A 57,671-nucleotide genomic window follows, 5' to 3' on the forward strand; every position below is an offset into this window, starting at 1 on the left:
AAGTTCCTGGTCCGGTCCGGACTGGCGATGTCCCGCTGGGACGGTGGTCGTGTGACCTCGGTCAATCGGCTGGTGGCAGTTCGCCCGCACTCGGCTGCAAACCGTTGAGGCGCCCGATCCGGACATCATCATGAGGCGCTCGCGACCTCGGAAAGGACCATGACCCCAGCTACGACATCAACCCAACCCGACGAAGCCGCCAACGACGTCGATTGCCAAGCCCGCTAGGCAATCGTCTCGCCATCCGCGATCGCTCCGTCTCCGCAACCTGACCAGCTCCGACGGAGCAATCGCTACCGGCGTGTCACTGGGGAGAGGAAGAATGGTAGCTTGACAACAAACCGCAATGAAAGGGCCGATTGACACTGCGAACCAACTGCCGAGAGCGTGGTGCGGGAAATCCGCACGCCACGTTCTGTGGGAACCGGGGCGGGCGACCCCGGTGACCCGGTAGGCAGAGCCGTGAGGCTCCCCCTATCCCGATCGATCACTTTCGGGGATCCCGTCAGCGCAAGGGGGGAGGGAGCCCGTCGGTCGATGCGCCCCTTACTGATCCCAATGATTTCGGAGTCATCTGCAACACGCTGTGAGGTGAGCACCCCCCTTCACCCTCCCCCCTTACGGCCCCTTGCGGGGGAGGGGGTAGGGCGAGGGATAAGCCGCAACGGAGGTGCGCGTAGAAAATGTCAGTCCGACTTCGGCGTCGCCGCTGCCGGCTGGGCGGCCGCCTGCGGGGCGCGGCCGACGATCACGGTGAGCAGACCATCGCCCCAGAGCTTCTTCGCGACCCGCCTGGTGTCATCAAGCGTCACCGCGTCGACGAGGGCGTTGCGCTTCTCGATATAGTCGATCGGCAGCTTGTCGAGCTGATATTGCAGCATCTCCTCCGCCAGCTTGGAGGAGCTGTCGAGCGCCAGCATCTGCGAGCCCTTGAGGTAAGACTTGGCCTCGTCGAGCTCCTTTTGCGTCGGGCCTTTCTCAGCGATGCGGCGGATTTCCTTATCGATCGCATCGACGGTCTCGCCGGCGCGATCGGCGCGGGTGCCCGTATTGCCGATGAACAGCGCGGAGTGATCCATCCAGAGCAGCGCTTCAGGAATCGAATAGACCAGCCCACGCTTCTCGCGCACTTCGTTGAAGAGACGCGACGACATGCCGCCGCCGAGAATGTGGTTCACCACATCGGCCGCCATGAAATCCGCGTCGTGCCTGTTGATGCCGGGTCCGCCGAAGATGACGACGGTTTGCGGCACGTCGAGCGGGATGAAGGCGCGCTGCGGCGGCTTGGCCGCCACACGATCGGGGATCGGCGTCAGTTCAGCCTTCGCCGGCAGACTGCCGAAGGTCTTGTCGAGCAGCTTGCCGAGCGTATCGGCGTCGACGTCGCCGACCACGGCAATGCGCAGTGTATCCTTGGCGAGGATCCGGCGCGCATAGTCCTTTAGGTCGGCGATCTCGATTTTCGGTACGCTGTCCAGCGTGCCGGTGTCCGGCCTGCTATAGGGATGATCGCCAAACGCGACTTCGAGGAACTTGCGGTAGGCCAGCGAGGACGGATTGGTCGATTCATGGCGCAGGGTGGAGATCACCTCGGCGCGGATGCGCTCGACATCGGCGGTTTCGAAATGCGGCGAGGTCAGCGCCATCCGCAACAGATCGTAGGCCTCGTCCTTGTTGTCCTTGAGCATGCGAAGCGAGCCGCGGAAGTGATCGCGCTTCGCAGCGAAGCGCAACTTGATGGCGCGGCGGTCGAGCCACTCGTGGTAGGTCTTGGAATCGAGATCGCCTGAACCTTGGTCAAGCAGGTCGGCGACCAGATTGCCGACGCCGGACTTGCCGGCCGGATCCTGGCTCGCGCCGCCAGTGAAGGCATACTCCATCGCGATCAGCGGCACGGTTGCGTCCTGCACGAACCAGGCTTCGATGCCGCCGGGCGACACCAGCTTCTGGATCTTGGCCGCAGCCTGCGAGGGCGCGGATGTCAGCGTCAGCATCGCAGCGCAAGCGCTGCCGATCAGCGCCGCACGGCGGGTGAGGGAATAAGTCATGAGCGCTTCTCCTTATCTTTCGGCGCAGTATCCTTGATCAGATAGCCGGTCACCGACCGGTTCTTGCCGAGCCATTTGGCTGCGGCCGCGCGCACCTGTTCGGCGGTGACGGCGCGGATGCGATCCGGCCAGCTCCTGATGTCGTCGATGCTGAGCCCGGTGGTCAGGGCGCCGCCATACCAGTGCGCCAGCTGCGCCTGATCGTCCTGGGCGTAGGTCGCGTTTGCAATGAGCTGGGTCTTGACCCGCTCGAGGTCCTCGGCGCGTGCGGTGTTCTGCGCGAGGTCGGCGATCACCTTGTTGATCGCCTCCTCGATCGGCGCAAATTCGACGCCGGGCTTCGGCGTCACCAAGATCGAGAATTGCGACGGGTCGAGCGCCGTGCCATCGTAGCCAGCGCCGGCGCTGATCGCGAGGCCGCTGTCGATCACCAGCGCGCGGTAGAGATAGGAATTGGCGCCGCGGCCCATCAATTGCGCGAGCACATCGAGCGCGGGGCTTTCGCCTGCTGCCGCGGTCGCGGCCGACGGTACCAGATAATAGCGGATCAGGCCGGGCTGCTCGACGCGCGGATCCGACAGGGTCACGGTGCGCGGCGCTGCCGGCGTCGGCTCCTGCGGCCGGATGCGCTTCTTGGGGATCGCATGCTGCGCCGGGATCGGGCCGAAATTCTTCTCCACCAGCGGGCGGATTTCGGCGGCCTCGACGTCGCCGGCGATCACCAGGATCGCGTTGTTCGGCGCATAGAAGCGGCGGTAGAAGGCGAGCGCATCCTCGCGATCGAGCTTCTCGATCTCCTGGTGCCAGCCGATCACCGGCCGGCCGTAGGGATGGTTGAGATAGAGCGCGGCCATGATCTGCTCGTTCAGCCGCGCGTCCGGATTGTTGGCGACGCGCATGTTGTATTCTTCGAGCACGACGTCACGCTCGGGCAACACGTTCTCGTCCTTGAGGATCAGGCCGGTCATGCGGTCGGCCTCGAATTCCATCATGGTCGGCAACTGCTCGCGCGGCACGCGCTGGTAGTAGCCGGTGGTGTCGACCGAGGTGAAGGCGTTGTGCTCGCCGCCGACCCGCTGCACGGTCTGCAAGAACTCGCCGGCCGGGTGCTTGGCGGTGCCCTTGAACATCAGATGCTCGAGGAAATGCGCGAGCCCGGATTTGCCCGGCGTCTCGTCGGCGGAGCCGAGCTTGTACCAGATCATCTGCGTCACGACAGGCGTGCGGTGATCGGGAATCACCACAACCTGCAGGCCGTTGTCGAGTGTGAAGCTGGCGGGGGGGGCGGAAGTAACCGTGGTCTGGGCGCGGAGGCCGCTACTCGATAGCGAGGTCGTGCAAACAAGTGCGGCAACGAAAAGGGCGGTCGCTCGGTGTGAGGTCATCATGATCCTTATGGAAGCTCGAAGATGCGGTCGGGGCCCGAAAGCGCGGGCACCCTACACGGCACTGTCCGTGCCGGTCATCACGAAGCGGAGAGAGACGCGCCACCCCGCATTAAGCTTTGCTCATGTGAGGCGCAGCCGCGAAGATGAGATTGTAAAACCATACGTATCGCTGATTGACGTTCGGTTTGATCGTCTCCGCGCGGTGCGCCGGCGCCTCTCGTGGCAAACCTTTTACCTGCCGAATTTTCCTCACGGTAAACGCGGTACCTTTCGGATAGTCACGCCCGAGAGGGCGTCTCCTTCAAGAACTCTACACACGTCGCATCTGGTTTCTCCATGAATGGCTGTTGGGGCGCCGACTTAAATCTCCGTTGACACCGAGCTCGGCGCGGTGAGATCGTTTCCTTCTTCTCCACGCTGTCGCCCTGTCTGGTTGGGATAGAGGCTTGCGCCACAGCCCATTACCGGGCGCGCGCGAGATACAGCGGTTTGGACATGACGTGAGATTAATACCGCCAGCATGTATGAAGCCTATGTGCGGCGGGGAGCAAAGAACGACGCCGCTGATGCGGCGTATTCCTCCGTTGAGGGCCGCCTTGTTTGACGGACGCGAGCGCTGCAGGTCCTAGGGGTAATCCAAGGAGAAGCGCTACGACGATTTCGCGGGCAGAGGTGATCACATCGGTCGAGCGGCGGCGGCGGTGGTCGCAGGATGAGAAGGAACGGCTAGTTGCAGCATCGCTCGTGCCCGGAGCCATTGTTTCCGAGGTGGCTCGCATGGCGGGCCTTCATGTGAGCCAGCTGTTCAGGTGGCGCAAAGAGCTTTGCAAGCACGGTGAAACGAGTATAGCGCCGTTCGTGCCGGTCGAGATTGGGCCGTCTGTGCCGCCGCGGGATGTGGCCGAAGCGCCATTGACGACGGCGCCGGCGCGTCGACGGAAGAGCCAGGGCATCATCGAGATCGATCTTGGTACGGACACCGCATCCGGGTCGATGGCGACGTTGATGGATTCTCGATGCTCTGGTGCGCCGATGATCCCGGTTCCGACAGGTGCGCGGGTGTGGCTCGCGACAGGCTACACGGATATGCGCAGAGGCTTTCCGTCGTTGGCACTCTAAGTGCAGGAGGTGCTGCGCAAAGACCCGCTCAGCGGTCATCTGTTCGTCTTCCGCGGGTCGCCGCAGCGATCTTGTGAAGATGATCTGGCACGATGGCCAGGGAGCATGCCTGTTTACCAAAAACTCGAGAGAGGAAGGTTCATCTGGCCATCGGTTGCCGGTGAATCGGTAACGATCTCCCGGCGCAGTTGAGCTACCCGGAATTGATTGGCGCAACCCTCAAGAAACCCAGCGTCCGACGCGGGTCGGATAGTCGTTGTACGGTTTGAATCTGCTGCTTGATCTGATTCAATGGCTTCATGATATCGGAGCCGGACGATCTTCCATCGGACCTTGTGAGTGCCTTGGCGGCGCGGCAGCCGAGCGTGAGGCGCGGCTGCGAGCCGAGGCGATGGCTGCCAGCGCGCAGGCGGAGCTGTCGGATAACGCGGCGCTGATCGCGCATCTCGAGCTGCGGATCGAGAAGCTCAAACGCGAACTGTACGAGCAGCGCTCCGAGCGCACGGCGCGGCTGATCGAGCAGTTGGAATTGGAGCTCGAAGAGCTCGTTACCACGGCGAGCGAGGATGAGCTTGCCGCGCAGGCCGCGGCGGCGAAGGCGCAGAAAGTCCGCGCCTTCACGCGCAAGCGACCGGTGCGCAAGCCATGGCCGGACGACATCGAACACGAGCGCGTCGTCATCGAGGCTCCGACGACCTGCGCCTGCTGCGGCGGATCGCGGCTGGCGAAGATCGACGAGGATGTGACCAAAACGCTGGAGGAGATTTCGCGTCGCTTCAAGCGTCGTCGAGACGGTGCGGGAAAAGTTCACCTGTCGCGATTGTGAGAAGATCAGCCAGCCGCCCGCGCCGTTCCGTGCCACACCGCGCGGCTTCATCGGCCCCCAATTGCTGGCGACCATCCTGTTCGACAAGTTCGGCATGCATATCCCGCTCAACCGCCAGAGCGCGCGCTTCAAGTGCGAGAGGATCGACCTGCCGTTGTCGACGCTGGCCGACCAGGTCGGCCACGGGACCTTCGCCGTCATGCCGCTCTTCCACCTGATCGAGCGTCATGTGCTCGCGGCCGAGCGCCTTCATGGCGACGACACCACCATCCGCATCCTGGCAAAGGGCAAGTGTAAGACGGGTCGGATCTGGACATATGTGCGGGATGACCAGCCCTTCGCCGGACCTGCGCCGCCGGCGGCGGTCTATTACGCCTCGAGCGACCGTCGAGGCGAGCATCCACAGAAGCATCTGTGCCGCCTTCGCGGGTATCCTGCAAGCCGATTCCTACAACGGCTTCGAGCCGCTGTTCGATCCGCAGAAGAAGGTGCTGCCGATTACGCCGGCGTTTTGCTTCGCCCATGCGCGGCGGGGCTTCTTCGAGCTGGCGACATCGAGAAGAACGCCCGGGAAGGCGACAGGGGCAAACCGGTCTCTCCGATCGCGTTGGAGGCGGTCATGCGTTGTCGGAAAAGCGACGTATCGCCAAGTGTTCGGATGCCCTCAACCACTGGCCAGCGTGTCAGCAGGGCCCCATCAGTCTTCAAGATGCTGATCCCGCCTTGGGTGCCTACGTTGAATGACGCGAAGAAGGAACAGCGAACCATCAGCAACACCGATTTGAAGCCATTCATCGAGAGGGTCCTTGTGAGGCTCGCCAAGCAGCCGGACGCTAAGCTGTGGACGATTGCGATCAGCGGTGGGACATCTTCACCCGCGACATGCGGTCAGAACCGCTGCCAACAATCCGTCGATATGTCAGAGCTGGTTACAAGGAGCTGGTTCGGCGTATCGTCAAGCCTTGCGCGGTCGCGGCCTCTGCTCGACTGACGATCCCTGCCCCATTGAAGTCAGAGACAGTAGCCATGGCCTTGAGAGTACCGGGTCAATAAAAATCGGCTGTGTGGCTGCTAGGGCGCGTTGATCGCCATCCGTCAGGAACGCTCTTGCCAAGTCAAACAGGGTTGCATGTTGCGCGATCTGAATGCCGAGACGCTGCTTGGCTTCGCACTCAACGGTCGTTCTCAACGAAAGCCAGACTGCCGTCTTGAAGTGACCCGCCCCTATTGGGCTTTCAAGTTGCTTGACGCTCTGCGGGATTGAAGGTGGGAGAGGCTTCCCTGCGAGATCGTCGGGCAGATCAATCTTGACCAAAACATTCCGCTTACAGTCGGCAGACTTTTTGCGGACGCAAGCGCTTCATCGCAAAGAGATGTGCCGGAAAGGTTTACAGAGATTGTCCCACCATGAGGTCTTACTTTCCCAGGCTCTGCAGCATGGTTGCGATCGAACTCATGCTGCCACTTTTTGGCGTGGCCCCCCCTTTGAATGGTCGTCTGGCTTTGTAGGCAAGCTAAACTGGAACACCGCTCCCCGTGGTTCATTCGCTGTCACCCATAACCGTCCCCCGTGCGCCTCGATGATCGAACGACAGATGACCAACCCCATTCCCATCCCGTCCGGCTTGGTGGTGTAAAACGCCTCGAAGAGGCGATTCTCGATGTTTGGGTCCACCCCTGGCCCGGTATCCCGCACAGATACCAGCGCGCGATCAGAGCCATCGCTTGAAGTGCTAATCGTGAGCTCCTTGACGCCGTTGGCAAGAGAGCTCATCGCGTCCACGGCGTTCATAATAAGATTAAGAATCACTTGTTGCAGTTGGATGCGATCGCCTTCCACGAGTGGTAGATCCTTCGCGAAATCCTTCTGCAGAAGAAGTCCGTGCTCTAGGACTTCGCTCCGAGTGAGGGTGATCACGTCAAGGACAGTGCGATTGAGGTCGATGCTATCCTTGCGTGGCGGTGCGTTCTTCAGAAGTCCGCGAATTCGGCTAACGACCTCCCCGGCTCGTGCTCCATCGTCAGCGATCAGATCCAGGGATTGACGGACCCGCTGAAGATTGGGGCGATCGGCATCGAGCCAGCGTAAAGCTGCTTGGGCGTTCATGACGACCGCAGCGATTGGCTGGTTGACCTCGTGGGCAATTGAGGCCGTGAGTTGCCCCATGGTCGCGACGCGGTTGGCGTGCGCAAGCTTCGCCTGCACCGATCGCAAGGCTTCGGACGCCAACGCATAGTCTGTAAGATCGTGAAAGATCGAAAGGATGGCTTCCACCCGATCCGACTTGGAGTACAGAGGTGAATGGCTTATCGCGATATATCGTGGAGTATCTGGGTACGTGAACCAGTCGGCATATCTGACCTCTTCTCCTGCAAAACACCGGTCCTGTTTCGGCTTGACCGTCTGCTCAAAAACCGTGTTTCCCAAGACATCGGCCACGTGCATCCCGATCACATCCTTGGCCGATTTTCCTGTCATATGTTCGAAGACCGGATTAACGCGTCGGTACCGGTAGTCCCGCCCAATGATGCAGATTGCATCAGGGGAACGTTCGAAAACCAGCTGCGTCAGATGCTCGGCTCGTTTGAGATCGGTAACGTCCTGGACGACTCCGAAGAGGCTAAGAGGTCTGCCGGATGCGTCCCTAATCAGATCGGCCTGGCTGCTGACAAACCGCACCTCGCCATCGAGCCTGACTAACCGACAATTGAGAATAAAGCGAGGACCGCCGCGTAGCGTCTGGGCTATCGCTGAGCGCCAGATCGCACGGTCCTCCGGATGTAGCCGCTCGGTCACCTCCTCAATCGTAATGGTTCCCTCACGCGGCGCCAGATCGAAGATACGAGATGCTTCGTCCGAAAAGGTGATCCGGTCTGTTGCGAGATCGCCTTCCCAGTAGCCGACATGGGCAATGCGTTGCGCTTCTTCGAGGAGCTCCCCTCTGCGACGTATTTCCTTGGGCACCTCTTTAACGACGGGCGGAGGAGCGTGACGGACCAGTCGATGCCACAACATGATTGTCCCCTCCACACCATCGCGCAGCAGAAGATGGGTAACCGATCTTACGGCCCTTCACGTCGTAGAGGAGTTGCAATCCCGTCGTGGATCCTCAACCTTCAGGTATATCCCGGCTTGGGCGAATAAGCTGTGCCATCGACCTTGCAGCTAACGCCAAACAGCACAGAGTGGAATTATAGCTAGGTAATTCAAAATGTTCAATCTCGCGCTCAGCGTTTACAGAGAATGCTCCTCCGTTGACAACTCTGGATCGCGAGCGCGTCGATTGCAGCGCACAAGGCGATACCTGACATCACGGCTTCGCTCGGCAGTTCCTGACGCCGCTCACAGTTCGCAGGCAAGAGCCGGACTGCGGAGTTTGATCGACCGAGGGCTGCCGGCAAGCACCATCGCGCGAACTCCACGACGACCGTTGGCTTGCAGCGAAATCGTCGGTAGGCTGCATCGCAGCCAAAAATCTATTTTGCAGGAACGCGAGGTCCAGCAGCCTCTTCCTAATGAACGGGGGCGCATCGTCTGCCAGATTCCGAATGATCTGGACCCGGTCCTTCAAAAATCGTTCATCCACGAAAATACCCATCGCCCTAAACTTCGATATTTCTGAGAGCGCAAGTCGTTAGACTGTTGGCTCCCCCTGCGGAAAAGACAACGCAAGTATCACATTATCGATAGCCGGGGTCGAGCCGATATACGCCGCGGCGCACAGCAGGGGTGTCTCCGGCGCCATTTGGTCTCGCTGATCATCAGTTGCACTGACTGTTCCTGCGCAAGGGACATTTCGCTTGTCGACCGCTGCGCGATAGGCATCTCATGCCAGTCTCAAGGTTGCAAGAAAGCGGCTCAGTTCTGCCTGCAGCGCAGAACTGCTCGTGGATAACGCCCGCGCCGATTGCAGGACATCACTTGCAGCCGTATCCGTGCTCGCGGCGCCATAAGCGACCTGGCTCATTCCGCTGGCAACCTCCGAGGTTCGGGCGACGGTCTGCTGGATGTTCTGCGCGATCTCGCGCGTTGCCAGGAGCTGCTGTTCGACAGACTCCGACACAGCTCCTGAAATCCGCGAGATGCGGTCGATCGTTGCACTAATCGAGACGATTTCGTTCACCGACTTGCGGGCGACCGACTGCATCGAGCCGATTTGCGCGGCAATCTCCGAGGTGGCATCAGAAGTCTGATCCGCCAGAGCCTTGACTTCCTGCGCGACCACCGCAAAGCCGGTGCCGTATTCGCCCGCACGTGCGGCTTCAATCGTTGCGTTGAGGGCAAGGAGGTTGGTTTGGCGTGCCACTTTCGCGATGAGCCGAACGACGTCGCCGATCCGTTCGGCCGCTTCAGTGAGCTCGGACATCTGCTTGTCAGTCTGCGCCGCCTGGCGGACCGCCTCCAGCGCAATTTTCGAGGATTCCTGCACCTGCCGCCCAATTTCGGAGGCGGAGGTCATCATCTGCTCCGTCGCGGCAGCAATGAGCTGGATGTTGGAAGAGGCGCTGTCGGATGCTGTCGAGATGTGGCTCGAAACGCCGGTCGTGTGCTTGGCCGATTGGGCAAGGCCAAGAGCCGCGCATTCAAGCTGGCAAGAGGCGTCAGCCACCGTCTGTATCACGTTACCGACGGCCGCCTCGAAGGCATCAGCAAGCCGCACGAGCTCCGCGCGGCTTCGCTCGCCCTGCAGGCGGTCGCGCTCCAACTGTTCGGCAACGTCGCGCTCAGCCTTCTGGCGCATGCCGTGCTTAAAGTCTTCGACCGCTCGTGCCATGTCCCCGATCTCGTCTTTGCGGTCAAGCCCCGGCAGAACAATCGCGAACTGACCGGCACCGAGCTGACGCATGGCCGCCGTCATTCGAGAAATGGCATCACCAATGTGATGGCCGAACAGCAGGGCAAAGGTCGCGACCAGGCCCATCGCGCCAATAACCAGCCAAAATAAGAGATCGCGGGCGTTTGCCGCCCGCGACCCAGCCGCTGCGCTTCGTCGATCGGCTTCTGCGATCGCCCGTGCCAATGCCGGACGATGGCTGCCATAAACCTTTGCAATATCCTCCATCTCGTCGTTCAACGATTGCTGCACGAACATGAAGGCAGAAAAGCCGGCTTGATAGGACTTAAGAAGACCCTCAAGTTCCGTCCGAATGCCCGAGGAAACATCTGAGGTGGCCAGCAGCCTGACGAACTCGGCGCCAGACGTGTCGAAATCCTGGCCGTATTTCTCGTCGCTGTGCAGCATGAAATCTTTCTCGTGCCGACGCATGGTCTCCATGAGCGCGGTCATCCTTGGCTGGTCCAGCTCAGCAAGCCGCTGTTGCAGCTGAAGCTCAGCCGCGCTGAGCCCGCCCTGAAGCCCCTGGTCCCCGTTGAAACCAAGCGCGCGCTCGGCCGAGACGATGTTTTGAAAGCGCGCGGCGTAGAGGTCGATCCCGCTGCGCAATCCGGAGGAGCTCTTGAGAGGGTCGCCCTCGGGCAATTGGGCCGCAGAGGCTTCGATATCGCCGAGCAGCGTCACTTCTTGCTTGAGCAGCTCGGCATGACGCTCGATCATTGCCTCGTCACGCCGGCGCAGGAATTCGGTCGTCACATGTTGCGATTCCAGAAAGCTCTGCGAGAGCGCCGCAAATCGGTCGCGAAAGCGAGCGGCCTCGTCCGCATCACGCTGGACCTGCACTGCGTAGTTCAGCCCGACCAGGCAGACCGCACCGGTCGCAATGACCGCGATGATGCCAAGCAGGCCGATCTTAACCCGCAATGAGGCACCGAATCCCCGGCTGGCAGGCAGCTTGCGTAAGCGCCACGATGAAGTGCGCTTGAAGGATAGCGCGCGAAGTGTCAGAGGTGAGAACAATGCTTTCTTTCCTACTAAATGGCGCATGGCTTGCCAATCCTGCGGCCGATTGGAAAACTCGTGAGACGCGCGACAGTCACCCAATGTAAAAAACGGCCGCTGCGGTTGTCGGCAGCGGCCCAGCCAAGTCTAGGGCGAATTGGAAGACATAACGGTCTGCCAGCGGATCGGCTGTATCGAGCTCGCAAGGAAAGGCATCAGCGCGCTGGCTCGGTTAGCGACAGCGATATCGGCCCGCAGCGGTTGCACGCGAAAAAAGGTCGAAGCTGTTACGGGAAAAGTCCGCGTGTTTCCTTGGCACCGCGAACACGCTCGACGCCTATCGCCATGGCTGCGGTGCGATTGAACAACTTTTCACGTTTGCTTCGCGCCAGGACTCGATCGAATGCACGATCCAGGAGCTGATACTCGCGGCGCATGACTTCCTCCTCCTCCCAGAACAATCGCTGAAGGTCCTGCACCCATTCAAAGTAACTGACGACAACACCTCCCGAATTGCAGAGAATATCGGGAATGACGAACACCTCGTCCTGGCGTCCCTCCAGGATTCTATCGGCTTCCGGAGTGGTGGGTCCGTTGGCGCCTTCGGCGAGGATGCGGCAGCGCAGCCTACCGGCCATTTCGGCATCGATGACCCGTTCGACGGCAGCCGGAACAAGCACGTCGCACGGCAGGGTCAAGATCTCTGCGGGGTCAAGAGCAAGCTCGTTGGAGTAACCGTCAAGGCTTCCTTGCGACGCTGCGTGCCGGACCAGTTGGGGTATGTCGAGACCCCCAGGCCGGTAGAGCGCCCCGGTATGATCGCTGACCGCAATCACCTTCACTCCCATGTTGTGCAGCTCGAGCGCGGCAATCGAACCGACGTTTCCAAATCCTTGAACGACTGCCGTCGAACCATTGAGGCGGATTTTGAGCTCGTCCGCTGCGCGCCTCACCAAATGAGCCACCCCTCGGCCTGTCGCTTCACGGCGACCGAGCGTTCCACCGGCGCTGACGGGCTTGCCCGTCACGATCTCGGTGACGGTCTGGCCCTGATACATCGAATATGTGTCCATGAACCAGGCCATGATCTGCTCGTTTGTCCCGAGGTCTGGAGCCATAACATCGGTGTGCGGCCCAACGAACGGGATCATTTCCTGCATATAGCGCCGCGAAAGCGCCTCAAGCTCGCGCTTCGACAAGGTCGACGGATCGACGTTGATCCCGCCCTTGGCCCCGCCATACGGCAATCCGACCAGAGCACACTTCCAGCTCATCCAAATGGCAAGCGCTGCAACTTCGCCAAGGTCAACTGTTGGCGCGAACCTTGTGCCGCCCTTTGTCGGGCCAAGCGTCAAATGATGCTGAACGCGGTAGCCCTCGAAAACCGCAGTGGTGCCATCGTCACGGTGGATCGGGCACGACACGGTGACTGACCGCTTCGGCAGCAACAGCCGCGGTCTCGCATCATCCGGTATCATCAGATAGTTCGCGATCACTTCGAATTGCTTTACGGCCATCTCAAACACTGGCCCACGGTATGCAGTCACGCTAGCTCCTCAAGCTGAATATGAAACATTGGATGCTCATGCATCGTGGTGCTTTGTGCTCCGAAGCGTGACGCGAATTCCAGAGGCGGACATAGTCGCCTTCACCGCAAGAGCGCACCTTGTGCTCACGGCCAGAACAAGACCAATCCAACGAAAGCGAGATTGACGAGGGCGGCCACGATCGCCAGCAACCAAGTAGTCGCAGGCGAAAGGTCAGGAGCATCTTGCAAGTCTGGCATCCAAAGGGGCGGGGGCGGCATCTCAGTTCTCCTGGGTTGCAGCGGATCGAGCAAGCGAGATGAAAGCGCTCACGGCTATCGGGAGGAGCGGATTGTTCAAGCCCATCGCGCGGGGGCGCCCTGGTTGATCAACACTCGATAATCCCCGAGCCATGTTGAGCTCCTGTTGCGGCTACATCGCCTTGACGATGTTCTCGGTGACCTTCTTGGCGTCGCCGAGCAGCATCATGGTGTTGTCGCGATAGAACAGCGGATTGTCGATGCCGGCATAGCCCGAAGCGAGCGAGCGCTTGATGAACATCACGGTGCCGGCCTTCCAGACCTGGAGCACCGGCATGCCGTAGATCGGCGAGGTCTTGTCCTCTTCGGCCGCCGGATTGGTGACGTCGTTGGCGCCGATCACGAAGGCAATGTCGGCCTGCGCGAATTCGGAGTTGATGTCCTCGAGCTCGAACACCTCGTCATAGGGCACGTTGGCTTCAGCCAGCAGCACGTTCATGTGGCCGGGCATGCGGCCGGCGACCGGGTGAATGGCGTATTTCACCTCGACGCCTTCCTTCTTCAGGATGTCGCCCATTTCGCGCAGCGCATGCTGAGCCTGCGCCACCGCCATGCCGTAACCGGGCACGATGATGACCTTCTGCGCGTTCTTCATGATGAAGGCCGCATCGTCGGCTGAGCCGAGCTTGGCCGGCTTCTGCTCGCCGCCGCCACCGCCCGCCGCCGCGGTCTCGCCACCGAAGCCGCCGAGGATGACGGAGATGAAGGAGCGGTTCATCGCGTGGCACATGATGTAGGACAGGATCGCGCCGCTCGATCCCACCAGCGCGCCGGTGATGATCAGGGCGGAATTGCCGAGAGTGAAACCGATGCCGGCCGCGGCCCAGCCCGAGTACGAGTTCAGCATCGAAATCACGACCGGCATGTCGGCGCCGCCGATCGGGATGATCATGAGGACGCCGAGCGCCAGCGCGATGATGACGATCAGCCAGAAGTCGAGCGCGCTGCCCGTCATGACCAGCCCGACGATGAAGACGACGAGCGCGATCGCGAGCGCGATGTTGATGATGTGACGGAACGGCAGGATGATCGGCGCACCGCTCATGCGCGCGGACAGCTTCAGGAACGCGATCACCGAACCGGTAAAGGTCAGCGCGCCGATGGCGACGCCGAGCGACATCTCGACCAGGCTCTGCGGATGGATGTTGCCGGGGCTGCCGATGTCGAAGGCTTCCGGCGCGTAGAACGCACCGGCGGCGACCAGCACCGCGGCCATACCGACCAGCGAATGGAAGGCGGCGACCAGTTCCGGCATCGAGGTCATCGGCACGCGACGGGCGATCACCGCGCCGACGCTGCCGCCGATCGCGATGCCAAGGATCACGAGGATCCAGGCGAGGCCGTCCGCCGGCGGATGGCTGGCGAGCGTGGTGGCGACCGCGATCGCCATACCGATCATGCCAAAGAAATTGCCCTGCCGCGATGAGGCGGGGCTGGACAGCCCGCGCAGTGACAGGATGAACAGCACACCTGCCACGAGATACAGAACTGCAGCCAGATTGGCGTTCATCTCAGGTCCCCTTTGTCTTCGTCACCCCGAGGTGCACGCCGCTCACTTCACTTTCTTCTTGTACATCGCCAGCATGCGCTGGGTGACAAGAAAGCCGCCAAAGATATTCACGCAGGCGAAAATGAGCGCGATGAAACCGAAGCCGCGCGCCCAGCCCGAGCCGCTCGAGATCATGCCGACGCCGACCGCCAGCAGCGCGCCGACCACGATCACCGAGGAGATCGCGTTGGTGACGCTCATCAGCGGCGTATGCAGCGCAGGGGTCACCGACCACACCACGAAATAGCCGACGAAGACGGCGAGAACGAAGATCGACAGCCGAAAGACGAAGGGATCGACGACTTGTGCAATATGCTCCATGACGGCTCCCCTTACGCTTTCGGCTGGAAATTCGGGTGGATGACGGCGCCGTCCCGGGTCAGCGCAGTCGCCTTGACGAGTTCGTCGTCCCAGTTCACGGCCAGCGCCTTGCTGGTCTTGTCGACCATCGTTTCGATGAAGTTGAACAAATTGCGCGCGTAGAGGCTGGAGGCCGATGCCGCGACGCGGCCGGCGACGTTGGTGTAGCCGACGATCTTGATGCCATCGACCTCGGCGACTTCGCCCGCCTTGACGCCTTCGACATTGCCGCCGCGTTCGACGGCAAGATCGACTAGCACCGACCCCGGCTTCATCGACTTGACCATGTCGGCCGTGACGAGCTTCGGCGCCGGCCGGCCCGGAATCAGCGCGGTGGTGATCACGATGTCCTGCTTCTTGATGTGCTCGGCGGTGAGCGCGGCCTGCTTGGCCTGGTACTCCTTGGACATTTCCTTGGCGTAGCCGCCGGCGGTCTGCGCGTTCTTGAATTCCTCGTCCTCGACGGCGAGGAATTTCGCACCGAGCGATTCGACCTGCTCCTTGGTGGCGGGCCGGACGTCGGTCGCGGTGACGACGGCGCCGAGACGGCGCGCGGTCGCGATCGCCTGGAGGCCGGCGACGCCGACGCCCATCACGAACACTTTTGCGGCGGGCACCGTGCCGGCTGCGGTCATCATCATCGGGAAGGCGCGTCCGAAGGCCTCGGCGCCCTCGATCACGGCGCGGTAGCCGGCAAGGTTGGCCTGCGAGGACAGCACGTCCATCACCTGCGCGCGGGTGATGCGCGGCATCAATTCCATCGCGAAGGCGGAGACGCCGGCATCGGCTATCGTCTTCAGCGCGGCCTCGTTGCCGTAGGGGTCCATGATGGCGATGACGAGCGCGCCGCGCTTGTACTGCGCCAACTCGGAGGCTTCAGGGCGCTTCACCTTGATGATGATGTCGGCGTCCTTCAGCGCGTCGGCGCTGACGGTGGCGCCCACGGCGGTGAATTCGGAGTCCGGCAGGCCCGACTTGAGGCCGGCGCCCGGCTCGATGGCGATCTCGGCGCCCAGCGCCTTGAACTTCTTCACCGTATCCGGCGAAGCGGCAACCCGCGGCTCCGACGGATCGATTTCCTTGGCAACGGCAACATTCATGAAACCTCCCGGCGAGCGCCGCCTGTCTTCGTACAATAGTTTTCCGAGTGCAGGCCCGCGGAACGGCCGAATTCGTTTTTTTAGTGATGACCTGTTCGCAGTGGGGACATGCTCGTTTGCTAGATTCTATTGCGTGCTCTGCGCCTTCCTAAAGACGCCGACCCTTTTAACTCTTGCGGCGCTGCGCCGCTCTTCCAATCCGCGCGATCTGCCAAATCGCAATGGAGCTCTCAGTCATCCGATGGTCCGAATGAAGAGACAATGTTACCAGCGCGGCATTCCGTGACGCGGACCACCCCGCCGTGCGCCGAACCGTGGTACCGACCTTCGCGTCACGCCTGCAACGAAAGCTCGCTCACTCGATGTTTAGAACGAAATGACGATTGCGGCGGATGAGCCTCAAGGTCAGGCGCCGTGCCGCATCCAGCTGCCGATTGCGCCTCACATTGGATCCCCACCCCATTGCATTTTGCCTCGCGTCTGCGCGCAAGGTAGCACCGCGAAGGTCTCATTTCTCGGCGATCTGATCGCCATAACTGGACACTTGCGGTGGAATCCGTCGCAAGATTGGAGGTGAGCTAAAAATTTCTGCAAGATGTGACGGTTCTGGACAGACGATCGAATCAACATCAGACAGCACCTGCACCAGAGTCGAGCGCTCGTGGCGCAGCCGAGAAGCGGAAAGTCGTCTGGCGCAGCACACGTTCCATGCTGCCGCGACGGGACTCCAGAGGACATTACCCTTCTCCCCGGATACAAGGCAGCGCCATCGCTGTCAGGGACAGAGCCGAATAGCGTTCGGCCGCGACAGCTCTCACCGCCGGCCGCCGGCCCCCCTTTAAGGTCCCCCCGATCACCGATTCCGACAGAGCTATGTGGGTTTGGCTGTTTCGCCGTATGACCCAGCATGAATGCGCCTGACCTGAAGGCCGCCGCGTTGCACCATTTTGTTGCTGACGAAGTGTCGATAGACAATCGAGCTTCGTCGCAGGGGCAGTACAAGCCTGGGGGGCCACGAGCGGCCGGACACCGGAAGTCAGCGAAGAGCCGGGAAGGCTTGCGGTCCCTCAAGCAAAGGAATGTACTTGTACGCGGCGGACACTTAATCAGTCGTCGTGACGTGGAGTTTCGGCGTGCGCGGCAGCGATCTTCCGCCATCCATGACGATTGATTGTCCCGTCACCATGGAAAACTCCGAGGCACACAGAAGCGCCGCCATACGGGCGACCTCCTGTTCGGTAACCAGTCGCGCCAGCGGCGTTTCCATGACGACGGTCGCCTTGTAGTGGGTCATCGCGTCGGTACGCTCGCTGGCGATCTGGCCGGGTACAATCGCATTAACCGTGACACCGGGCGCAAATTCGAGCGCGAGGCACTGCGTCAAATGGATCAAAGCCTCCTTGGCAAGGCCATAGACCGAATGCGACCTCGCATAGGCCGAGGTTGCGCTCACATTGATGATCCGACCCCAGCCCATTCGCTCCATGCCAGTGATGGTGCTTTGAGCGAGCTGATACGGTGTCCTTAGATTCACCGTCATGACCGTCTCCCACTCCGACAGGGGGAGCGACCGAAACGGCGTATCCGAATAGGGACCCGCATTGTTGACCAGGATGCCTACGGCTCCCAATCGCTCCGTCACGCGGCATACAAGCGCTGCCGCCGCTTCTGGATCTCTGAGGTCAGCCGGAAAGACCGCCGCTTTTCCACCGATCGCGGCGATGCGGGCGACAATGCCTTCTCCCTCGCTCAAAGCACGCCGGCAATGCACCGCGACACGCGCCCCACGCCGGGCGAGCTCGAGTGCGATTGCAGCGCCGGCGCCTGACGAGGAGCCGGTGACAAGGGCGACCTTGCCGTTGAGATCACATTCGCCCGCATTCATGGATCGATTCTCCTGGACCAGATGAACTTCAGCTTCGATTCGTCCAGATACTTCTTGTGTGTCAGGTCGATGAGATCCTTGGCGGATGTCGCTAGCTCCGCCTCATAGGCTGCGCGATCGGCCACCTCGATACGCTCGATGTAATCCCAGGGGCCGCCGTCGAACGGCACTGGCTCCGTGAGGCGATGAATCCGATAGCTGGTGATCGTCTTGAGCTTTGCTGTAAACGGATAGTCGATTTCGCGCTCGAATCGTTCGTATTCGTCCGGATCGACGCCCGGTTTTAAGGCGGTCAGGATATAGACGACGACCGTCATGACGTGCTCCTCATCATTATTGCTCAGGGAAAGAGCGAGCTTTCACATCCTCAAGGCCGAGCTTCAGCTAGGAGGTGCTTAATGGCTGGGTCAGCGGGTGACGATAAGGTCCTGGAGGCCGCCACGAACGAGCTCCTCATCTTGGTCATTCCGCTCGGGTTCGACGCCAAGCTGCACGCGCCCCTCTGAGATATCAGCTACGCCGTGCTTCGATCGATGCGGCGCAAACGCGGATCGCGAAGAGACTGCCAGTCTCTTTGCAAACCACTCGCTCGAGGCTTATGCCCTCCAATCGCTCGACTCCTTCGCGAAAGTCGCCTCGACCGCCGGCCAGACCTGCGTTCCGAAGCGCACAATGACATCTTCGTAACTGATACCAGGAGCCGGAACGGGAAAGATGTTGAAGCCCGTGAGGCCGGCGCGGCGAAGGTCAATGACGTGCTGCGTCACCTCTTCGACAGTCCCGCAGAGGGTGAGAGCGTCCACATGGCGGTCGGTGACGAGGGGAAAGAGTGCCGCGAACGGGGTGACGCCGGCAGCATAAGGGACCGGACCAATGGCTTCGACGAGCTCTTTTGGCAATGTAAGTCCCTGTGTCTGAAGCGTGTAGAACCGCGAAGTGGCTTGCGCAATGATCCGCGTCACTGAAGGCCGCAATATATCCCGCGCCTGCTTACCGTCATTGGCGATACAGCAATCGAGGCGCGCGACAAGCTTGACCTCCCGCGGAGAACGGCCGGCCTTCATCGCTCCCTCGGCGACGGCCGACGCGAAGGCCTTTGCTTCTTCGACAGACCCGCACCCTTCCATCATCACACCATCGGCGACCGCGCCGCCCATTTTTTGGCCGAGCGGCCCATTGCTTGCGACGCGAACAGGGACGCGCGCGCGCGGCGGGGTGAAATTCAGTCGGCCGCGCTGAAAACGGATGATCTCGCCCTGATAGTCGACCTCCTGCCCGGCCATCAGCTGACGGATCAGATCAACGGCTTCGCGAATGGCTAGCGGAGGCTTGCGCGATTGGATCCCGAGCTCGGCGAAACCGGAGACGCCCGCGCCGATGCCGAGAATGGCGCGGCCTTCCGAAATTTCATCGAGGGTGCCCAAGGCCATGGCGGTCAACGCTGGGTGGCGCGCGAACGGATCGGTAACGCAGGGACCAAGATTGACGCGCGAGGTTTGCCCAGCCAGATAGGACAGAGACGAGTAAATTTCCCGGTAGAAGCGCTCATCCGCAAGCCAGACGGTTTCAAATCCGCTCTCTTCGGCAAGCCTGGTACGAGCGGCAAGGCGGGACACCGATTGGTCGCCGAGCATCAACAGTTCTATCGACATGAACGTCTCCGACAATTGCCTCCGGCCGCGCTCGAGCAGCTGATCCGGCCGAGAGGTGATGAAGAAAGGGGCTTGAGTTTTCGCCTCGCCGATCCCGTGGCCAGGTCCCTGACCAGCCGACGCATCCGACCTTGAGGACGAATGCGTGATGACGACGACGAGGGGCGAACGGGCTGGCCGATCGGCAGAGCGGCAGGAGCTGGACCTTGCGAGTGCCGGCATTGGCCGAGTGAGATGTGCTTCTTTCCAGTCTTGTTTGCGTCTGTCAGGCCAAATCGCAGAGGACTTGTAATGAGCTGGAGCGAATTCCCGTCTCGGGGCTGGCTCGGCGCCGGCTTGGCCAGCTGACGGCGAGCGCGAAAGAGACAGCCGACGTGAACGGCGGTCGGACTTGGGATTTCGCCTTTTAAAACGAAGCGTTCGCGCCGAATGGCCGGATCAGGAACAGGTACCAATGGCAAAAGCGCGCATGTGTAGGGATGCCTTGGGTCGACGAACAAGCTGGCTGCATCGGCTTCCTCGACGATGACGCCGAGATACATGACGGCGACAACGAGTGGGACACCAAACAGAACAGCAAGAAGCAAGCTCGCCAGCGTGAGCTCGAAGGTGGCCGGCAGACGCTGCATGAAGTCCGCGAAAACGGCTCGGCCAGTTGATGAGCCTTCGCCGAGATCGCCATGGGGAAGAGCACTCATGTACTGCTCGTATTGCGCATAGAGAGGCTGATCCAGCCTCATCCTGTGCTGCATCTCGGCGACATATTCGGCCGTCGCTATCGCGCCGGCCTTCACAAGGGCGGGATTAGCGGGCAACAGATAGACGAGGAGAAAGCCGATGACGCTGACGCCGAGCAGGGCCGGCGCCAGCAGTGCTAAACGACGAAGCACGAAAGCGAGGAACGACATGTCCTTCTCAGCGCGTCCAGGCTGCTTTTCAAGCCAGCTTCATCTTGTTGAAGCGCTCGAACGAGTCCCAGTACTTCGTAACGCCCGCGAGCTCGGAACGCGTCACCCTCGCCCAATTGTCGTACCAAAGCAGACCCCACGCCGCGTCATCCAAAAGAATTTTCTGCGCGTCCTTGACTGCGGCCATGCGCCTCGCTGGATCAGCCTCTCGGATATTCTCGTCGATAATTTTGTCGAGGGCAGGATTGGCGTAGCCCCCCTTGTTTGTCGCGCTGGCTTTGCTGTGGAAGTTCCAATAGAGGTGATAGAATGGGTCGTTGATCCAGGACTGCCACGATTCGATCGACAGCTCGTGCCCGCCGCTCGATGACAGCTGGCGGAAGGTGGCGTCGGGCTCCTTCTCGATGCTGACCTGGAATCCGATCTTCTCCAGTTCGCGCTGTATCCAAACCGCTGCTTGCTCATGCGGCGCATAGCCCACACGCACCGCGAGCTTGACCGGGATGGGCCCGGAGCCGAGCCCAGCTTCCGCCATCAGTGATTTTGCCTTGGCGACATCGTATTTGTACGGCGAGAGCGAACCATCATAGCCGGGCGTTTGAGCTGCGACCGGGCTTTTCATTTGTTCGCCATACCCGTAGAGCACGTTCGGGATGATCGCGTGGATCGGCATCGTGTAATTGATCGCCTGGCGAACCTTCACATTATCGAACGGTTTTTTATTCAGATTCATGCAGAGGAAATTGCAATTGGTATCGGGCAGAGACACGACATTGAGGCCCGGCTCGCCCTCAAGGCTCTTGAGGTTCTTCGGCGACATCGAATTGGGTCCGATCACCATGTCGATGGCCCTGCGCTTAAGCAGGAGAATCCGGTCCGCTTCATTCGCCGTGGATTTGATAACGATGCGTCTAAAATAGGGAGGCGGCCCCCAATAGCCCGGGGTCGCTTCCAGGACCACCTCGACGCCCGGGTCGTTTCTGACAGCTTTGTAGGGTCCAAGCCCGGCCGTATTGCGCTTGAGCCATTGAGCGGCCCAAGGGTCGTCGGGGGTCGCGTGCAGCTTGATCTCTTCGGGATCGAGAAGTGCGTTGTTGGACAAGGCCAGCACGTCGAGCAACATGGCATTTGGCGCCGGCAAGTTGATGGCAAAGGTGCTCTCGTCGCGAACCTCGAATTGATCTGCCTCTGTCACTCCGACCATGGTCGGAAAGATGAGCCGCATGTAGCCGGAGGATTGCAGCCCACGGTCAAAGAGATATTTCACCGCGTTCGCATTCACCGGGCGGCCGCTGGGAAACTTCAGGCCGCGACGGATCTTGACGACAAGGGTTTTGTTGTCGTTCTCATATGTCCAGCTTTCGCCGATGCCGCTTGTGAAAACACCGGGCTTGGAAATCGCAAGGTTAGGCGATCCGGCAACTGGGTCCGCACCCCAGTTCAGTATCGTGTCGTAGATGTTTGCCTGAACGATATAAGCACCGTCGGACTTGAACTGTGCCGGATCGAAAGAATCGATATCCGTGCCCCAGGCCACCGTGAGCGTCGGAACGCCCTGTGCATTCGCAGACCCGGTGAAAAGGCCCGGCGTGAACATCGCACTTCCGCTCGCCGCCAGCTTGAGAAAGTTGCGGCGTGATTTATTTTCAAACATTCAAGTCCCCCTGCGTAGATTGTGGATTGGCGCCAACAAGCTCGAATGACGTGGATAGTTGTCTCGTGTGCACGACTCTTTAGAAAGAGGCTCGAGCAAAGGAGCGGCCAGGAAGGTCGGCTCGCGTCCGTACAATCGACGATCGCGGGGATAAAAAGGTGCGATCCAGACGCGCAGCTCGGGACAAGGCATGAGCCGCTGCAGGATCTTCACGCCGAGGCGTTTCTGCTCTTGCCTTTGGGAGTGGCGACCGAGCGCTTCTTTTCAGGTTTGTCGATAACGCGCGAGAGGCAGTTGGCCGCCTGCATGATGTCATCGGTCACAGCCGCGCGGGCGGCGGGGCCGTCGCGATGCATCAGCGCATCAAGAATGCGGCGATGCGCATCCATGGAGCGGCGCAGGTGCGCGGCGTCGGGCGCAACCAGCACGAAGCACGGGCCAATCAGAACCCAGAATTTCTCGACCGCACCAAGGATGATCGGAGCTTGAGCGATCTCATAGATCCGCCTATGAAAGGCGAAGTTCGCCGACAGATAACCCGGCACATCGACCGCATCGGCGGCTGCCTGGAGGCGATCATAGAGTTGGGCGATCTCGGTATCATCAACGCCTGTGATGCGGATTGCTGCGCGTTCGGCGAGGAGCCCTTCAAGCGCCACCCGCGCATCGCGCACATCGCGCAATTGTGCCCCTGATAACTGAACCACACTCAGCCGCGCGGTGTCGCTGAACTCGAATGCGCCTTCGGCCTGCAGGCGGCGCAGCGCTTCGCGCACGGGCATCGGGCTCGAACCCAGTGCGTCGGCAAGACCGCGAATTGTCAGCCGCTGGCCCGGCGCGAAACGGCCGGCCATTACGCCATCACGCAAATGCCGGTAAACTTGATCCGCCAGAGAGTCCCGGGCAACGGACGGCAGTGGCGGCAGCGGTTTCTTGTTCTTCACCTTGGCGGATCCTCCCGATTTTGATTCCAGATATGTGATCACAAATTTACGTCGACGTCAAATTTTGCTGATGACCTCCTATTCCCACCGTGACGAGGCGAGACTTGGCGGGCCGTTCCGTCGACGCGAGAGGGGTTCGATAAAGCCGTGAGCGGCGATGCACCTGATCAGCGTGGAAGATGGATGGGCAGCGTATGCGAAAGCTGGCTCTGCTTAGAAAGACCTCCGGCGGGCATGCCGGAGGTCTCTTGGAGGTCAAAGTCGGTTCTAAAAGCCTTCGTTTTCTCCTTCCTGCTCGTTGTTGAAGCGGATCACCAATTGCGCTGAGCTCGCAGGAGCAAGCTTAGCGTGCTCTGATCCTTCAGCTCGTAGGTAGCACCGGGCTTCGCGATACCCGTCTGCGCCGGTAAAACCACCGTGCTGCCGGCTGCGTATTTCTGGTCGAGCATGCTATAGGCCAGATCGGCAGAGAAGGTCAGGTTCTTGACCGGGGTCCAGCGCGTGATCACGCCGGCGACGGCATAGTTGAAGTCCGGGTTGCAGCCGGTCGCGCCACTCGAGAGCGCAACGCCCGCGACGAACGCAGCGCAGATATAATTTTTCGCCGTGCCGTTATATCTTGCAGCGGCCCAGGCACCGTAGATGCCAGTGTTCCAGGATGGATCCCAATTATGGGTATAGCCGCCACGGAAGCCGTAGGTTGTGGTCAGCTCCTGACCGGAGCCGGTCACGAAGACCGAGTCAGCGAGACCCGCAAGGCCAACGCTCTGGTAGGCCCCCGCGAGGCCCGAGCCTCCGTACATCGCGTAGCTCGTGGGCACAAGATCCTGGAAATTGTAGCGGCTTGCGCCATAGGTATACACGGCCTGTACGTTGATCGTGTCACCCGGCCCGGTCGGGAGGTTCTTGATCGAGAGGGCCAATTGACCGGCCCAGCCCCACTTGTCGCCTGCATGACCGGTCGTTTCATCAGCGCCGTAATAGGCGGCATGATTGTCATGCGCAGCGACTGAGGCCTGGAACAGGCCCCAAGCCTGATCGACGCGAAGCATGGCGACAAGGTCGGGAGAGCTTGCACCGGCAATGTCCTTGGCGCCGTACGCACCTGTTGCAAGACCTGCCACTGTCGCGCCGCTGACGTTCCAGATGTTAGTCGTGTAGTACTGGACCTGATCCTGCGCGGAGAACGAAGCCGTGATACCCTGGCCGAAGTCAGCCGTGTACGTGAATTGATTCACACCGGTAACCGCACCACCGCCGCCCGGCAGACCGTCGAAGTTGTTCGAGGGGTAGTTGATCCAGGGCGTCGAGAACTGGGAGATGGTCTTGCCCATCGTGAACCCGGCGAACTGGATGAAGGCCAGATAGACACCAACCGAACCACTGGCGACGCCGGTTCCGCCGTAAATTGTCGAGCCGTTAGTGGCGCTTGTGCCGGCACCGGTATAACCACCTGAGCCCCAATCGAACACGCCATCGAAGAAGGTGCGAAGCATGCCGTATTGGGTCGCGGTACGGGTATCGATCGTCAGATCTTCACGAGCATTGGTGGAGTAGTAGTTGCGCAGACGATTGCCCGCTCCGGGCGCACCATTCACCGCGCCTTGCGTGTAGATCGAGTTGGTGTTCAACGCCGCATCAACGCGCAGGTAACCTCCGAGCTTGATGCAGGTGTCGGTGCCAGGGATGTAGTAGAACCCGGCGCCATAGAGAGAGCAGACCTTCACGTATTCGACCGGCCTTGCCTTGGCCGGCAGGTCGGCGCCCTGCGCATGACCCATCATGGTGAGTACAGCGGCCGAACCGCAGAGCATTCGGTTAAACGTCTTCATAAGAGCCCTCCAACATTTTCTGCGGCGGCCCTTTTGGGGGCGGTCACCGGAGAATGATCCTAAGTTCACGACTGCTGCTTCTCGTCTCGCGCGCTTCGACGTCTTCGCCACGCGCGAATGTGATCGATCTGCTTGACGTGCGACCGAGGGTCGGCCTCCGTCACAGCCTGAATATTATATAAGTTACTTATATATTCAACTGATATAAGCTACGGAAGCTTTAGATCGGGAGAGAGTCGTGACATTCGAGCAACACCCGCCGCATCCCTATGATGATTGCCGTGTCTTTCGAACCGGGTTAGGTAAGTTAGCGAACTAATGAAGAGGAGGTCTCGGATGACGCCCCGAGATACGACCCGGCAGCAGCCCTCGCCCAGTGCGAAAGGTCAAAGGACAAGCAAACAGACCGCTTCGTCGGACCGAATCATAGGAGAAGTCGGTTGGGACATCGCGGCCATCAATGTGCATTTGGAGGACATCCGGCGTACCTGGGCAAAGGCGCTTGGCGTCAGCGGCCCTCAATGGCTGATCCTGATGGCGATTGCCGATCTGGATCAGGGAGCGGGCGTGTCCGTCGGGGATGTGTCTGCGAAGATCAACGTCCGCTCACCGTTCGTGACAGCAGAGACCAAGATGCTGGAAAAAGGGGGCTTCGTATCTCGCACCGCCTCTCCGGCGGATGGCCGGGTCGTTTTAATGTCGCTGACCGAAAAGGCACGTAAGGCGATTACAAGCCTTGCAGCCAAGCGCAGAAAGCTTGATGAGGCGATCTTTGCAGATCTCGGCCACGAAAGACTGGAAGATTTCAGAGAAGTGCTTTCGACCATCAAGCGCAGGATGGAGAAAGCGGCCCTTCAGCTCGAGCTGGATGCAAGCAAGCCTGACGTGTGAGCAACGGAGCACTGGAGCTCGCCCTTTGGTTGGAGCGCGAGAGCCATTGATTCCAATCGTATTCGCGCTCTAGGCCCTCGATGCAGTGCGAGTGTCGTCGATTGCGATCTGCAGAGGGTTCTTCACGCAGCTTTTTCGCGATGGAATGGTAAGCGTCTCTTTTTTGCGATCCAGGCGCAGCTGGTCAGTTAGCCAATCGAATATAAACTGCCGACCGATGCTAGGATTGTCGAGTTGCCGGTGCGATGACCCGGTCTCCTCTTCCTTGAAAATCTTCAGGTCCATCGGCACGCCGGCTGCGCGGCAGTGCTCGTGCAGGGCAGTGATATCCTCCTCCTTGGCGTAGTCATGCTCACCCATGACGACCAAGCACGGACACTTGATTTGGCGCGCAAGCTTGTAGGGCGGCGATAATCTTGTGCCTGAACCGAACAAGCTGGCAGCGACATACCTCTGCTCGACATCATCCCAAAATCCTCCGTCGCAAACGGCGGCCGCCAACGTCGTTTCGGTTGCTGCCACGCGCGTGGCAAGAGCTCCTCCAAGACCATCACCGATCAAGGCGATTCGCCTCGCATCGACGTCATCGCGGCTCAGCAAATAGTCCAGCCAGCAGCGTAGGACCATACTTTGATGATGGACATGTCGATCCTGAAAGCACTCCATCTCTTGCGGCAAGTCGAGGACGAGCAACGACACGCCGCTCGCAATCGCGTGAGACTGAAATCTCACCAACAGGTCTTCCTTGGTATCTCTCTCATGTCCGATGGCCACGATCACCGGAGACCTGCGAGGCGCGGCGGATGAACGAATGAGATAGCCTTGGAGCAGATTGCTCCCGACGCAGATCTCCAGCACTTCTCCACGCGGAGACAACAGCTCCAGGAAGGCAGTGGCACATGATTGGGCAATGTGAGACAGTTCGATAATTCTCGGATCGCCCGAAACAAGAAAGGCGGCCGCCGCGCGATAATAGTTCAAGGCGCGCAGCCATTCGTTCGCTGCCGTCGCAGAGTGGCCATTTGCGCTCGATAGGCGCGCGCGCCTTGCGATACGATCCGCTAAGGCCCGCCACTCACTAATCCAGCTCTCGTCATCGCCGACTACGATCTTGCCTGCAACCATGAGGCACTCGGACACGAAGCTTGCGCCCTCTTGGGCATCTCCCAGCAGGCGTCTCAACTGGGTGCTCTCCACCTCATAATCCGGCCAGTGGGTCCAGCCGCCCGCGCCATATCTGGGTGAGCAGTGGACGCTTTTCGGCTGCCTCGGCATCAACCTGCCCCTCCCTATTAAGCCGCACAGAACGCCTCTGTTCTTGGCGGTTGATCACCTTTTTCGTCCGGGCGCTGAAGCGACACTTCACGATGTGTCATATGCTGCAGCGCGCTTACAATGTCATTCGCGGTTATTATCAGACCGGAAAACACGACCATGAGACCACTTGGCCGGATCGAACCGCCGTTGGCTTTCGTGTTCGGATGCTCGGCTAATGTCAGTTACGGCATCCTACGTGCACACGGGTAGTCGACTGGACGCGATCAAGCAGCGATACTGCTTCACGGGACTCGTTCACGGGTCACTCGCTTTTCTCCTGAGCTGGAGCGTCCTTTATCGCGTTCGACTTGCCGAGCAGATCGTTCGATTAGAAGCCAACATCGCTGGTTCCTTTCAGCTTCAGCATTGCGCGAGCCTCCTCGGGCGTGGCCGCCTCCAAGCCTATTCCTTTCAGGATCGCGCGGGCCAGTCTCACTTGCTCCGCGCTGGAGGCGGCGAGCTTGCCGGGCCCTGCCCAAAGACTGTCCTCGAGTCCCACGCGGATATTGCCGCCCATCGCGGCGGCCATGGCGCCTACGCGCATCTGCGCGGCGCCGGCGCCGAGCACCGACCAGACATAATCGTTGCCGAACAGCCGCTCGGCCGTGCGGCGCATGGTGGCGATGTCCTCGTAATGCGCGCCGATCCCGCCGAGCAGGCCGAAGACGGACTGGATGAAGAACGGTGGCCGGACGAGGCCGCGGTCGACAAAATGCTTCAGATTATAGAGATGGCCGACATCGTAGCACTCGAATTCAAATCGCGTGCCACCCGGCACGCAGACCGCGAGGACCTGCTCGATCTCTGCGAAGGTGTTGCGGAAAACGAGGTTGCGTGAAGACTCCAGGTGCTCGCGTTCCCACTGGTGGGTGAACTCGTGATAGCGCTCGAGCATCGGGAACAGACCGAAATTGAAGGAGCCCATATTGAGTGAGGCGAGCTCGGGCCGGAAATGCCGGGCGGGCTCTACGCGTTCGGCAACCGTCATGAATGGGCTGCCACCGGTCGTAATATTGATCACGGCCTGCGACCTGCGGCTCAACTCCGGCAGAATCTTCGCAAATCCCTCGACCGATTGGTCCGGCTGACCAGTCTTGGGGTTGCGTGCATGCACATGCAAAATCGCAGCTCCCGCTTCGGCAGCTCGCACTCCCTCTTCGATGATCTCCTCCGCCGTCACCGGAAGATGCTCGGACATTGAAGGCGTGTGGATCGCGCCGGTCAGCGCGCACGTGAGAATGACTTTGCCGGTCTTGGCCATCTAAAATCTCCTGAGCAATCGGTAATGGTAGGGGCGGCCGCGGTCTTTTCGCCTTTGAAGGTCTATCGCCCGCAAGCGGCAGGACAGTTGCCAGGATCAGGAGTGCCACCGCGCTTTTTCGTACCGTGGAGCTCTCTCGCCTGCGCTTTGTGAAGCAGCTTTTGGCGGTTCAGCTCCCGAACCGCGGCTCCGGGATTCCATTGACGCCAAGCCCCTTGATGGCAAATAGGGCCCCGCGCTGCTGCCCATCATCGGGAAACCGCGGCAGGGGCGGCTTCGCCATGGAAGTTACGTACAGAATGTCGAGGTTAGGGCCACCGAACATCACGCTGGTCACCTTGCGTACTGGCATCTCGATAATGCGCTCAACGCTGCCGTCGGGCGCGTAGCGCACGAGCTTTCCGTCGTAGACGAGCGCCTGCCAAAGGAACCCTTCTGCATCAACGGTGGCGCCGTCCGCAGCACCGCCGTTTGAGCGATCCACTGGCGCGAAACGGCGCCGCTTCGTGGCCGCACCAGTCTCGATGTCATAGTCGTAGGCCCAGATCTCTCCCGTCCAGGTGTCGGCGAAATAGAAGGTCCGGTCGTCCGGGCTCCAGCACGGGCCATTGGAGACGATGATCTTCTCGTCCAGGATGTGCAGCGAGAGATCGGGATCGAGCCGGTAGAGGCGGCCGGAGGCTTCGTCCTCCAGCATATCCATGGAGCCGAACAGGAAACGCCCGCGGCGATCGACCTTGCCGTCGTTCAGCCGATTGCGCGGAAGATGTGTCTCGGGTGCCGCGATCAGCTTCAGCTCGCCGCTCTCCAGATCGAGATCATGCACGCCCGATTGCAGCGCGACCAGCGCATGCGTACCCTCGCGACGCAGCGCCATCGAGCCGATCTTCGCCCCGACATCCCAGGCGCGAAGCTCGCGTCCATCTTCTGTCGCGCGAAAAACGCGGCCATCGATGCTGTCTATCCAGTACAGACGCTGCTGCTCCGCGTCCCAAAGCGGGCCTTCGCCAAGCGTCGTCTTCAGATCCGCCACGATCTCGATCTTCAAGTCATCCCCCGTTCTTACGGTTCACAGGTATTCCACGTTCCCGTCAATGCTGATCGCCTGGCCGGTCACATTGCGTCCACCTGGCGAGCAGAGAAATAGGGCCATCGCCGCAACGTCCTCGGCCGTCACCATGCGACGCAGCGAGATCTTCTCGAGGTATTCCTGGCGCATTGCCTCGTAGCTGGTATGGAGCTGCTCGGCGCGCGCGCGGATCACGCCTTCCATGCGGGGGCCCTCGACGATTCCGGGCAAAAGCGCGTTGACGCGGATGTCGTCGGGACCGAGTTCGGCGGCAAGCGATTTGACGAGCCCGACAATGGCCCATTTCGTTGCGGCGTACGGGGTGCGCCAGGCGTAGCCGAGCCGGCCGGCAACGGAGGCCATGCAGAGAATTTGCCCATAGCGCGATTGGCGAAGCATCGGGACCGCATGATGGGCGAAGCGGTACTGCGCGTTGAGATTGATATCGATCGTTTGCTGCCAGTCGAACTCTGCAACGGTATCGATTCCGCCGGTTGGTCCGGCAATGCCTGCATTGTTGATGAGCACGTCGAGCCCTCGCCAACGCGCAGCCTGCGCGAGAAAGACGGCGGCGACGGCCTCGTGATCCGACACGTCGGCCTTTGTGGCAAGCACCTTTGGATTCCGATCGCGGAAGGCTGCAAGCGCATTGTCGTTGATGTCGCAGATATGCACATGCGCACCTGCCTCAATGAAAGCATCGGCAAGCGCGGCGCCAATGCCGGACGCGCCTGCCGAGATCAGGACGCGCAGCTCGGGATGAGGCACAAGACGCTGCAGCACGCTCATGCCGGTATACCTCCCCGCCTGCGTCTCGGAACAGCCACGGAGCGCTCCCTGCTCGCTTTGTCGAGAATGCGAGACAGACAATTGGCGGCCTGCATGATGTCGTCGGTCACGGCGGCGCGGGCGGCGGGGGCATCGCGGTCCAAGAGAGCATCGAGGATCTGGCGGTGTGCGTCCATGGAACGCTGCAGGTGGACAGCATCGAGCGCAACGAGCACGAAGCAGGGACCAATGAGCAGCCAAAAATTCTCGACGGCACCGAGAATCATCGGCGCGTGCGCGATCTGGTAGATCCGCCGGTGAAAGGCGAAGTTGGTCCATAGATAAGCGGGCCCGTCGACTGCATCAGCGGCTGCCTGAAGCCGACGGTAGAGGTGCGTTACCTCGGCATCATTTACGCGCGTCATACGCGAGGCTGCGCGCTCGGCCAGCAGCCCTTCGAGCGCCACGCGTGCATCGCGCACATCCCGCAGCTGCACCTCGGACAGCTGCCCAACGCTCAGCCGCGCCGAACCGCTGAATTCGAACGCGCCGTCGGCTTGCAAGCGGCGAAGCGCCTCGCGTACCGGCATCGGGCTTGAGCCCAGCGCCTCGGCGAGGCCGCGGGTCATCAGCCTCTGACCCGGCGCAAAGCGACCGGCCATCAGGCCGTCTCTCAAATGGCGGTAAACCTGATCCGCCATCGAGCCCCGGGCAACGGGCGGCAATGGCAGCAAGGCAACGGGATTGCTCGTCTCCAAATTTCCCTCCATATATGAGATATGTGATCACAATGTGAAAAAGCCGTCAAGGGGCGTTGAAGGGCGTGTCTGTCTGGACTATCGAGATTCTGAATCGCGCGGTGTGGCAGTGGCGTTGTGTTGTCGACCGGCTCGGATTGAGCGTGATGCGTGCAGGCCGCCGGGCCCCTTCGGCAGTAAAGTGCCGCAAACAGAAGGCAAGATCGTTGGGCTTTTCACGCACCGAGGAATTCATGCGATGACAGCTGGAGGATGCCGACTGCGTGCAGGCCGTCCATGAGGGTCCGGTACTGCGGTCGCGCCGCGACGATGGCGGCAACGAGTCTCTTCCCTTGGGCAATCTCGCCGGCACGTATCAGCAGCACGCCCTTCCAGAAGGTTGGCTCGGGGTCAGCGCCGATCAATCCTTGAGCGTCCGTGAGCATGCGTAGTGCCTCTGCAAGCCGCGGACCTGTCGCTGCCGCTTCGCGCGAGAGCAGCCCGGGTGTGAAGACAGACGCACCGAAAATCGTGTGTGCCTGAGAGAGCTTGGCGAGCCTGCGCAATTCGGCGAGCGGATCAGGATGGTCGTCAACTCGCACGTCGATGAGGCGGTTAGCCCAAGGCGCTGGACCGGCGTCTGCGGATACCACGAGAAGTGCAGCCGACATCCGGCCACGGGCGTCCCCCCCCGTGGCCTCACCTGCGTCCATCGCCGCGAGCATACGATCGACGAGTGGGCCGGCAGCATTCTCGTACGCTGCCAGCATGGCAGGAACGACGCCGTCGCTGGCGAGCATATTTCCCAACACCACAACGTTATTGGCCTCGAGCTGACCGCGGTGGGGAACACAGCGATCGCCAGTGAACATGGCTTTGCCGCCGGCGGCATCGAGGAAGGCGACCTGGCGCAGTTCTCGCTCCGCGTCTTTTGCGAGCAGACTCGTGAGCGCCGTCGCTGCCGATGCGCCGCAGGCCATGAGATCCAGCCCATTCGGCCCGTAAGCTGGATCAACGAAGGACTGGGTCGCAACGGCACCAACGCCGGCTCGTGCAAACGTCACAACGCGCCCGAGGGCAAAATAATGCGACTGGCTGGCCACACCCAATTCGCCGGTGATCGGGTCTCTGGCGACAATTGAGTATGTCATCTTCAGAACTCCACGCGCTTGAGGTGCGCCTTGATCGCAGCGATCAAAGCGGGCGGATCCTCCAGCATCGGCAAATGACCGATGCCTGGCAGGACAACGTGCGGAGCATGCAGCGAGGCTGCCATTTCTGCGCCGGCCGCGGGAGTGCAGGTAAGATCGAACTCGCCGGTCAGAACCGTCACGGGACAGCTGACGCTAGCCACCTGTGCGCGGATATCGGCCGCGCATGCCGCTCGCCACACGCGACGGACGTCGTCCTTTCCGTTCGGATTGCGCAGCGCCATGGTCTTGGCCACCACTTCGGCAGACGCGTTTGGGCCCAGCGCATATTTCGGCAGGATGAGCTCGAACATCTCGGTGACGGTGTGATGTTCGAGGGTGGATAGCACCGCTGCATTGTCAGGATCTCGCGAGTAGAGCTGACTGCCTACCGCAACAACCGAGATGACCCGTTTGGGTTCGGCGGCGGCGAGATAGAGCGAAATCGCTCCACCGAGCGAACCGCCGATGGCGTGGAAGCGGTCGACGCCCGCCCGGTCGACGGCGTCGATGCAGTCCTGCGCCCAGCGCGCAAGGTCGTACTGTTCGGCCGGCGGCGAGTCACCAAATCCACGCATGTCAGGGACGATCGTGAACCGGTCGGCGAACGCCGGTACGATCTCGGCCCACGCCGCGCCCTGAAGATTGATGGGATGCACGAACAGGATTGGCGGCCTGCTCGCATTGGTCTCGCCATGGTAAGAGACGGCAATCGTACCAACCGGTCGCTTGATCGTGAGCCGCCTCATGAATCCTCCTCGGGCACGGTGTCCTGAACGGCCGAAAGGACGCTCAATTTTTGGATCGCTCTTCGATTCCAGCCAAGCTCAAGCATCGAAAGTCCGTCCGCTTCCGGGCGGGCACGTCGGACAGCAACTTCAGCTGGAAGATCGGCTCTGTATGTTTTGCAGCACCGGCGGGATCAGTCCGTCCCGCCGGAAGTAGGATGCGCTGCCAGCCCCGACAGGGCGCTCGCTTTCGGTTACGGCTTTTGATCGTCCGTGACAGAGAAGCTCTTGCCGAAACTGGGGGGCAGATAGCCCACACCGCGGCTGGCATAGCTATCGCCGAACGGCTGCCGAATCTTATCCTGCGGCGCCATCTCCGAGCAGTGGAAGTGCCAGATCTTCCACTCCGGCTTTCCCTCCCCGTCATTGCGCACGTAGATCTCGGTGCTGCGCAAATACTGGTCCGGTTTCTCGACGGTCTCGAAATTGCCTTCGCAAAGCAGGTAAGCCATGTCGCCATGGACATCCAGACGCCAGATGTGCATGACCGCAGGCTTGTATCGTGGCGTGTCCTTGAACCACTCCCAAAAGGCGGTCAGTTCTTCCCGGCCGAAATATGGATCACCGCTGAGGTTGAAATTCAAGAACGTGGCGCCACTCGGAAAGCAAGCTCGCATCAAGGGGATATCCCACTTGTAATTGGCGGCCCACCAGTCGCGGTGCACTTTCAAAATGGCTGCTCGGTCTTCATCTATAGTCGGCATGAATGCTCCTGGGTGGTGTGGTCGTGAAATTGGTCGCTGGGGACCCCCTCAGATTGGCGACCTCATCGGCCTCTGGTCTAATAACCAGGGCAGATTCTCCTGCTTGCTGGATCCGCTTTCGCGGCCTTGGCCACCGGTAGGCTCTCTGGACAGCAGTTCTGCGCGGTTCAGGTGAGTGCGGGCCCCGAAAAATGCGAAATCGCGGGAGCTAAAGCGGGACGATGCTCCTGCTCCTCGTGATCGACTGATATCGATCACGCCAAGGGTGCACTGGGATGGCGCGCAAGGCAGGGCCACCAACTCAAAGGCGGCGGAACGGTTGACCCAATGAGCCTTGCGGCACAGCGCGTCGACCGCCCGGATCAAGCTTGAGCGGAGTGCCACGCCCAACAACAGCGCGAAGCGCCGGCCGACCGAAACGTGTTGGGCGATCAACGCCCGGCCGAAAGCGTGCGCTGGTGCGATGATGCAGCTCACTCCGGGCTTCCTCCTATATCTAAGATATGTGATCACAAATCAAAATCTGCGTCAAGCTTTCCGCGACGACGCATCTCGGCATCATTTGGAGTTCGCTTGGGACGTCCGCGCTCTCGCTACGTCATTTCAAGAGCAGGGGGCCCTGGGGCGCCTCCCCCACGGCGATGGTCGTCCAGTCCAGTAACAATCGGTTTGAGCTCTGGCGGATTCAGCGAGGCGAGATAACGATCATCAGCAACATCGCCATAGAGTGTCGTACGTTGGCGCGGCAGGCGCGCCATCGCACGGATGAGATCTTCCATTTGCTTTGGAGCCATCTCGTGGCCGTGCTGGGCACCGGCTGAACGCGAGATCGTCTCGTCCATGAGCGTGCCGCCGAGATCGTTCACGCCAGCCTCAAGGCAGGCGCGAACGCCTTTTTCGCCGAGCTTCACCCAAGACGTCTGGATGTTGGAGATCTTCGTGTGGAAGACAAGCCGTCCGATCGCATGCATGAGAACGACCTCGCGGAAGGTCGGCCCCTTGCGCGATCGCCCTTTCAAGTAGATCGGGGCTTCCATGTGGACGAACGGCAATGGGACAAACTCAGTGAAGCCACCGGTCTCGGCCTGAACATCCCGGATGCGCAACAGATGTCTTGCCCAATGCTCGTAACGGTCAACATGGCCGAACATGATCGTTGCGGTGCTGCGCAATCCCGTTCTATGGGCCGCTGCCATGATCTGCAGCCATTGCGCGGTGTTGATCTTGTCGGGACACAGAATCGCGCGCACCTCGTCATCCAGGACTTCTGCAGCAGTCCCGGGCAATGTGCCAAGACCGGCGTCCTTCAACTCGCGCAGAAACTCATCAACCGAACTCCCGAGCGTCTTGGCGCCCTGGAACACCTCGAGCGGCGAGAACGCATGGATATGCATGTCGGGCGTGGCCTGCTTTACGGACCGGCAAATCTCAAGATACTTCGCGCCGGTGTAGGCGGGATGGATGCCGCCTTGCATGCAGACCTCGGTGGCGCCGCGCTCCCAGGCTTCGCGGGCGCGCCGCTCGATCTCATCCATCGAAATATCGTAGGGCCGCCCGCGCAAGTTCTCGGCGAGTTTCCCCTTCGAGAACGCGCAGAACTGGCACCTGAAGTAGCAGATATTGGTGTAGTTGATGTTGCGGTTGACGACATAGCTAACGGCATCGCCATTGACGGAGCGGCGCAGCTCATCGGCAGCGCGGCACACGGCCGAGAAATCGCGCTCCTCGGCCTCGAACAGCGACACGATCTCTGCTTCTTCGAGTCGTGTCCCAGATTGAGCCTTTGCGATAATTCTTCGAAACCTGCCGTTTAAGACCGCGGGCAAGTTGGCTTCTTCACGCAGCATCGCCAGCTCTCCGGCAGGCGGATCGCACCTCGTTCCAGGGCACCATTCGTCCCGACGCGGCCAGCCATTTCCGTCGACAAGGTCGAGCAGGCTCTTCTGCAGCGATGTGTCAGTCCAGCGTGCATACTGACGCGCATAGGCCGGATAGACTGCGAGGCGTTCGACGAGCGTCTTGCTGCATTCAGCGGTGGACTCGGAAAGACGTGCGAGATGCGGCCAAGGCGCCTCGGGATTGACATGGTCCGGTGTCACCGGGGATACGCCGCCCCAATCATTGATGCCAGCGGCCAAGATCATGTCCAGTACGCCCGGGCTGAGATTGGGCGGCGCCTGGATGTTCATATCAGACCGGAACAGCAATCGCGTGAGCGCAATGGTCCACAGATGGTCTTCCATTGTTGGCGCCAGCGCGTGCCTCATGCGGGTATCCGGCTTCGGCCTGAAGTTCTGGATAATAACTTCCTGAATGTGCCCGTAGCGTTCGTCCAGATTGCGCAATGCAAGCAGCGAGGAGATGCGCTCAAGCGGCGTCTCGCCAATACCGACCAGCAATCCGGTCGTGAAGGGCACAGAGAGCTGGCCAGCGAGTTCAATCGTCCGCAGCCGCTTTGCAGGGTCCTTGTCAGGTGAACCGAAATGCGGTCCCCCGGGCTCGCACAGCCTTGCGGAGGCGCTCTCGAGCATGATCCCTTGCGAGATGGAGACTTTGCGCAAGGCCGCGATGTCATCAGCCTCCATCAGGCCTGGATTGAGATGCGGCAACAGGCCTGTCTCGCGGAAAACCACGCGCGCGGCTTCCTCGAGGTAAGCGAGGGTCGATGCAAAGCCCATCTCGTGCAGTTCACGTTCGGCCAGGCGGTAGCGCAGCTCAGGCTTGTCGCCGAGCGTAAACAGCGCCTCCTTGCAGCCGGCCTCACGACCGGCAAGCGCGATCTCCAGCACCTCATCCATGGTGAGGTAGGCGCGCTGCCCTTTTTCGGGAGGATGGGCGAATGTGCAGTAGTGGCAGACATCCCGGCATAATTGCGTAAGCGGAATGAAGACCTTGCGCGAGTAGGAGATCTTTCTGCCGTGGGCCTCATCCCGCTTTGATGCCGCCATCCGCATGAGATCGTGAAGGGACACGTCGCTAACGAGAGACAGGGCCTCGGAAGCGGAAATGTCGCTTTGTCTCAGCGATTCCAGGAACATCCGATCCACCATTCTCAGAACTCCTCACGCTCCCCGCAGTCCGGCGGAGCTCTTCCCATTTTGGGCAACCAGTTTCGAGCAAACCTCGGGCGCCGCATCGACGCTTGTGCGCCCGCTGTGGCCGGCGCTTTCCCCGAGCAGCCTTTGCCCCAGATCGATCGAACGCAAATAGCGATCGGTGGCTGTGGTCGTGTTCAGGTCAAGAAAATCAAAGAGATCGGCGGGAGCATCGAGATCAAGCCCAATCCTTGCATTGCGGCACAAGATGGGCTCGATGCCGAGGCGCTCGGCTGCAGCGATGTGGCGGGCAAAGCTGTCGGGGCCGAAACACGGCTGTAATGGTCGGGCCAAGGTGAACGCAAGCGCGTTTGTGCCGCCATCGCGCGGCGCCGGCACGATCACCACGGCGTCGCCTTGTGCGGCTTGAAGAAGCGTCGAAACGTCCTCGCTCAAGATTGCCGGAACATCGCTCGGCAGAACGAGGATGAGTTCGCCTCCACGACTTTCGATGGCGGCGAGCCCGGCTGCCACTGCAGCATTTGTTCCGTCCGCTCCGCCGTCATCAATCACGACAGCCCCTACACGAGTGGCCTCTTGAGCGACGTCCTCAGCACTGGTGACCACAGCGACATGGTTCAATTTCATCACGCCGCATGCCGCGCTCAGAACGTCGGCCAGCATCGATCGGGCCAACAGGGCGCGCTCGGATGGCGTCAGCAAGGGCGAGAGCCGCTGCTTCGCGCACGAGAACGATTTTGCCGGGATGATCACCCATGCATCACGTCTTGTCATGATGCGCCTCGCTTCGAAGGGGCCTGATCCGCCGTTTGTGCGTTGCGCGAAGGCTATCGCCGAAGGCAAGCGCATGCTCGGCGAGCGTGATCTTCGACTGCAAGTCTGTCATGAGCGTAGGTACTGGGTGTACATCGACCCCGAGGTCGCCCGCCCCTGCGGCATCGGTGATGTCTATGACGAGGCCATCGAGCAGCCCTGCATAATGTCTGGAAATCTCCGCATTTGACGGCTCGAGGCCAAGTTCGTCCATTATCTTGCGCGTTGGCCCTTTGATTGCCTGACCGCCGATAATTGGGGAAATGGCCACAACGGGAACGCTGGTCGCACGCAGCTTTTCGGCCATCCCAGGAACAGCTAGGATCGGATCGACGCTGAGATAGGGATTGGAAGGGCATATGATGATAAGATGGAGATCCTCGGCATCGAGTGACGCAACCACCTCCTCGCTCAGGCAAGCGTCTTGCGCTCCGCTGAACCGGATCTGCTTGACAACCGGTTCGCAGCGACGTCCGACAAAATAGCGCTGGAATTCGAGTTCGCCTTCCGTGCTGTCGACCATGGTGGAAAGCTTGTCGTTGGTGACAGGCAGCACGGCTGAACGAATACCGAGCTGGCGCGCAATATCGATGCAGATGGCTGTGAGACTTTCACCGCTTAACCGACGGCGGGTCCGCTCCACATGCATCGCCATGTCGCGATCGCCGAGCAAGAACCAGGTCTCGCCGCCGATTTGCTTCAAAGCGTCCATGAAGTTCCATGTCTCATCGGATCGGCCCCAACCGCGCTGCGGGTCGCTGAGACCTGCGAGCGTATAAAGAACTGTGTCCAGGTCAGGCGAGATATGGAGTCCGAGATGCTCGAAATCATCGGCCACATTGACGACCACGGTCAGTCTCTCTCCGAGCACGTGCTGCAATCCAACAGCAAGCTTTGCTCCTCCGACGCCGCCGCAGAGTGCCACTACGCGGCCTTCTGTCGGCACAAACTGTGACCGCCCGTTCATCTGAACATGTCCCGTTCTTTCGCACGCAGCAGCGCGGACGCCGAATTGATTGGGGCGCGAGAGGAGAATCCACGGACATGGATGACCGGTTGGCCTTCGGCCGCTTGTCCCATCACGAGCGAGGCGGCGGCTGCCAGCTCATCCGCCACGGCGACCTCCGTCACCTGCATGGGCCGCCCGAACAGATCGGGCTTGCCGATCATGTTCTGAAGGGCAGGAAGACCAGCACTTCCGAGCGCCACGCCAACAACGCCGTTGCGCCAGGGACGCCCGAAGCTGTCGTTTATGATGACGCCGATATCGACACCGAAACGCCGATCGAGGCCGGCCTTGAGGCGCTGGCAGCTATCATCCGGATCTTCCGGCAGCAACAACACGCGATGGCCGCGATCCTGCTCGATGTTGGATTCATCTATGCCGGCATTCGCCATCACGAAGCCAAGGCGGTGGGCAACGATGATCACGTTCTGCCTTGCGCGGAGGACCTCGGTGGATTCCGAGAGCACTACCTCAATGTGCCGGGGATCCTTGCCGACCATCTTCGCAAGCTCGATAGCGCGGTCCGAAGGGTTCACGTCGTCAAGATAGACGTACCTGTTTTCGGCCTTCGACACGATTTTTTGTGCGATGACAAAGATGTCGCCTGACGCGACGGCGATTTCCGCGCTCCTGACGCCGGCCGCGATGACGCCAACCAGATCGTCGCCCGGGCCCATCAAAGGAATTCCGGGAAGGGCGGTGTATGTGATGCTCCTCGTCATCGCGAGCTCTTCCTTCCTTCGGCGCCCATGTCCAGGATTTTTCTCATGTTTCTGGCGCGTGGGCATCTCACCTCGAATACGATCTCGACGACCTGCCCCTCAGTTTTATATCTCGTGTACTTCTTCTTGAGCATCGTCCGCCCGCCAAGGCTTGCGGACAAGTCTTTGAGGTTGGAATACTGCAGGCGTTCTGACGCGGGTTTGCGACCGCCTGCACCGTCTCCTGCCTTTATTACGAGCTCCGCTGCGCGACCGCTTGCTAGCCATGAAGCGCCGCCGGAGAAATCGACCGCTTTATGACGGTACGCATTGCAAAGCTCGATTGCAGTCTTGCCACACCGGGTAGCCGCGACAAATGCTGCTTATGGATGCGTTCGTAGTCCTCCATGTCGCGAGCCAGCACCAAAAGCCGATAGTCGTCCGTGCCAGAGATCAGATGGCAGGCGATAACGTCGGGGCACTTCTGGATCTCGGTCTCAAAAACCCTGAGCGCATTCTCACTTTGGCGGTCGAGCGTGATGTGGACGATCACGGTCAAGGGAAAACCAAGCGAGTTTGCATCGATCTCGACAGAGTAGCCCTTGATGATCCCGGCTTTCTCCATTTGCAGTACGCGCCTTGCGCAAGACGTTGCCGAAAGACCGACACGTTCAGCAAGTGCCAACTGACTTATTCGGGCATCCCGAATGAGTTGGCTTAAGATTTTACGGTCAAGAGGATCGAGGGCTGTGAGCATCGTCGCGAACGCCCCTGCGGTTTTCCATTTACGTCAGCCCGGAAATTGTGATGCCGGCACCCTTCACCTTGTATTTGCGGTTGATCGCGATCAGAACGGAGGTGAGAGCCTCGGCTGCGGCCGAGTTCGCGAGCGCACCGCCATCGATGCCGCGATTGCTCACCGCATCCGCCAGCAGCATCACCTCCTTGCGGGCCTCCGGGTCGTCGCTGAACACGAGGACGTCGCAGTCTGCCTTGCCTCCGGCATGGAGTTTCTGTGAGCCAACATTGTGGAAGGCGCCGACCACCCGCGAACTCGGATCAAGGTGCGATTGCGCGACCAGGGCAGCCGACCCGCCGCTCGGAAGTTGAACAACAGACACCTTCGGCGGCACGAGCGGCACGACCGCCGTGACAACGATCTTGCCTTTGGCCGCGTCCTTGATCTCGGCCAAGCTTGCCTCGTAGTTGGAGAACGGCACGGCAACGACAACAATATCGCTCTTCGCCGCGGCGACAGCGTTGGTGTCACCGCTGACATTGGCGAACCCGTCCGACTTCAGGAGCGCGACCGCATCCTGAGCGCGCTCAATCGAGCGCGATCCAAGGATCACGGAGTATCCGGCGCGGCTCCAGCTGCGGGCAAGGCCCGATCCGAGGTCTCCAGTGCCGCCGACGATCGACAAAGTCGGAAGGGGCGCGTTTGACATTTGTATTACACTCCTTTGCTTTCGGCATGGCGTCTTGCCGCGAAAACATCTGCTTTGCTTGAGCCCGCCGCACCGTATTCACACAAGGCCGAACACGACACCGCCTCTTAACGTGAACGAACTCTTCAGGGCCGGCGCGGCCGTAGGTCGACATTCTCAGTCTCTCCCTGACAAAGGAGTTCCTGCTAGCCGCCCTCAAGATAGGGAAAGAAATTGAGCTCAGCCCCCTCCTTGACCTCAGCCGATAACGGCACGACCGTGTCACCAATTGATGCGAGCCAGACCTCATGCTCGGCGCTCAAGGAGTCGATCACCTTGAGAATTGTCGTCCCCTCGGGGAGGTCAAGCTGAATGGATCCGACACCGCCGGGCAGGAACCGGCGAAGATTTCCATGCATGTTGACCTCGACGCGGATCATGGGTGCCGGGCTCGCATTGTAGCAGCAATTTTTTCAGCGGTCATCGGCAGCGAATTTGGCCAGCAGCCGATCGCCGCTGCAATCGCATTGCCGATTGCGGCCGGTGGTTCGATGCAGGGTGGCTCGCCGACGCCCTTGGCGCCGTAAGGACCGGCTGCGGAGCGGCATTCGATGATAATGCTGTCGATGTCCGGGACGTCCATTGCCGTCGGCATCTTGTAGTCAGTCAGGTTCGCATTCATGACGCGCCCGTCCTGATAAACGATCTCCTCCGACAGGGCCTGACCTATACCCTGCGCCACTCCGCCCTCGATCTGGCCTTCGATGTAAGTCGGATTGATTGCATAGCCGACGTCCTGGGCTACGACATATCGATTGATCGTCACCTTGCCCGTGGCTTGATCGACCGAAAGGTCGACGGCATGGGCATGGTAGCTCGGTGTATTCCATACGGGAAGCGGATGGTTCTTGACGCGTGTCGGATCATAGGCTGGCGCGGGCGAAATGGCCGTGCCATGCGCGATGAGCCCGCCCCCGGCGAGACGAGAGATGCGCGCCAGCTCCGCGATCGAAATCGACTTGTTGCCGGCGACGACGTGCTTGTCCTGCAGCTTCATGTCCTCGATCGGCGCCTGTAGCTGGTTGGCTGCAAGCTCGAACATCTGGCGTCGTAGCTCACGAGCGGCAGCCAGACACGCATTTCCGACGGAGAACGCCGTGCGGCTACCCTGAGCGCCGTAGTCGAACGGCGCGGCCTGGGTGTCGACACCTGTCACGTTGATGTCGGTCAGATCAAGGGACAATTCTTCGGCAAGCACTTGAGCAGCACCCGTGAGGGCGCCAGTGCCAATTTCGACGGCGCCGCTGACGAGTGTCGCACTGCCGTCGGGATTGATCTTGACATAGACACCGGAAGAGCCCCCGGTCGTCATCCACCAGCTGCACGCAATGCCCTTGCCGCGTCCAGGCTCGGGATTGCGATCGTGCCAGCCGATCGCATCGGCCGCCTTGCGCAGACATTCCTCAATGCTCACGGACGTGTGCGTCTCGCCGGAAGGACCTGGATCTCCCTCCTTGACGATGTTGCGCAGGCGCATTTCGAGAGCATCCAAGCCGAGATCCTTCGCGATCATGTCGATCTGGCTTTCCATCGCGAAATTCGCCATCGGCCCCGCCGGCGCGCGGAACGAGCCCGAATGGACCTTGTTCGTGTAGACAGCGATGCTTTCGAACGCGAGCGCTCCGGTCTTGTAAGGACCCGCCATGACCTGAAGTGCGATTGCGGCTGTGCCGGGACCTGAGCCTGCATAAGCCCCACAATCCACGATGATCCTGCCGCTTCGGGCAAGAAGGTGCCCTTCTTTGTCGACGGCAGTCTTGAGCAGGACGACGGAAGCCTGACGGGGAAGTGCCGCTGTGAGCTCCTCCTCACTCGTCGACATCACCTTGACCGGGCGCGCGGTCTTGCGGGCGAGGAGAGCTGCGAAATGCTCAACACCAATCCTCAGCTTGCCGCCGAAGCCCCCGCCAATACCTGGCACAGTCACGCGCACCCGCGCGGCCGGCAGATCGAGGATTTCGGCCAATGTCGTTTGCGTGTCAAACGGCAATTGGGTGTTGCACCAGACCGTCACGATCCCGTTGGCGTCCCAGTCGGCGGTCGCAACCCGCGGCTCGGTGTATCCTGGATGCTGCAGCGAGGTTGTGAACCGATGCTCGTAGACCTTATAAGCCCTGGCGAAGGTCTCTTCGACCTCGCCGACGTGAATACGGGCTTGTCCTGCGATATTGCCTTTGCGCGAAATGATCGGCAGCGCCTTGTAGCTTTCCCAATCCGGATGGATGCGGATATCGCTTGTGAGCGCCTCCTCCGGATCATACAGCGCCGGCAGATCCTGGTATTCAACCGTGATGGCCTCAATCGCGCGCTCCGCGATTTCGAGGGAGGTGGCAGCAACCGCGGCGATTGCATGTCCCATGAACAGGACGCGATCGGTTGCGAACACGGTCGTATCGCGTACCGCCGCTCCGTAACGGACCTGCGGGATGTCAGCGGCGGTGATAATGCCACGCACGCCGGCGATTGCAGCGGCGCGCGAGGTATCGATCCTCTTGATCAGCGCGTGCGCGCGAGCACTGCGCAGGATCTTGCCGTAGAGCATGCCGGGCAGCTTGAAATCCGCAGCATAAACGTGCTTTCCGGTAACCTTGCCAACACCATCCCGCCGGGGCAGGCGGCGACCGGCGACGCGATGGGTATGAGCGTTCATTGCTTCTCTCCCGAGAGTGCGATGCGGTCTGCTGCGGTTGCCACGGCATCAACGATCTTGCGATAGCCTGTACAGCGGCATAGCGTCCCTGCGATGGCTTCCCTGATCTCGTCGCGCGAGGGTCGGCAGCCCGGATTTTCATCCAAGAATGACTTTGCCGTTAGGATCATTCCCGGGATGCAGTATCCGCACTGAACGGCGCCGCATTCGATGAACGCCTCCTGAAGGGGATGCAGATTCTCGGGATCGCCGATCCCCTCGATCGTCGTGATCGAGCATCCGTCGATTTGGCCTGCGAGCAGGATGCAGGAGTTCACGGCCCTTCCATCGAGCAGCACCGTACAGACGCCGCACTCAGCTTCCAGGCAGTTTTCCTTGGTGCCCATCATGCCGATCTCGTTGCGCAAGACCTGCAGCAACGTCCAATGGGGCTCAATGAGCAGCTGGTGGCTCTCGCCGTTGACAACGATATTGAGAATTGTTCGGTTCATTGATCCTGTTCCCGAATTCGTTGCAGACAGGTCTCAAGCGCGCGCTCGACCATGATCGCGACAAGACCACGGCGATAGCCGGCCGACGCGCGGACATCAGAGATCGGACTGGACGCCTCTGCCGCAAGCCTGCCCGCCTCCGCAAAGCTTTCCTTGCCGGCGGGCTTGCCTAGGAGATAGCTCTCCGCCTGCTCGGGCCGGAACGCCTTTGGGCTCGCGGCCCCGATGGCCAGGCGCACCGAAGCGCAGCGCGATGTGGAAGCCTCCAGCGTCAAGCAAGCCGCGACGCAAACGACCGATATCTCCATGGCCCGCCGGCGTCCTTCCTTCAGGAAGGCGGTTGCGGATCGGGTTGGAAGCTTGGCAAATCGGATGCTTGTGACGATCTCGGCGGGCAGGAGGCCGGTCTTTCCCGGACCGATGATGAAGTCGCGTAAGGGGGCAGAGCGCCGTCCATCGGGACCTGTTATGTCGAGACTGGCATTGAGCGCGAGCAGCGGCGGCACAAAGTCGGCGGCAGGCGAAGCATTGACGATGTTGCCGCCGATGGTTGCGATGTTTCGTACCTGATGGCCACCCACGACGCTGGCAGCCTCCAGCAGCGCCCGCAAATTACCCCGAAACGCAGCATGGGTTTCGATCGTGCGGTACCTCGTCAGCGCGCCAAGGGTTAACGCTTCGGCGGTCTCGGTGATTTCGCTCATGCCGGGCAGGCACGCGACATCGATCAGATGTACGGGATCGATCTTCTTCCGATTGATCTGGATGACTGTATCGGTCCCGCCCGCAACATAGCGCGCGGTCGGCGCAAAGCGTTGAGCAAGGTCGATGGCTTCGGTGACGGTAGCCGGGCGATGAAGATCAAAGCTCATGGCCTGCTCCCTGCTTGTCCTGGGCAGCAGGCCACACCTCGGAGCCCATCTTGGCGATTGTGTCCTCGATCGCGCCTCCTTCGGGCGCGAAGGGCATGATGATGATCCCGTCGACGCCGGCTTGGCGCAACTCGATCACGCGCGCGGTCACCTCCTCGACATTGCCGGCCAGAGTGAAGGCGTTGATATGGCGATCGGTCACATATGGCAGCAAAGGAAGATAAGGCGTCACGCCGGCGGCGTAATGGGCGCCCTGAACCGAGGCGAGTGCGTCCTCCGGCAAGGTAAGCCCCTGCTCTTCGGCCGTTTCAAATTTGAGACGACCTGCGCCCAGCAATCTTGCAACCGTCGGCCGGAGCGTGTCACGGGCGGCCTGACCGTCTGAGGCGATACAGGCATTGAGTCTGACGATCAGCCTGACGGATTTGGGATCGCGGCCCGCCTTCCTCGCCCCGTCATCCAGTCTCGCACGGAAGGCCTTGACTTCGGGAGCATTGCCCCCTGCCTCCATGAACGCGGCATCGGCGCAAGCGCCTGCGGTTCGTTGGCCGAGCGGCCCGTTGCTGGCCACATAGATCGGGATATCTGCACGAATCGGAGCGAAGTTCAGCTTGCCCTCCTTGAATTGAATGACCTCTCCGTCGTAGGTGACGGTTTCGCCGCGTAGGAGCATGCGAATGACCTCGATCGCTTCGCTGATCGCGCGCGCGGGCTTCTTGCGATCGATGCCGAGCTCGGCAAAGCCGGAAATGCCGGCACCGATGCCGAGGATCGCGCGCTTGTTCGAGATTTCGTCGAGCGTTGCAATCGCCATGGCCGTCAGCGCCGGATGTCTGGCGTAGGGGTCTGTCACGCAAGGCCCGAGCCTGACCCGTGACGTATTTTGCGCAAAATATCCCAGGCACGAATAGACCTCCCGATAAAACCTTTCATCGGCAAGCCAGACCGTATCGTATCCGCTCGCTTCGGCGAGCTTGACGCGATCAAGCATCTTGACCATGGGCGCGTTGCCGAGAATTAGCAGATCGAGGGTCATCTTGGTGTCCTGTTTGCGCTTACGTCTTGGATCAGGCAGAGCTCAACCGGGCGAAGAAGTCATTCTATCTCGTCGCTGACGAAATAGATGTTCTTTGAGCGATCGAGAAACTTGCCATAAAGCTCCTCTCGCAGCGCAACACCGGCAGATGAGGCAAGGTCCTTGTCGTGTTGCTCCAGGCTCTTGACTTCGATTCTTTCGATGTACTGCCACGTTGCGTTCTCGGCGCCCTGGATGGGGCGGCGAATGCGATGAACTTTGTAGCTCACGTAATTGTCGAGGCTACGCACAAGAGCGTAGTCGCGCTCGCGGACCCAGGCCTCGTATTCGACTGGATCGACACCTTCCTTGAGCGTGCTGATTAGGAAACGGACTGGCATATGACTTTCTCCTTGGCTGTTTGCTCAATGCGGGTTGATCTGATATCGCCGACGACCTTGACACGGACGCGCATGGCATTGCCGGGCAGATATGCGATCGGCGTATCCTCCGCCTCGACCAGGGCCAGCGATTCCGACTCCGCGCCGGCCTCCACCGCTCGGGATTCGGCAAGCTTGCGTGCTGAGCCGACGGCCTCCTCTCGCGACAGCCCCTGGAAGACCTGATCGACTTCACCACTGATCTGAGCGATGGCTGCGCCAACCGCGTTCGCGCAGCCCCCGTGCTGAACGCGCACCACCTGCCCGACGCCCTGCAATTCTTCCGGAACAAGAAAGGCGCCCCCACCGACCGCGATGAGCGTGACGTCTGAAGCGCTTGTCTTCATCCGGTCGACGTTCGCTTCCAGCATCTCCTTGCAGCGGCGCAGAACCCTCTTCACGTCATCGACGGTGATGTGTGCCACACGCTTGCGATCGCCGAGGTCGATCAGTCCGGCGGCAACGCCGATGTCGGTCGAGGTCACGCTATTGCCGCCGAACACAAGCGCTTCCGAGGACAGGCGGTACCCAACACTGAGCGGCCCGATCGTTGCCGCTTCTAGGTCGATATGGCTGCCGCCACCAAGTCCGATGGAAACGAGATCCGGCATGCGGAACAGGGTCCTCACGCCTCCAATGTGAACGACGGTGTTGGCTTCACGGGGAAAGCCGTTCCGCAAAAAGCCAAAATCGGCCGTCGTGCCGCCGACATCGACCACCACCGCATCTTTGAGCCCGGAAAGATAGGCCGCACCCCGCATCGAGTTGGTCGCACCGGAGGCGAAGCTGAACACCGGATATGCGGCGGCACGAGAGGCCTCCGCGACGGTGCCGTCATTTTGCGTGACATAAAGCGGTGCCTTAAGTCCGACCTTTGACTTGGCATGCTCAAAGGCCGTGATGGTCTTCTGCGCAAGCGCAATGAGAGAAGCATTGAGGATTGCCGCATTCTCGCGCTCGAGCAATCCGATCCCGCCGAGCAGATGTGCGCAGGTCACCGATGCATCGGGAATCTCCTCGCGCAGGATGGCGGCGACCGCTTCTTCGTCGGACGGATCAAGGGGGGAGAACAGTGCGTTGACCACGACATAGTGGAGGCCGAGGTTACGGATTTCGCGGGCAATTCGCCTGGCGGCGGCAACATCCAAAGTGGCGAACCTGCGGCCGTCGTAATCGTGGCCGCCTTCGATTTGCCAGACCCCGCCATTGGCGAGCTCAGCCAGGTCAGCCGGCCAATCGGTGAAGGGGGGCAAAGAGCTCGTGGCGGGGAGCGCGACCCGGATCACCGCCACTTTGGTCAAATGACGGCGCTGAACGACCGCATTGATGAAGTGGGTCGTACCAATCATTAGCGCGTCGATACTAGTTGCAAGTTCAGCGCTCAGATCGAGTGCATCGATCGCCGCAGCCACACCGCTGGTGACGTCGGCCGTGGTGGCGACTTTCACGCCCTGCACGACTTTTCCGCCGTCGATCAGCACGGCGTCCGTGTTGGTCCCACCTACGTCAATACCAATGCGTCTCATGAGCAGAATACCGACTTGAAATCGATGTCATAACCAAAGGCACGGGGACCGACATGGTCGAGCCCGCGCGGCGAGAGGAAGACTGGAGCCGCTGGCAGCGCGATCACCGTCGTGCGTTGCCCGTAGCGAATGGTTTCCGTTCCGATCGCCTCGCCGGATTCGCTGTCGAGAACGCAAATGAGGTCTGGCGTCGAGACGAGCGCCTGCCCATGGCGCCAGACGACGATCCACTCGTTCTGGAAGTCGATCTGGATCTGGCTGCCATGATCATCGCCAAGCCCCTCCACGACAGTCCGGCCGCGCAGGAAGCCCTCCGTTGTCCGCCGCTCGACCTCAACGACCTTGCCAGCGAACAGGAACTTGCCGGATTCCGCTTTCAGAATGGCCGCGATCGGGTCGGCATGCTGCCGGTTGGCCTCGGCAACCGCCCGTCCGAGGTTGATGGCCTTGGATGTGGTGCGGGGAATGGCCCATTTTTTCACTTCAGCACCGGAGCGCGGCGCCTTGCAGGTCGCGACAATGGATCCGAACTCGGTACAAAGTTTACGACTGACACGCTCCATCCATTTCCAGGAGGAGGTTTTGCCAACGATGGCCTCATTACCTCGCGGATCTACCGAGGTCAGCGGATAGGGAGCGAGATTGCCGACCGCAAAGCTCGTCATCTGCGCTTCGGGATAGGCCCGCCCCATTGCATCGGCATCGACAACTGGAATTTTCAGGTGAACGGCCGCGAGCAAGGACTGCATGCCGTTGCCGCCACCGATTTCGACGGCCATGACCGCTCTGAACTTGCGGTCAAGATGCTCTTCCATGGCCGAAACGGCGCGAGCGATCAGCCGGCTGTCGACCAGACGCTCCTGGAAAACAAGCGGAGCGCCCATGATGGAGACAACCGCGATCGCATCATCATCGTCCAGCTCGTCGGGATCGATCAGGTCGAGGCGAACGCCGTCATCGTAGAAGCGCCGCAAGTTCAGCAGCGCGTGATACGGGCTCCCGCCGCCGCCGGTTCCGAGAATCCAGGCACCGACCGAGAGCGCCTCGATATCCTCTGGACTCAATTGTTTCATCTAGAGCCTCCGAGCCGCATCCATCGCGGCGATAAAAAAACCGATCACGCAGCAACCGGGCCGCCACCGCCAAGGGCGGGCTGCGCCCGCTGCAAGAGAAACTGATCGCCGAAGCGGTGCGCGATGCGCTGGGCGGCAGTCGTAAGCAGCGTGATCGCGCGATTCCTCTCCTCATCGCTCATGTGCGAGGCCGGATAGGAAATACAGAAGCCCACCGTGTCGCCGATTTCAGGATCGGAGACGCTCACTGATATCGAACCGACCCCGGGGATCGCCTCATCGAGGGCCTCGGCCCAGCCGAACCGGCGTGGCCGGTCCAGCGCCGCCACTAACTCGTCGACGTTTTGAGGCGCGCGCGGCGAAGGCGGAGTGAGGCCTTCAGGATGAAGGGAGCGCACCACACTATCCGGAAGGCGCGAGAGCAGACTGCGCCCAATCGCCGTCGCAAATGCAGGGGCACGCTGCCCAAGCGGCGTAAATACGCGCAAGGCGTGAGACCCCTGATGCATCCGGATGACCAGGACATCCGCACCATCAAGGATCGAGACATAACCGGTATGCCCGGTCCCTCGGGTGATCTCCCTTACGGCCTCATCGACCGCATCGATCAGCGAGGAGTTCAGCTTGTAGAGGCGCGAAATCTCGAAAAGCAAGTTTCCGACCTTGTAGCGCGGCGGATTCTCTGAGCGCGACAACAACCCCTCAAGCAGCATCGTCTTGAGCAGCCGAGATGCCGAACTTTTAGGCATATTCAGCAGCTGCGAGACCTCTGTCACCGAGACTTCAAGCCTACCCGGCCCGAAAAGCCTTAGGATTTGTGCTGCGTTTTCGATAGAGCCCACTTTTTAATCACCGTGTTTCATATATTGAAACTCAGTTGACAATAACAGGACGATGACAATAATGCAAGCCATCGCGCACCGGATGGCCGGCAAATCTTTCGCGCAAAGCAGGAGGGGACTGAGATGACAAGCGACACGCGCCGTCGGGAATTCCTGAAGTTTGCGGCCAGCAGCGTCGCGGCCGTCACGTTCACCGGCACGGCTCGTTTGGCTGCCGCGCAAGAAAAGCGAACCCTGACAGTCGCCTGGGATGCCGACATCGACACACTCGACCCGGCCTCCTTCAAGACGTCGGCCGGCTACACCGTGCAGGCCAACGTTTACGACAGTCCGCTGATGTGGAAGGTGCAGCCGGTCGAGGGAAAACCGGGAGTCTCGCAATCAAAGCCTGGCGAGATCGAGGGCGGCATCGCCCAGTCCTGGTCCTTCGAAAATGGCGGCTCCACGCTCGTGCTGAACATCCGCAAAGGCGTGAAATTACCGAGCGGCCGCGATGTCAACGCCACGACCGTGAAGTATCTCCTCGACCGCGGGCTGCAGTCGCCCGGTTATATGCGCCTCCTGTTTCCGCGGCTTCTGGGGGTGACGAAGCCCGAGCAGTTCAAGGTGCGGGACGAGTCTACAATCGAGATCAACATGCCCGCGCCAAGTCCGATGGCGCTGGACATGATGGCGCTTATGAATAACGCGATGCTTGATCCGGATGAGGTCAAGGCGAATGCGACGGCGGACGATGCCTGGGCTGCAAACTGGTTGAAGCGAAACACCGCCGGGCTCGGGCCTTATCAGCTGGTGAAGAACCAGCCGGGGGTCGAGGTCGTCCTGGAAGCGCAGACCGATCACTGGCGTGGCCGGCCGTACTTCGATCGGGTGGTCTTCAAATATGTACCGAACGAAGCCGACCGCGTGCTGCTGCTCAAGCGCAAGGCCATCGACATGGTGGTCGGTAGATCAACCCTGTCTCCGCGCAATGTGAAGGCACTCGAGGCGGAGCCAGGTTTGAAGACCGTTTCCGTGCCCGATACCCTGTGTCACTGGCTTTGCATGAACACGCAGAAGGCGCCGCTTGACAATGTCAAGGTACGCCAGGCGATCAATTACGCGATCCCGGTTCAGGCCATCATCCCGAGCGTGCTGTATGGCTTTGGCACCGAGATGAAGAGCCCTGTGCCGAGTTTGACGCCTGGTTACGACAGCACGATCAGTCCCTACAAGTACGACATCGCAAAGGCCAAGGAGTTGATGCGCGAGGCCGGCTTCGGCAAGGAGCCGATTCCGATCGACCTTGCGGTACGCGCCGGATGGCAGCCGCATGAGCAGGCCTCGGTCTGGCTTCAGACCGAGCTGGAGAAGATCGGCTTCAAGGTGAGCATCGTCAAGGAAACCGAGGCCACCTTCCGACAGATCGCAACCAAAGGCGATCACCAGCTTTCGATCGAGTCGTGGCAATCCTGGATCAACGATCCCTTCTATCATTTGTTCTTCAACTTCCACAGCACAGCGAAAGGCACCAACAGCTCATTCTATTCCAATCCGGAAGTTGACAAGCTGATCGATGAGAACATGCACGAAACCGATACCAGCAAGCGTCTGGCGGCGGCAAAACGCCTGCAGGAGATCGTCATCGGCGACGCCGTCTGGGGACATCTCTGGTACGAAAACTGGACGCGCGTCATGCGATCCGACCTCGTTGGCATTGAGAAGCGCTGGGATAGTTATGAGCGCTTTTTCAGCATGAAGCTCGCCTGAACACGTCAATCTTCGTCTCGATGGGAGATCGCTTCAATGGGTTTTTTCAATTATGTGATGCGACGCTTTGCGCTGGCTCTGCCGACCTTGTTCGGCGTCAGCGTGATCTGCTTCACCCTCACCTACCTGCTCCCGGGCAATCCGGCCATGGTGAAGGCGGGCCCCTTTGCCACACCAGAGCATCTGGCAGTGATGGAGCACCAAATGGGCCTGGATCGTACGTTTCCAGAGCAGTATTACCGCTATGTCTCCGGCATCTTCAAAGGCGATCTTGGTGAGAGTGCCTCGACGGGGCGGCCGGTGTCTCTGGACTTTTTGCAGCGCCTGCCCGCCACTCTCGAGCTCAATCTGGCGAGCCTTCTCATCGCGATCGTGATCGGACTGCCTCTCGGGGTCTTATCTGCGGTGCATCGGGACACATTGATCGACCATATCGGACGAGTGGTCGGCATCATGGGCGTCGCGATGCCGAGCTTCCTGACGGGGCTCCTGTTCGTTTACGTCTTCTTTTACATGCTCAACTTGGCCCCCTCTCCGCTTGGACGCCTGGGATCGGGCATCGAACCTCCCGCACAGATAACCGGCCTTTATGTGATTGACTCCCTGATTACCGGCAACTGGACCACTCTACAGTCAAGCCTGCATCAGCTCATGCTCCCTGCAGCTACCCTCGGGCTCAGTGCGATCGCGCCGGTCGCCCGCATGGTGAGATCCACCATGCTTGAGATCCTCGAGTCCGATTACATCAAGGCAGCGTGGGCGGCCGGATTGCCGGCGCGAACGGTGATCTACAGGGATGCCCTGCGAAATGCGCTCATACCCGTCATCACGATTTCCGGAATCGTTTTTGGATTTCTGATGGCCGGAAATGCGGTCGTCGAAAGCGTGTTCTCGTGGCCGGGTATCGGCAATTACGCGGTGACTGCATTGCTCACGAAGGATTCGGCTCCAATCCAGTCCTTCATCCTCTTCGTCGCGGTGACGTGTGTCATGGTCAACCTGGCCGTCGATATTGCGTACGGCCTTGTTGATCCCCGGATAAGGTTCAGCTGATGTCCTCACCATTGTCTGTGTCCAGCTCGATTTCGCAACCAGCGGCTTCGTCTCTGACGTGGCGGCGGCTTCAGCGCAATCCCATCTCGTTTGCGGCCCTGTGTGTCATCATGCTGATCGCAGCGGCCGCGATATTGGCGCCAATCCTAGCGCCCTACGCGCCCGATGCCACCGACCCTGCAGCCTCTCTGCAGCCGCCCTCCTGGCATCATGCGCTTGGCACTGACGAGTTCGGCCGCGATCAACTCTCGCGGATCATTTTTGCCGCACGTGTCGACCTGCTGGTTGCCTTTGCGGCGACGTTTGTCGCCGTTTCCATCGGTGGGCTGCTTGGAGCCGTCGTCGGATACAGCCGAGGCTGGGCTGATACGATCGCGATGCGCGTCGTCGACGCGCTGATGGCCTTCCCGGCGTTCGTATTGGCCATGGGCATCACGGCGGGGCTTGGCAATTCCACCACGAATGTCGCCATTGCCATATCGATCACGCAAATCCCGGCCTACCTGCGGCTGACGCGTGGGGAGATGCTTCGGCTTCGTGAGATGGAATATGCCGATGCTGCTCGCACTCTCGGTAATCCAACCTGGAGGATTGTGCTCATTCACCTGCTGCCCAACTGTCTTCCGCCCCTGATCGTCCAGGCGACCCTCTCGACGGGCTTTGCACTCCTGACGATGGCCTCCCTGTCTTTCATAGGCCTTGGAATTCAGCCGCCGCAGAGCGAATGGGGCGTCATGACGGCGGAAGGCGCCTCGCAGATCGTCACGGGAGAATGGTGGCTATTCCTGTTTCCGGGCCTTGCGATCATGATTTCCGTTCTCGCATTCAACCTTATTGGCGATGGACTGCGTGACCTTCTGGACCCACGCATGAGGGGACTGAGATGACCGAACTTCTTGAAATCTCTGATCTGACGGTTCATTTCGAGATCGACCAAGGCGCAATTAAAGCTGTCGATCACATCAACCTGACGATTCGCCGAGGCGAGGTTCTCGGATTGGTTGGCGAGTCTGGCTCGGGCAAGTCGGTCACGTCTTTCGCGGTTCTGCGACTGATCCGTCCGCCAGGACGTGTGGTCTCGGGAAAGGTCCACTTTGAGGGCGTGGATCTTGGCACGCTTCCTGAGGACGAGATGCGGCGGATGCGCGGCGCCAAGATCGCCATGATATCGCAAACGCCGCGAACCGCGCTCAATCCGCTACTGACTGTTGGAAAGCAGATTTCACGCTTGCTGATGGTCCACGCAGGCTTGTCGGCACGCGAGGCGAACGAGAGGATGCTGGAGATGCTGCGCCTTGTCCACATCCCGGCGCCGGAAAAGCGAGCCAAGCAATATCCGCATCAGCTTTCGGGGGGGATGTGTCAACGCATCATGATCGCGATGGCGCTTGCGACCTCACCTCAGCTCCTGCTCGCGGACGAGCCGACGACCGGGCTCGACGTTTCGATCGCGGCCAAGATTCTCGATCTGCTGCGCGAATTGAGCGCGAAAACAGGTGCTGCGATCATGCTCGTTACGCACGATCTCGGCGTCGTTGCCGAGATATGCGACCGCGTTGCCGTTATGCATGCGGGCCAGGTGGTTGAATGCGCTCCCGTACGGGAGCTGTTCCATAATCCCGCCCATCCCTATACCAAGGCGCTCGTCCGGTCGATACCGAGGGTAGATCGGGACGTCGTTCTCGAGCCCATACCCGGGTCGGTCCCTTCGCTGGTCAACCCGCCGAGCGGGTGCCGTTACGCCGGACGCTGTGAGTGGGTGATGGACCGCTGTCGCGCTTCGCGCCCTGTCATGGTCGAGGCCGGTCCCGGCCATGTTGTTGCATGTTATGGATTCGAGGAACGCCGTGGCACTCATTGAGATTCGTGATCTGCAAATGCACTTTCCGCTCGGCGGGATGGCCAGCACACTCGCGCGCCTTCGCGGTCAGAAGCAGCCCGTGGTGCGGGCGGTCGATTCCGTCTCCTTCGACGTCGAGGCCGGCGAAACCGTTGGCTTGGTCGGCGAGTCCGGGTGTGGAAAATCGACCGTTGCGCGTTGCCTGGTCCGGCTGCTTGAGCCGACGGCAGGATCCGTCCGCTATGATGGCAAGGAGATAGCGACGCTTGATGCGCATGCCATGAAGCCTTTGCGCCGCGACATCCAGATGGTATTTCAGGATCCGACTGCCTCGCTCAATCCCAGGCTGTCGGTGAGGCGGATGGTCGAGGAGGCGCTCATGCTTCACACCGAGCTTCAGGCAAAGGAGCGGCGGGAGCGCGTTGAGGAGCTCATGCAGGAGGTGGGACTAGGCCGCGACCAGTTGGACCGATATCCGCACGAGCTTTCGGGCGGTCAACGCCAGCGGGTCAATATAGCCCGGGCAATTGCAACAAATCCCCGATTTGTTGTTCTTGATGAGCCAACCTCCGCACTGGACGTGTCGCTACGCTCGCGCGCGATTCTCTTATTGGAGAAACTGCGCGAGCAACTCGGTTTGTCCTATCTTTTCATTTCACACGATCTGGCTACAGTGAAGTACCTCGCAAGCCGCGTTGCAGTGATGTATCTCGGCAGCATTGTGGAAATGTCGAGTACAAAGGATCTGTTTGAAAAACCGTTGCATCCCTACTCGCGAGCTTTGCTTGCGGCCGTTCCGATTCCGGATCCCGACGCAAGGCGCGAGGATTTCGCTTTGTCGGGGGAGATTCCAAGCCCTATCGATATCGCGTTCGGATGCACGCTGAGGGGGCGCTGTCCATTGGCCAAGCCTGTCTGCGCAGAAAGACGACCGCCTCTGAAGGAGATTGCGCCCGGCCGGTCCGTCGCCTGTCACCTGGTCTGACAAGGTCTTCCCTTTGTCCTAGGTGCGCGGTCCTGAGGAGCTGCAATTCGAGATGGCGACTGACCGGTTTGTTTTGGCGGCATTCAAGCCGGCTGTGAGCGCGGCAGATTGTGAGCGCTTCGAACGCGAAGTGGATTATGTGATTACTTAGAAGTTGGAGACCATCGTAAGCTATCGCACGTACAGCATCACCGAACCTGGTCTCTGGTGGGCCATGGGAGGATATCGAGCGCATCGACTGGCTGATCGCACGGTCTACGAAGCTGAACTCGCCGCCGTCGAGAACGAATCTTCTACGAGAAGTATCTCGACAATCCAAGAACAGTATATGTCTGATCGGAAGTCATGAAGCTCGTAGCGAGCTTGGTGTGAGTGCCTCTTGCGCGTCAACTCCTCCCGCGGGGCGCGCCGCAGAATGACCTGGGGTGAGCTCGTTTCAGAGCTCACGGCGCGGGCCGTAGTTGGTCGATTTGTTCTCAACGCGCGTTGGAGCAGCTCAACGAAGAAGCTTGACTGCGCCCGGTCAGGCTATTGAACTTTCGCTGCTGCAACCGGCCGTCCGGTACCTTCACCTCAAAAAAAGGCCACTCCGAGGAGTGGCCAAGTCAGGGAGGAAACGTCCCATAGGGACCTCTGGGATCAGGCCGCAGCCTGTTCGATCGGTGAGAATGGCAAGCCAAGACTCTCGGCCACGGCCTCGTACGTGAGCCGGCCACGATGGACATTAAGGCCTGCCCGCAGATGCGGATTTTCGACCACCGCCGCAAAACCCTTTTTGGCGAGAGCCAACCCAAACGGTAATGTGGCATTGTTCAATGCCTGACTCGAAGTGAGCGGGACGGCTCCGGGCATGTTAGCGACGCAGTAATGAATGACGCCATCGACCTCGTAAGTGGGATCGGCATGCGTGGTCGGTCGCGACGTCTCGAAGCAGCCACCTTGATCGATGGCGACGTCAACGATCACGGACCCCTTGCGCATCGAGCCTAGCATGCTGCGGCTGACAAGCTTCGGCGCGCTCGCACCGGGCACGAGGACCGCGCCGATGACCACGTCGGCTGCAAAGACCTCCTCTTCGACAGCATCGATCGTCGAAAATCTGGTTCGAATGCGACCTCCAAACAGCTCATCCAGTTCGCGAAGACGTGGGATCGAGCGGTCGAGGATTGTGACCTCGGCGCCTAAGCCTGCCGCCATTCGTGCCGCATGAGTCCCAACAACGCCGCCTCCAATCACGACGATGCGAGCCGGCTGCACGCCGGGAACGCCGCCGATCAACAGTCCCCGCCCGCCGGTATAGCGCTTGAGGGCGCTGCCTGCCGCTTCAACCGCAAGTCTTCCGGCCACTTCGCTCATTGGCGCAAGCAGTGGAAGCCCACCAAGGGCATCCGTTACGGTCTCATAGGCGATGGCAGAACATCCCGATTTCAGGAGTCCTTTCGCTTGTTCCGGGTCTGGCGCCAGATGCAGGTAGGTGAAAAGGATCTGATCCTCGCGCAGCTGAGTCCACTCGGAAGGCTGCGGCTCCTTCACCTTTACGATCATCTCGCTTGATGCAAACACCTCGCGAGCCGAGCCCACAATCGTTGCGCCCACCTTGCGATAATCGTCATCCGTCGCGCCGATTCCGGCACCCGCATTGGTCTCGACCAGTACACTGTGCCGGGCAGCCACATATTCGCGGGCCGCGCCAGGGGTCAGACCCACGCGGTATTCGTGCGTCTTGATTTCCTTCGGAACACCGACCTTCATGTGCAAGCTCCTCATCTTAACGCCCCTCATTTAGCCCAAGAGGGAGTTTGTTTTTCTGCAAACTCGCTAAGCTGGAACGAAAACTTGCAGAACTTTGGGCATTTTTGGCACTGCTACGCAGGATTCCACCCAAATGGGTGCGAGGCTCGCGTCAGTCGGACCGGCTCTCCAATCGAAAGGGATTGTTCAGCGCTGCACTCGATGCGGCGTAAGACCACAACGGCGCAAGCGCGGCGGCGACATCTCGCGATCGGCGTCGGGCTTGAGGCTGGGCTCGCCATCGATGCCATCGCCGACGGCCTGGCTGAACTGCTTGATAAGGCAGTTGAGGCGGCGTTGAGCGGCGACATCGATAAACTGGTCGATGCGCTCGGCGGTCTCGGGGAGTGGGCAGCAATATCGAGCAGGCGTTTGTAGCGTTCGACTCCATTTCTGGATGCCCCCGCTGAGAGCCTCCGTTCGGAACTGCACCCATAGCGCGGCGGTGTCGACTAGCGGCCAGTGGCATCCGCCCGTCACCCTCGCCGCTAACGATGGGAAAAAGGCCGGCAGGCCGAGCAGGCCTCTGGGCTCCAAAGCCCTGGCCCCTGCTAGTCCGAAGCGCTGACGGCCTCGCCATTGTAACAGAATTGGCGAGGCCGCCTGGC

General features: G+C 60.6%; 49 protein-coding genes and 2 pseudogenes. 11 read left to right on the plus strand and 40 right to left on the minus strand.

All coding sequences use genetic code 11. The features are described from left to right. Nucleotides 1–686: 686 nt before the first annotated feature. Together QSV46_RS06135 and QSV46_RS06140 are read right to left on the minus strand one after the other, a co-directional pair. Nucleotides 687–2,048: a M16 family metallopeptidase gene (locus QSV46_RS06135; protein WP_409997147.1), complete on the minus strand. Its 1,362-nt coding sequence runs from the start codon at nt 2,046–2,048 to the stop codon at nt 687–689. Next, nucleotides 2,045–3,433 (minus strand): M16 family metallopeptidase, encoded by a 1,389-nt coding sequence (locus tag QSV46_RS06140; RefSeq protein ID WP_409997148.1) that lies wholly within the window; start codon nt 3,431–3,433, stop codon nt 2,045–2,047. Before QSV46_RS06140 ends, QSV46_RS06135 begins: the two co-directional genes overlap by 4 nt. 381 nt (nt 3,434–3,814) lie before the next feature. Here QSV46_RS06140 and QSV46_RS06145 point away from each other — a divergent pair. From QSV46_RS06145 to tnpC, 4 genes and pseudogenes are all read left to right on the plus strand, one after another. Next, nucleotides 3,815–4,007: pseudogene (locus QSV46_RS06145) on the plus strand (IS110 family transposase); the annotation flags it as partial. A gap of 101 nt (nt 4,008–4,108) precedes the next feature. Next, on the plus strand, nt 4,109–4,555 hold the full coding sequence (gene tnpA, locus QSV46_RS41375; RefSeq protein ID WP_409997149.1) for an IS66-like element accessory protein TnpA: 447 nt from the start codon (nt 4,109–4,111) through the stop codon (nt 4,553–4,555). A gap of 9 nt (nt 4,556–4,564) precedes the next feature. Beyond that, nucleotides 4,565–4,747, plus strand: coding sequence for an IS66 family insertion sequence element accessory protein TnpB (tnpB, locus tag QSV46_RS41380; protein WP_409997155.1), 183 nt, complete (start codon nt 4,565–4,567; stop codon nt 4,745–4,747). Between the two features lie 107 nt (nt 4,748–4,854). Next, nucleotides 4,855–6,006: pseudogene (tnpC, locus tag QSV46_RS06160) on the plus strand (IS66 family transposase); the annotation flags it as partial. An 828-nt stretch (nt 6,007–6,834) separates the two neighbouring features. Here the strand turns inward: tnpC and QSV46_RS06165 are convergent. The 13 genes from QSV46_RS06165 to QSV46_RS06225 form a co-directional block, all read right to left on the minus strand. Next, nucleotides 6,835–8,397: an ATP-binding protein gene (locus tag QSV46_RS06165; RefSeq protein WP_314948007.1), complete on the minus strand. Its 1,563-nt coding sequence runs from the start codon at nt 8,395–8,397 to the stop codon at nt 6,835–6,837. Between the two features lie 811 nt (nt 8,398–9,208). Further along, on the minus strand, nt 9,209–11,263 hold the full coding sequence (locus QSV46_RS06170; RefSeq protein ID WP_314948010.1) for a HAMP domain-containing methyl-accepting chemotaxis protein: 2,055 nt from the start codon (nt 11,261–11,263) through the stop codon (nt 9,209–9,211). A gap of 242 nt (nt 11,264–11,505) precedes the next feature. Next, nucleotides 11,506–12,765, minus strand: a complete 1,260-nt coding sequence (locus tag QSV46_RS06175; RefSeq protein WP_314948013.1) for a Glu/Leu/Phe/Val family dehydrogenase — start codon at nt 12,763–12,765, stop codon at nt 11,506–11,508. 411 nt (nt 12,766–13,176) lie between these two features. Then, complete coding sequence (locus QSV46_RS06180; RefSeq protein WP_085349147.1) at nt 13,177–14,574, minus strand: NAD(P)(+) transhydrogenase (Re/Si-specific) subunit beta; 1,398 nt, start codon at nt 14,572–14,574, stop codon at nt 13,177–13,179. Nucleotides 14,575–14,616: 42 nt separating this feature from the next. Continuing rightward, nucleotides 14,617–14,934 carry a proton-translocating transhydrogenase family protein gene (locus tag QSV46_RS06185; protein ID WP_007596278.1) on the minus strand — a complete coding sequence of 106 codons (318 nt, stop codon included), beginning with the start codon at nt 14,932–14,934 and terminating at the stop codon, nt 14,617–14,619. A gap of 11 nt (nt 14,935–14,945) precedes the next feature. Then, nucleotides 14,946–16,073, minus strand: a complete 1,128-nt coding sequence (locus QSV46_RS06190) for a Re/Si-specific NAD(P)(+) transhydrogenase subunit alpha (RefSeq protein ID WP_314948025.1) — start codon at nt 16,071–16,073, stop codon at nt 14,946–14,948. A 1,102-nt stretch (nt 16,074–17,175) separates the two neighbouring features. Further along, complete coding sequence (locus tag QSV46_RS06195; RefSeq protein WP_314948028.1) at nt 17,176–17,958, minus strand: SDR family NAD(P)-dependent oxidoreductase; 783 nt, start codon at nt 17,956–17,958, stop codon at nt 17,176–17,178. Continuing rightward, entirely contained in the window at nt 17,955–18,275 is a 321-nt protein-coding gene (locus QSV46_RS06200) for a hypothetical protein (protein ID WP_314948031.1), read from the minus strand. The genes QSV46_RS06195 and QSV46_RS06200 overlap by 4 nt, the downstream gene beginning before the upstream one ends. Nucleotides 18,276–18,554: 279 nt before the next feature. Beyond that, a complete protein-coding gene (locus tag QSV46_RS06205) occupies nt 18,555–19,610 on the minus strand; it encodes an LLM class flavin-dependent oxidoreductase (RefSeq protein ID WP_314948034.1) in 1,056 nt (351 codons plus the stop codon). Beyond that, on the minus strand, nt 19,601–20,518 hold the full coding sequence (locus tag QSV46_RS06210) for an oligopeptide/dipeptide ABC transporter ATP-binding protein (protein ID WP_314948036.1): 918 nt from the start codon (nt 20,516–20,518) through the stop codon (nt 19,601–19,603). The genes QSV46_RS06205 and QSV46_RS06210 overlap by 10 nt, the downstream gene beginning before the upstream one ends. Before the next feature lie 28 nt (nt 20,519–20,546). After that, on the minus strand, nt 20,547–22,172 hold the full coding sequence (locus QSV46_RS06215) for an ABC transporter substrate-binding protein (protein ID WP_314948039.1): 1,626 nt from the start codon (nt 22,170–22,172) through the stop codon (nt 20,547–20,549). Between the two features lie 209 nt (nt 22,173–22,381). Further along, a complete protein-coding gene (locus tag QSV46_RS06220) occupies nt 22,382–23,116 on the minus strand; it encodes a GntR family transcriptional regulator (protein WP_314948044.1) in 735 nt (244 codons plus the stop codon). Between the two features lie 311 nt (nt 23,117–23,427). Next, the gene (locus QSV46_RS06225) at nt 23,428–24,948 is read right to left on the minus strand and encodes a porin (RefSeq protein ID WP_314948047.1); all 1,521 of its coding nucleotides are present in this window, start codon (nt 24,946–24,948) and stop codon (nt 23,428–23,430) included. A 336-nt stretch (nt 24,949–25,284) separates the two neighbouring features. On the opposite strand from QSV46_RS06225, the gene QSV46_RS06230 reads away from it, so the two are divergent. Further along, a complete protein-coding gene (locus QSV46_RS06230; protein ID WP_314948049.1) occupies nt 25,285–25,839 on the plus strand; it encodes a MarR family winged helix-turn-helix transcriptional regulator in 555 nt (184 codons plus the stop codon). A 69-nt stretch (nt 25,840–25,908) separates the two neighbouring features. On the opposite strand, the gene QSV46_RS06235 is transcribed toward QSV46_RS06230, so the two are convergent. The 24 genes from QSV46_RS06235 to QSV46_RS06350 form a co-directional block, all read right to left on the minus strand. Further along, nucleotides 25,909–26,964 (minus strand): dienelactone hydrolase family protein, encoded by a 1,056-nt coding sequence (locus QSV46_RS06235; RefSeq protein ID WP_314948052.1) that lies wholly within the window; start codon nt 26,962–26,964, stop codon nt 25,909–25,911. Nucleotides 26,965–27,484: 520 nt separating this feature from the next. Then, on the minus strand, nt 27,485–28,417 hold the full coding sequence (locus QSV46_RS06240) for a 3-keto-5-aminohexanoate cleavage protein (RefSeq protein WP_314948055.1): 933 nt from the start codon (nt 28,415–28,417) through the stop codon (nt 27,485–27,487). Between the two features lie 169 nt (nt 28,418–28,586). Continuing rightward, nucleotides 28,587–29,465, minus strand: coding sequence for an SMP-30/gluconolactonase/LRE family protein (locus QSV46_RS06245; protein WP_314948056.1), 879 nt, complete (start codon nt 29,463–29,465; stop codon nt 28,587–28,589). A 21-nt stretch (nt 29,466–29,486) separates the two neighbouring features. Beyond that, nucleotides 29,487–30,275 (minus strand): SDR family oxidoreductase, encoded by a 789-nt coding sequence (locus QSV46_RS06250; RefSeq protein ID WP_314948059.1) that lies wholly within the window; start codon nt 30,273–30,275, stop codon nt 29,487–29,489. Beyond that, nucleotides 30,272–31,012, minus strand: a complete 741-nt coding sequence (locus tag QSV46_RS06255; protein ID WP_314948061.1) for a GntR family transcriptional regulator — start codon at nt 31,010–31,012, stop codon at nt 30,272–30,274. The genes QSV46_RS06250 and QSV46_RS06255 overlap by 4 nt, the downstream gene beginning before the upstream one ends. A 215-nt stretch (nt 31,013–31,227) precedes the next feature. Next, nucleotides 31,228–32,142, minus strand: coding sequence for a DUF1028 domain-containing protein (locus tag QSV46_RS06260; RefSeq protein WP_314948063.1), 915 nt, complete (start codon nt 32,140–32,142; stop codon nt 31,228–31,230). Nucleotides 32,143–32,144: 2 nt separating this feature from the next. Further along, nucleotides 32,145–32,930 carry an alpha/beta fold hydrolase gene (locus tag QSV46_RS06265; protein ID WP_314948066.1) on the minus strand — a complete coding sequence of 262 codons (786 nt, stop codon included), beginning with the start codon at nt 32,928–32,930 and terminating at the stop codon, nt 32,145–32,147. A 233-nt stretch (nt 32,931–33,163) separates the two neighbouring features. Continuing rightward, on the minus strand, nt 33,164–33,673 hold the full coding sequence (locus QSV46_RS06270) for a YybH family protein (protein WP_314948068.1): 510 nt from the start codon (nt 33,671–33,673) through the stop codon (nt 33,164–33,166). Nucleotides 33,674–33,721: 48 nt separating this feature from the next. Further along, complete coding sequence (locus QSV46_RS06275) at nt 33,722–34,150, minus strand: hypothetical protein (RefSeq protein WP_314948070.1); 429 nt, start codon at nt 34,148–34,150, stop codon at nt 33,722–33,724. A gap of 116 nt (nt 34,151–34,266) precedes the next feature. Beyond that, nucleotides 34,267–36,723 carry a 5-amino-6-(D-ribitylamino)uracil--L-tyrosine 4-hydroxyphenyl transferase CofH gene (gene cofH, locus QSV46_RS06280; RefSeq protein ID WP_314948072.1) on the minus strand — a complete coding sequence of 819 codons (2,457 nt, stop codon included), beginning with the start codon at nt 36,721–36,723 and terminating at the stop codon, nt 34,267–34,269. Between the two features lie 12 nt (nt 36,724–36,735). Beyond that, a complete protein-coding gene (gene cofC, locus QSV46_RS06285; RefSeq protein WP_314948074.1) occupies nt 36,736–37,503 on the minus strand; it encodes a 2-phospho-L-lactate guanylyltransferase in 768 nt (255 codons plus the stop codon). After that, on the minus strand, nt 37,490–38,509 hold the full coding sequence (cofD, locus tag QSV46_RS06290; protein WP_314948076.1) for a 2-phospho-L-lactate transferase: 1,020 nt from the start codon (nt 38,507–38,509) through the stop codon (nt 37,490–37,492). The genes cofC and cofD overlap by 14 nt, the downstream gene beginning before the upstream one ends. Further along, nucleotides 38,506–39,270, minus strand: a complete 765-nt coding sequence (gene cofE, locus QSV46_RS06295; protein WP_314949240.1) for a coenzyme F420-0:L-glutamate ligase — start codon at nt 39,268–39,270, stop codon at nt 38,506–38,508. Before cofE ends, cofD begins: the two co-directional genes overlap by 4 nt. Nucleotides 39,271–39,529: 259 nt before the next feature. Continuing rightward, nucleotides 39,530–40,006: an Lrp/AsnC family transcriptional regulator gene (locus QSV46_RS06300; RefSeq protein WP_314948078.1), complete on the minus strand. Its 477-nt coding sequence runs from the start codon at nt 40,004–40,006 to the stop codon at nt 39,530–39,532. Nucleotides 40,007–40,034: 28 nt separating this feature from the next. Beyond that, the gene (gene npdG / locus QSV46_RS06305; protein WP_314948079.1) at nt 40,035–40,697 is read right to left on the minus strand and encodes an NADPH-dependent F420 reductase; all 663 of its coding nucleotides are present in this window, start codon (nt 40,695–40,697) and stop codon (nt 40,035–40,037) included. A 185-nt stretch (nt 40,698–40,882) separates the two neighbouring features. Then, the gene (locus QSV46_RS06310) at nt 40,883–41,116 is read right to left on the minus strand and encodes a MoaD/ThiS family protein (RefSeq protein ID WP_314948081.1); all 234 of its coding nucleotides are present in this window, start codon (nt 41,114–41,116) and stop codon (nt 40,883–40,885) included. Beyond that, nucleotides 41,113–43,386, minus strand: a complete 2,274-nt coding sequence (locus QSV46_RS06315) for a xanthine dehydrogenase family protein molybdopterin-binding subunit (RefSeq protein WP_314948083.1) — start codon at nt 43,384–43,386, stop codon at nt 41,113–41,115. The genes QSV46_RS06310 and QSV46_RS06315 overlap by 4 nt, the downstream gene beginning before the upstream one ends. After that, nucleotides 43,383–43,877 carry a (2Fe-2S)-binding protein gene (locus QSV46_RS06320; protein WP_409997150.1) on the minus strand — a complete coding sequence of 165 codons (495 nt, stop codon included), beginning with the start codon at nt 43,875–43,877 and terminating at the stop codon, nt 43,383–43,385. The genes QSV46_RS06315 and QSV46_RS06320 overlap by 4 nt, the downstream gene beginning before the upstream one ends. Next, nucleotides 43,874–44,749: a xanthine dehydrogenase family protein subunit M gene (locus tag QSV46_RS06325; protein WP_314948086.1), complete on the minus strand. Its 876-nt coding sequence runs from the start codon at nt 44,747–44,749 to the stop codon at nt 43,874–43,876. Before QSV46_RS06325 ends, QSV46_RS06320 begins: the two co-directional genes overlap by 4 nt. Next, nucleotides 44,739–45,785, minus strand: a complete 1,047-nt coding sequence (locus QSV46_RS06330) for an LLM class flavin-dependent oxidoreductase (RefSeq protein WP_314948088.1) — start codon at nt 45,783–45,785, stop codon at nt 44,739–44,741. The genes QSV46_RS06325 and QSV46_RS06330 overlap by 11 nt, the downstream gene beginning before the upstream one ends. Nucleotides 45,786–45,844: 59 nt before the next feature. Further along, nucleotides 45,845–46,165: a hypothetical protein gene (locus QSV46_RS06335; RefSeq protein ID WP_314948091.1), complete on the minus strand. Its 321-nt coding sequence runs from the start codon at nt 46,163–46,165 to the stop codon at nt 45,845–45,847. Then, nucleotides 46,147–47,730 carry a hydantoinase/oxoprolinase family protein gene (locus QSV46_RS06340; RefSeq protein ID WP_314948094.1) on the minus strand — a complete coding sequence of 528 codons (1,584 nt, stop codon included), beginning with the start codon at nt 47,728–47,730 and terminating at the stop codon, nt 46,147–46,149. Before QSV46_RS06340 ends, QSV46_RS06335 begins: the two co-directional genes overlap by 19 nt. After that, the gene (locus QSV46_RS06345) at nt 47,727–48,803 is read right to left on the minus strand and encodes a DUF917 domain-containing protein (RefSeq protein ID WP_314948096.1); all 1,077 of its coding nucleotides are present in this window, start codon (nt 48,801–48,803) and stop codon (nt 47,727–47,729) included. The genes QSV46_RS06340 and QSV46_RS06345 overlap by 4 nt, the downstream gene beginning before the upstream one ends. A gap of 44 nt (nt 48,804–48,847) precedes the next feature. Next, nucleotides 48,848–49,645 carry an IclR family transcriptional regulator gene (locus tag QSV46_RS06350; protein WP_314948099.1) on the minus strand — a complete coding sequence of 266 codons (798 nt, stop codon included), beginning with the start codon at nt 49,643–49,645 and terminating at the stop codon, nt 48,848–48,850. Between the two features lie 123 nt (nt 49,646–49,768). On the opposite strand from QSV46_RS06350, the gene QSV46_RS06355 reads away from it, so the two are divergent. The 5 genes from QSV46_RS06355 to QSV46_RS06375 are packed head-to-tail and all read left to right on the plus strand — an operon-like array spanning nt 49,769 to nt 55,272. Then, the gene (locus QSV46_RS06355) at nt 49,769–51,394 is read left to right on the plus strand and encodes an ABC transporter substrate-binding protein (RefSeq protein ID WP_314948101.1); all 1,626 of its coding nucleotides are present in this window, start codon (nt 49,769–49,771) and stop codon (nt 51,392–51,394) included. Nucleotides 51,395–51,430: 36 nt separating this feature from the next. Further along, a complete protein-coding gene (locus QSV46_RS06360) occupies nt 51,431–52,447 on the plus strand; it encodes an ABC transporter permease (RefSeq protein WP_314948103.1) in 1,017 nt (338 codons plus the stop codon). Next, nucleotides 52,447–53,334, plus strand: coding sequence for an ABC transporter permease (locus QSV46_RS06365; protein WP_314948106.1), 888 nt, complete (start codon nt 52,447–52,449; stop codon nt 53,332–53,334). The genes QSV46_RS06360 and QSV46_RS06365 overlap by 1 nt, the downstream gene beginning before the upstream one ends. Next, nucleotides 53,331–54,308: an ABC transporter ATP-binding protein gene (locus QSV46_RS06370; RefSeq protein WP_314948109.1), complete on the plus strand. Its 978-nt coding sequence runs from the start codon at nt 53,331–53,333 to the stop codon at nt 54,306–54,308. Before QSV46_RS06365 ends, QSV46_RS06370 begins: the two co-directional genes overlap by 4 nt. Next, a complete protein-coding gene (locus QSV46_RS06375; protein ID WP_377830675.1) occupies nt 54,277–55,272 on the plus strand; it encodes an ABC transporter ATP-binding protein in 996 nt (331 codons plus the stop codon). Before QSV46_RS06370 ends, QSV46_RS06375 begins: the two co-directional genes overlap by 32 nt. A 639-nt stretch (nt 55,273–55,911) precedes the next feature. Here QSV46_RS06375 and ald read toward each other — a convergent pair. Continuing rightward, nucleotides 55,912–57,024 carry an alanine dehydrogenase gene (gene ald / locus QSV46_RS06380; RefSeq protein WP_314948115.1) on the minus strand — a complete coding sequence of 371 codons (1,113 nt, stop codon included), beginning with the start codon at nt 57,022–57,024 and terminating at the stop codon, nt 55,912–55,914. A 201-nt stretch (nt 57,025–57,225) separates the two neighbouring features. Between ald and QSV46_RS06385 the strand changes: the two genes are divergently transcribed. Beyond that, a complete protein-coding gene (locus QSV46_RS06385) occupies nt 57,226–57,441 on the plus strand; it encodes a hypothetical protein (protein WP_314948117.1) in 216 nt (71 codons plus the stop codon). The last annotated feature ends 230 nt before the right edge of the window (nt 57,442–57,671 follow it).

Origin of the sequence: Bradyrhizobium cosmicum (assembly GCF_032290525.1) — a bacterium.
In the GTDB taxonomy this organism is placed as follows: Bacteria; Pseudomonadota; Alphaproteobacteria; order Rhizobiales; family Xanthobacteraceae; genus Bradyrhizobium; species Bradyrhizobium cosmicum_A.

Bases quoted from the DNA above. Each gene is read 5' to 3' on its own strand.
- QSV46_RS06135 (WP_409997147.1), bottom strand. From the start codon at position 2,048: ATGACTTATTCCCTCACCCGCCGTGCGGCGCTGATCGGCAGCGCTTGC.
- QSV46_RS06140 (WP_409997148.1), bottom strand. From the start codon at position 3,433: ATGACCTCACACCGAGCGACCGCCCTTTTCGTTGCCGCACTTGTTTGC.
- QSV46_RS06165 (WP_314948007.1), bottom strand. From the start codon at position 8,397: ATGTTGTGGCATCGACTGGTCCGTCACGCTCCTCCGCCCGTCGTTAAA.
- QSV46_RS06170 (WP_314948010.1), bottom strand. From the start codon at position 11,263: ATGCGCCATTTAGTAGGAAAGAAAGCATTGTTCTCACCTCTGACACTT.
- QSV46_RS06180 (WP_085349147.1), bottom strand. From the start codon at position 14,574: ATGAACGCCAATCTGGCTGCAGTTCTGTATCTCGTGGCAGGTGTGCTG.
- QSV46_RS06185 (WP_007596278.1), bottom strand. From the start codon at position 14,934: ATGGAGCATATTGCACAAGTCGTCGATCCCTTCGTCTTTCGGCTGTCG.
- QSV46_RS06190 (WP_314948025.1), bottom strand. From the start codon at position 16,073: ATGAATGTTGCCGTTGCCAAGGAAATCGATCCGTCGGAGCCGCGGGTT.
- QSV46_RS06195 (WP_314948028.1), bottom strand. From the start codon at position 17,958: ATGAATGCGGGCGAATGTGATCTCAACGGCAAGGTCGCCCTTGTCACC.
- QSV46_RS06200 (WP_314948031.1), bottom strand. From the start codon at position 18,275: ATGACGGTCGTCGTCTATATCCTGACCGCCTTAAAACCGGGCGTCGAT.
- QSV46_RS06205 (WP_314948034.1), bottom strand. From the start codon at position 19,610: ATGTCGATAGAACTGTTGATGCTCGGCGACCAATCGGTGTCCCGCCTT.
- QSV46_RS06210 (WP_314948036.1), bottom strand. From the start codon at position 20,518: ATGTCGTTCCTCGCTTTCGTGCTTCGTCGTTTAGCACTGCTGGCGCCG.
- QSV46_RS06215 (WP_314948039.1), bottom strand. From the start codon at position 22,172: ATGTTTGAAAATAAATCACGCCGCAACTTTCTCAAGCTGGCGGCGAGC.
- QSV46_RS06225 (WP_314948047.1), bottom strand. From the start codon at position 24,948: ATGAAGACGTTTAACCGAATGCTCTGCGGTTCGGCCGCTGTACTCACC.
- QSV46_RS06230 (WP_314948049.1), top strand. From the start codon at position 25,285: ATGACGCCCCGAGATACGACCCGGCAGCAGCCCTCGCCCAGTGCGAAA.
- QSV46_RS06235 (WP_314948052.1), bottom strand. From the start codon at position 26,964: ATGGTTGCAGGCAAGATCGTAGTCGGCGATGACGAGAGCTGGATTAGT.
- QSV46_RS06240 (WP_314948055.1), bottom strand. From the start codon at position 28,417: ATGGCCAAGACCGGCAAAGTCATTCTCACGTGCGCGCTGACCGGCGCG.
- QSV46_RS06250 (WP_314948059.1), bottom strand. From the start codon at position 30,275: ATGAGCGTGCTGCAGCGTCTTGTGCCTCATCCCGAGCTGCGCGTCCTG.
- QSV46_RS06260 (WP_314948063.1), bottom strand. From the start codon at position 32,142: ATGACATACTCAATTGTCGCCAGAGACCCGATCACCGGCGAATTGGGT.
- QSV46_RS06265 (WP_314948066.1), bottom strand. From the start codon at position 32,930: ATGAGGCGGCTCACGATCAAGCGACCGGTTGGTACGATTGCCGTCTCT.
- QSV46_RS06270 (WP_314948068.1), bottom strand. From the start codon at position 33,673: ATGCCGACTATAGATGAAGACCGAGCAGCCATTTTGAAAGTGCACCGC.
- cofH (WP_314948072.1), bottom strand. From the start codon at position 36,723: ATGGTGGATCGGATGTTCCTGGAATCGCTGAGACAAAGCGACATTTCC.
- cofC (WP_314948074.1), bottom strand. From the start codon at position 37,503: ATGACAAGACGTGATGCATGGGTGATCATCCCGGCAAAATCGTTCTCG.
- cofD (WP_314948076.1), bottom strand. From the start codon at position 38,509: ATGAACGGGCGGTCACAGTTTGTGCCGACAGAAGGCCGCGTAGTGGCA.
- cofE (WP_314949240.1), bottom strand. From the start codon at position 39,270: ATGACGAGGAGCATCACATACACCGCCCTTCCCGGAATTCCTTTGATG.
- QSV46_RS06300 (WP_314948078.1), bottom strand. From the start codon at position 40,006: ATGCTCACAGCCCTCGATCCTCTTGACCGTAAAATCTTAAGCCAACTC.
- npdG (WP_314948079.1), bottom strand. From the start codon at position 40,697: ATGTCAAACGCGCCCCTTCCGACTTTGTCGATCGTCGGCGGCACTGGA.
- QSV46_RS06310 (WP_314948081.1), bottom strand. From the start codon at position 41,116: ATGATCCGCGTCGAGGTCAACATGCATGGAAATCTTCGCCGGTTCCTG.
- QSV46_RS06315 (WP_314948083.1), bottom strand. From the start codon at position 43,386: ATGAACGCTCATACCCATCGCGTCGCCGGTCGCCGCCTGCCCCGGCGG.
- QSV46_RS06320 (WP_409997150.1), bottom strand. From the start codon at position 43,877: ATGAACCGAACAATTCTCAATATCGTTGTCAACGGCGAGAGCCACCAG.
- QSV46_RS06325 (WP_314948086.1), bottom strand. From the start codon at position 44,749: ATGAGCTTTGATCTTCATCGCCCGGCTACCGTCACCGAAGCCATCGAC.
- QSV46_RS06330 (WP_314948088.1), bottom strand. From the start codon at position 45,785: ATGACCCTCGATCTGCTAATTCTCGGCAACGCGCCCATGGTCAAGATG.
- QSV46_RS06335 (WP_314948091.1), bottom strand. From the start codon at position 46,165: ATGCCAGTCCGTTTCCTAATCAGCACGCTCAAGGAAGGTGTCGATCCA.
- QSV46_RS06340 (WP_314948094.1), bottom strand. From the start codon at position 47,730: ATGAGACGCATTGGTATTGACGTAGGTGGGACCAACACGGACGCCGTG.
- QSV46_RS06345 (WP_314948096.1), bottom strand. From the start codon at position 48,803: ATGAAACAATTGAGTCCAGAGGATATCGAGGCGCTCTCGGTCGGTGCC.
- QSV46_RS06355 (WP_314948101.1), top strand. From the start codon at position 49,769: ATGACAAGCGACACGCGCCGTCGGGAATTCCTGAAGTTTGCGGCCAGC.
- QSV46_RS06360 (WP_314948103.1), top strand. From the start codon at position 51,431: ATGGGTTTTTTCAATTATGTGATGCGACGCTTTGCGCTGGCTCTGCCG.
- QSV46_RS06365 (WP_314948106.1), top strand. From the start codon at position 52,447: ATGTCCTCACCATTGTCTGTGTCCAGCTCGATTTCGCAACCAGCGGCT.
- QSV46_RS06370 (WP_314948109.1), top strand. From the start codon at position 53,331: ATGACCGAACTTCTTGAAATCTCTGATCTGACGGTTCATTTCGAGATC.
- QSV46_RS06375 (WP_377830675.1), top strand. From the start codon at position 54,277: ATGGATTCGAGGAACGCCGTGGCACTCATTGAGATTCGTGATCTGCAA.
- ald (WP_314948115.1), bottom strand. From the start codon at position 57,024: ATGAAGGTCGGTGTTCCGAAGGAAATCAAGACGCACGAATACCGCGTG.
- QSV46_RS06385 (WP_314948117.1), top strand. From the start codon at position 57,226: ATGCGGCGTAAGACCACAACGGCGCAAGCGCGGCGGCGACATCTCGCG.